46 protein-coding genes, 1 tRNA gene and 1 rRNA gene (1 of these 48 running past the window's edge) are annotated in these 57,671 nt (G+C 71.6%); 19 read left to right on the top strand and 29 right to left on the bottom strand.

The genetic code is table 11. The features are described 5' to 3' along the window. Nucleotides 1-89, top strand: the 3' end of a protein-coding gene (locus ABT070_RS33280; protein WP_351766164.1) for an antitoxin. Its footprint begins 181 nt before the window's first position; only the last 89 of its 270 coding nucleotides appear in the window; the start codon falls outside the window, past its left edge; its stop codon occupies nt 87-89. A 124-nt stretch (nt 90-213) separates the two neighbouring features. Here the strand turns inward: ABT070_RS33280 and ABT070_RS33275 are convergent, their stop codons facing one another. From ABT070_RS33275 to ABT070_RS33260, 4 genes are all read right to left on the bottom strand, one after another. Beyond that, entirely contained in the window at nt 214-930 is a 717-nt protein-coding gene (locus ABT070_RS33275) for a class III extradiol dioxygenase subunit B-like domain-containing protein (RefSeq protein ID WP_351766163.1), read from the bottom strand. 61 nt (nt 931-991) lie between these two features. Then, nucleotides 992-2,521, bottom strand: a complete 1,530-nt coding sequence (gene miaB / locus ABT070_RS33270) for a tRNA (N6-isopentenyl adenosine(37)-C2)-methylthiotransferase MiaB (protein ID WP_351766162.1) — start codon at nt 2,519-2,521, stop codon at nt 992-994. Nucleotides 2,522-2,689: 168 nt separating this feature from the next. After that, a complete protein-coding gene (locus ABT070_RS33265; RefSeq protein WP_351766161.1) occupies nt 2,690-3,388 on the bottom strand; it encodes a response regulator in 699 nt (232 codons plus the stop codon). Beyond that, nucleotides 3,388-4,371, bottom strand: a complete 984-nt coding sequence (locus ABT070_RS33260; RefSeq protein ID WP_351766159.1) for a sensor histidine kinase — start codon at nt 4,369-4,371, stop codon at nt 3,388-3,390. Before ABT070_RS33260 ends, ABT070_RS33265 begins: the two co-directional genes overlap by 1 nt. A 347-nt stretch (nt 4,372-4,718) precedes the next feature. Between ABT070_RS33260 and ABT070_RS33255 the strand changes: the two genes are divergently transcribed. From ABT070_RS33255 to ABT070_RS33245, 3 genes are all read left to right on the top strand, one after another. After that, the gene (locus ABT070_RS33255) at nt 4,719-5,204 is read left to right on the top strand and encodes a cation:proton antiporter regulatory subunit (RefSeq protein ID WP_351766155.1); all 486 of its coding nucleotides are present in this window, start codon (nt 4,719-4,721) and stop codon (nt 5,202-5,204) included. Between the two features lie 4 nt (nt 5,205-5,208). Then, the gene (locus ABT070_RS33250; RefSeq protein ID WP_351766153.1) at nt 5,209-6,468 is read left to right on the top strand and encodes a cation:proton antiporter; all 1,260 of its coding nucleotides are present in this window, start codon (nt 5,209-5,211) and stop codon (nt 6,466-6,468) included. A 296-nt stretch (nt 6,469-6,764) separates the two neighbouring features. Next, nucleotides 6,765-8,177, top strand: coding sequence for a hypothetical protein (locus ABT070_RS33245; RefSeq protein ID WP_351766151.1), 1,413 nt, complete (start codon nt 6,765-6,767; stop codon nt 8,175-8,177). 14 nt (nt 8,178-8,191) lie between these two features. Here the strand turns inward: ABT070_RS33245 and ABT070_RS33240 are convergent, their stop codons facing one another. Then, nucleotides 8,192-8,599, bottom strand: coding sequence for a pyrophosphohydrolase domain-containing protein (locus ABT070_RS33240; protein WP_351766149.1), 408 nt, complete (start codon nt 8,597-8,599; stop codon nt 8,192-8,194). A 100-nt stretch (nt 8,600-8,699) separates the two neighbouring features. Between ABT070_RS33240 and ABT070_RS33235 the strand changes: the two genes are divergently transcribed. Continuing rightward, nucleotides 8,700-9,698, top strand: coding sequence for a TAXI family TRAP transporter solute-binding subunit (locus tag ABT070_RS33235; RefSeq protein WP_351766147.1), 999 nt, complete (start codon nt 8,700-8,702; stop codon nt 9,696-9,698). 75 nt (nt 9,699-9,773) lie between these two features. Here ABT070_RS33235 and ABT070_RS33230 read toward each other — a convergent pair whose 3' ends face one another. Both ABT070_RS33230 and ABT070_RS33225 read right to left on the bottom strand, forming a co-directional pair. Further along, complete coding sequence (locus tag ABT070_RS33230; RefSeq protein ID WP_351766145.1) at nt 9,774-11,180, bottom strand: sensor histidine kinase; 1,407 nt, start codon at nt 11,178-11,180, stop codon at nt 9,774-9,776. Nucleotides 11,181-11,192: 12 nt separating this feature from the next. After that, on the bottom strand, nt 11,193-11,879 hold the full coding sequence (locus tag ABT070_RS33225; RefSeq protein WP_351766143.1) for a response regulator transcription factor: 687 nt from the start codon (nt 11,877-11,879) through the stop codon (nt 11,193-11,195). A gap of 314 nt (nt 11,880-12,193) precedes the next feature. Between ABT070_RS33225 and ABT070_RS33220 the strand changes: the two genes are divergently transcribed. From ABT070_RS33220 to ABT070_RS33185, 8 genes are all read left to right on the top strand, one after another. After that, a complete protein-coding gene (locus tag ABT070_RS33220; RefSeq protein ID WP_351766141.1) occupies nt 12,194-12,970 on the top strand; it encodes an amino acid ABC transporter ATP-binding protein in 777 nt (258 codons plus the stop codon). 64 nt (nt 12,971-13,034) lie between these two features. Next, a complete protein-coding gene (locus ABT070_RS33215; RefSeq protein ID WP_351766140.1) occupies nt 13,035-13,895 on the top strand; it encodes a glutamate ABC transporter substrate-binding protein in 861 nt (286 codons plus the stop codon). Between the two features lie 111 nt (nt 13,896-14,006). After that, the gene (locus tag ABT070_RS33210; RefSeq protein ID WP_351766138.1) at nt 14,007-14,672 is read left to right on the top strand and encodes an amino acid ABC transporter permease; all 666 of its coding nucleotides are present in this window, start codon (nt 14,007-14,009) and stop codon (nt 14,670-14,672) included. Further along, nucleotides 14,669-15,571 (top strand): amino acid ABC transporter permease, encoded by a 903-nt coding sequence (locus tag ABT070_RS33205; RefSeq protein WP_351766136.1) that lies wholly within the window; start codon nt 14,669-14,671, stop codon nt 15,569-15,571. Before ABT070_RS33210 ends, ABT070_RS33205 begins: the two co-directional genes overlap by 4 nt. Nucleotides 15,572-15,746: 175 nt before the next feature. Further along, nucleotides 15,747-17,369, top strand: a complete 1,623-nt coding sequence (locus ABT070_RS33200; RefSeq protein ID WP_351766134.1) for an FAD-dependent monooxygenase — start codon at nt 15,747-15,749, stop codon at nt 17,367-17,369. Between the two features lie 209 nt (nt 17,370-17,578). After that, a complete protein-coding gene (locus ABT070_RS33195; protein WP_311605579.1) occupies nt 17,579-17,665 on the top strand; it encodes a putative leader peptide in 87 nt (28 codons plus the stop codon). 96 nt (nt 17,666-17,761) lie between these two features. Then, entirely contained in the window at nt 17,762-18,292 is a 531-nt protein-coding gene (locus ABT070_RS33190; protein ID WP_451101814.1) for a cupin domain-containing protein, read from the top strand. Then, nucleotides 18,289-18,717, top strand: coding sequence for a rhodanese-like domain-containing protein (locus ABT070_RS33185; protein WP_351766130.1), 429 nt, complete (start codon nt 18,289-18,291; stop codon nt 18,715-18,717). Before ABT070_RS33190 ends, ABT070_RS33185 begins: the two co-directional genes overlap by 4 nt. 21 nt (nt 18,718-18,738) lie before the next feature. Here the strand turns inward: ABT070_RS33185 and ABT070_RS33180 are convergent, their stop codons facing one another. The 5 genes from ABT070_RS33180 to recA form a co-directional block, all read right to left on the bottom strand. Next, on the bottom strand, nt 18,739-19,716 hold the full coding sequence (locus ABT070_RS33180) for a sugar ABC transporter substrate-binding protein (RefSeq protein ID WP_351766128.1): 978 nt from the start codon (nt 19,714-19,716) through the stop codon (nt 18,739-18,741). Between the two features lie 180 nt (nt 19,717-19,896). Beyond that, nucleotides 19,897-22,434, bottom strand: coding sequence for an FtsX-like permease family protein (locus ABT070_RS33175; protein ID WP_351766126.1), 2,538 nt, complete (start codon nt 22,432-22,434; stop codon nt 19,897-19,899). Then, on the bottom strand, nt 22,431-23,168 hold the full coding sequence (locus ABT070_RS33170) for a winged helix-turn-helix domain-containing protein (RefSeq protein ID WP_351766125.1): 738 nt from the start codon (nt 23,166-23,168) through the stop codon (nt 22,431-22,433). Before ABT070_RS33170 ends, ABT070_RS33175 begins: the two co-directional genes overlap by 4 nt. A gap of 112 nt (nt 23,169-23,280) precedes the next feature. Next, nucleotides 23,281-24,072, bottom strand: a complete 792-nt coding sequence (gene recX / locus ABT070_RS33165; RefSeq protein ID WP_351766123.1) for a recombination regulator RecX — start codon at nt 24,070-24,072, stop codon at nt 23,281-23,283. Between the two features lie 3 nt (nt 24,073-24,075). Further along, nucleotides 24,076-25,224, bottom strand: a complete 1,149-nt coding sequence (recA, locus tag ABT070_RS33160; RefSeq protein ID WP_351766121.1) for a recombinase RecA — start codon at nt 25,222-25,224, stop codon at nt 24,076-24,078. Between the two features lie 365 nt (nt 25,225-25,589). Between recA and ABT070_RS33155 the strand changes: the two genes are divergently transcribed. Then, nucleotides 25,590-26,432, top strand: coding sequence for a hypothetical protein (locus ABT070_RS33155; protein WP_351766119.1), 843 nt, complete (start codon nt 25,590-25,592; stop codon nt 26,430-26,432). Between the two features lie 7 nt (nt 26,433-26,439). Here the strand turns inward: ABT070_RS33155 and ABT070_RS33150 are convergent, their stop codons facing one another. Together ABT070_RS33150 and ABT070_RS33145 are read right to left on the bottom strand one after the other, a co-directional pair. Beyond that, the gene (locus ABT070_RS33150; protein WP_351766117.1) at nt 26,440-27,699 is read right to left on the bottom strand and encodes an AI-2E family transporter; all 1,260 of its coding nucleotides are present in this window, start codon (nt 27,697-27,699) and stop codon (nt 26,440-26,442) included. A 60-nt stretch (nt 27,700-27,759) separates the two neighbouring features. Further along, nucleotides 27,760-27,954, bottom strand: coding sequence for a DUF3046 domain-containing protein (locus ABT070_RS33145; protein ID WP_351766115.1), 195 nt, complete (start codon nt 27,952-27,954; stop codon nt 27,760-27,762). Nucleotides 27,955-28,033: 79 nt separating this feature from the next. Between ABT070_RS33145 and ABT070_RS33140 the strand changes: the two genes are divergently transcribed. Beyond that, nucleotides 28,034-28,978, top strand: coding sequence for a hypothetical protein (locus tag ABT070_RS33140; protein ID WP_351766113.1), 945 nt, complete (start codon nt 28,034-28,036; stop codon nt 28,976-28,978). 58 nt (nt 28,979-29,036) lie between these two features. On the opposite strand, the gene ABT070_RS33135 is transcribed toward ABT070_RS33140, so the two are convergent. The 3 genes from ABT070_RS33135 to ABT070_RS33125 are packed head-to-tail and all read right to left on the bottom strand — an operon-like array spanning nt 29,037 to nt 30,969. Continuing rightward, nucleotides 29,037-29,345: an AzlD domain-containing protein gene (locus ABT070_RS33135; protein ID WP_351766111.1), complete on the bottom strand. Its 309-nt coding sequence runs from the start codon at nt 29,343-29,345 to the stop codon at nt 29,037-29,039. Then, nucleotides 29,342-30,094, bottom strand: a complete 753-nt coding sequence (locus ABT070_RS33130; protein WP_351766110.1) for an AzlC family ABC transporter permease — start codon at nt 30,092-30,094, stop codon at nt 29,342-29,344. The genes ABT070_RS33135 and ABT070_RS33130 overlap by 4 nt, the downstream gene beginning before the upstream one ends. Beyond that, on the bottom strand, nt 29,995-30,969 hold the full coding sequence (locus tag ABT070_RS33125) for an AraC family transcriptional regulator (RefSeq protein ID WP_351766108.1): 975 nt from the start codon (nt 30,967-30,969) through the stop codon (nt 29,995-29,997). The genes ABT070_RS33130 and ABT070_RS33125 overlap by 100 nt, the downstream gene beginning before the upstream one ends. Nucleotides 30,970-31,190: 221 nt before the next feature. Between ABT070_RS33125 and ABT070_RS33120 the strand changes: the two genes are divergently transcribed. The 3 genes from ABT070_RS33120 (at nt 31,191) to ABT070_RS33110 (ending at nt 37,946) form a co-directional block, all read left to right on the top strand. Continuing rightward, nucleotides 31,191-36,167: an ATP-dependent helicase gene (locus ABT070_RS33120; RefSeq protein ID WP_351766107.1), complete on the top strand. Its 4,977-nt coding sequence runs from the start codon at nt 31,191-31,193 to the stop codon at nt 36,165-36,167. Nucleotides 36,168-36,211: 44 nt separating this feature from the next. Continuing rightward, nucleotides 36,212-37,054, top strand: coding sequence for an Fpg/Nei family DNA glycosylase (locus ABT070_RS33115; protein ID WP_351766106.1), 843 nt, complete (start codon nt 36,212-36,214; stop codon nt 37,052-37,054). Nucleotides 37,055-37,181: 127 nt separating this feature from the next. Next, nucleotides 37,182-37,946 (top strand): SDR family NAD(P)-dependent oxidoreductase, encoded by a 765-nt coding sequence (locus ABT070_RS33110; protein WP_351766105.1) that lies wholly within the window; start codon nt 37,182-37,184, stop codon nt 37,944-37,946. 1,006 nt (nt 37,947-38,952) lie between these two features. Here ABT070_RS33110 and ABT070_RS33100 read toward each other — a convergent pair. The 9 genes from ABT070_RS33100 to ABT070_RS33060 form a co-directional block, all read right to left on the bottom strand. Then, entirely contained in the window at nt 38,953-39,423 is a 471-nt protein-coding gene (locus ABT070_RS33100; protein ID WP_351766102.1) for a Dps family protein, read from the bottom strand. 206 nt (nt 39,424-39,629) lie between these two features. After that, entirely contained in the window at nt 39,630-40,010 is a 381-nt protein-coding gene (locus ABT070_RS33095; RefSeq protein ID WP_351766100.1) for a helix-turn-helix domain-containing protein, read from the bottom strand. Nucleotides 40,011-40,119: 109 nt separating this feature from the next. Next, entirely contained in the window at nt 40,120-40,665 is a 546-nt protein-coding gene (locus ABT070_RS33090) for a CinA family protein (protein ID WP_351766098.1), read from the bottom strand. Further along, complete coding sequence (pgsA, locus tag ABT070_RS33085) at nt 40,662-41,522, bottom strand: CDP-diacylglycerol--glycerol-3-phosphate 3-phosphatidyltransferase (protein ID WP_351766096.1); 861 nt, start codon at nt 41,520-41,522, stop codon at nt 40,662-40,664. Before pgsA ends, ABT070_RS33090 begins: the two co-directional genes overlap by 4 nt. Continuing rightward, nucleotides 41,519-42,988, bottom strand: coding sequence for a 30S ribosomal protein S12 methylthiotransferase RimO (gene rimO / locus ABT070_RS33080; RefSeq protein ID WP_351766094.1), 1,470 nt, complete (start codon nt 42,986-42,988; stop codon nt 41,519-41,521). Before rimO ends, pgsA begins: the two co-directional genes overlap by 4 nt. A gap of 89 nt (nt 42,989-43,077) precedes the next feature. After that, a complete protein-coding gene (locus ABT070_RS33075; RefSeq protein ID WP_351766092.1) occupies nt 43,078-43,917 on the bottom strand; it encodes a helix-turn-helix domain-containing protein in 840 nt (279 codons plus the stop codon). 255 nt (nt 43,918-44,172) lie between these two features. Next, nucleotides 44,173-46,896, bottom strand: a complete 2,724-nt coding sequence (locus tag ABT070_RS33070) for a DNA translocase FtsK (RefSeq protein ID WP_351766090.1) — start codon at nt 46,894-46,896, stop codon at nt 44,173-44,175. A gap of 164 nt (nt 46,897-47,060) precedes the next feature. Continuing rightward, nucleotides 47,061-47,750 (bottom strand): response regulator, encoded by a 690-nt coding sequence (locus ABT070_RS33065; protein ID WP_314224539.1) that lies wholly within the window; start codon nt 47,748-47,750, stop codon nt 47,061-47,063. Between the two features lie 261 nt (nt 47,751-48,011). After that, entirely contained in the window at nt 48,012-53,474 is a 5,463-nt protein-coding gene (locus ABT070_RS33060) for a HAMP domain-containing protein (RefSeq protein WP_351766088.1), read from the bottom strand. A 375-nt stretch (nt 53,475-53,849) separates the two neighbouring features. On the opposite strand from ABT070_RS33060, the gene ABT070_RS33055 reads away from it, so the two are divergent. Then, on the top strand, nt 53,850-56,591 hold the full coding sequence (locus tag ABT070_RS33055) for a SpoIIE family protein phosphatase (protein ID WP_351766086.1): 2,742 nt from the start codon (nt 53,850-53,852) through the stop codon (nt 56,589-56,591). Between the two features lie 59 nt (nt 56,592-56,650). Here the strand turns inward: ABT070_RS33055 and ABT070_RS33050 are convergent. From ABT070_RS33050 to rrf, 3 genes are all read right to left on the bottom strand, one after another. Continuing rightward, nucleotides 56,651-56,726: transfer RNA gene (locus ABT070_RS33050), tRNA-Thr, on the bottom strand. A 75-nt stretch (nt 56,727-56,801) separates the two neighbouring features. Beyond that, nucleotides 56,802-57,464 carry a DegT/DnrJ/EryC1/StrS family aminotransferase gene (locus tag ABT070_RS33045; RefSeq protein WP_351766278.1) on the bottom strand — a complete coding sequence of 221 codons (663 nt, stop codon included), beginning with the start codon at nt 57,462-57,464 and terminating at the stop codon, nt 56,802-56,804. Between the two features lie 114 nt (nt 57,465-57,578). Then, nucleotides 57,579-57,671, bottom strand: a 5S ribosomal RNA gene (rrf, locus tag ABT070_RS33040); the annotation flags it as partial.

Below are 57,671 nucleotides of genomic sequence, written 5' to 3'. Positions count from 1 at the left end.
GCGCCATGGACCGGCTGGCTCACAAGGACGAACCCGCCGGGGGCGGCGACACCTTCACCCCGCCGAGCACTCCCCCGCCGGCCTCCTGATCAGCAGCCTCGGACCGGCCCACTGGAACGGCGGACGGCCGCGCAGCGCAAACGCTCGCGGCCGTCCGCCGTTTCCGGCGGGTGCCACTCGCGCCCGGGCCCGCACGGCACCGCCGTCCGCCGCCTACGACCAGGCCGCGACCACGTATCCCACCCCGTAGGGCGCGTCCTCGTAGAGCAGCGCGCCCGTCAGTCCGGCGCCCTCGGCCGCGCCCGCCAGCACCTGCCAGGGCGCCCGGCCCGAGGCCTTGAGCTCGTACGCCAGGTCGGCGTCCAGCGCCTTGAGGGCCGCGAGGTCCGCCGTGCCGAGCGCCCGCGCGGCCTCGGCGTCGAAGGGTGCCGCGCGCTCGTCGAGATAGCCCGGCGCCTTCAGCGTCCGGCAGGCGCTGGCGTCGCCCATCACCAGCAGCGCCACCCGCTCCGCCGCCGCGCCGATGCCGCGGCCGACTTCGACGCACCGCTCGGCCGCGAGCGGTTCACCGACGCCGAGCCCCTCGACGGCGGCGGCCGACCACCCCGTCCGCTCGAGCAGCCAGGCGGCCACGGCGAGGGACGGCGGGAGTTCGCGTGTGGACGGTGTGTCCGCGCCGGCCCGGCCCAGCCGTACGGCGAGATCCACCCCGAAGCCGGAGAACGAACCCCGTCCGCCCTCCGGGTGCGGGCCACGCCCGGACTGCTCGGCCGGCCCGACGACCACGAGCCGGTCCGGCCGGGCGGCGGCCAGCACGGCCAGCGCGTCCGAGCAGGCGGCTCGCGCGGCGTCCAGCTCGGGCGCGGCGCCCGCGGCGACCTCGGGCACCAGCAGGGGCGGACAGGGGCAGACAGCGGCGGCGACAAGCATGATCGGCAGGGTAACCCCGCAGGAGGGCCACCGGGCTACCGACCGGGCGTCGCGCCGGCCGTCAGTCGCAGCCGCAGCCGCTGCCCGCCGCCACCGGCAGGGGCGCGGGCACGCCGATCTTGGGCAGGCCGAGCAGGACACCGGCCGGCTTCGCCGCCTTCTCGGCGGTGCGCTTCTCCCAGGCGTCCCCCGCGCGCGTGCGGCGCACTTCCAGGACGGGGCCCTCGGCCAGAAGGTGGTGCGGAGCGGCGTACGTCACCTCGACGGTCACGACGTCACCGGGGCGCACCTCCTGCTCCGGCTTGGTGAAGTGGACCAGACGGTTGTCGGCGGCGCGGCCCGAGAGGCGGTGGGTGGCGCCGTCCTTGCGGCCCTCGCCCTCGGCCACCATCAACTCCAGGGTGCGGCCGACCTGCTTCTTGTTCTCCTCCCAGGAGATCTCCTCCTGGAGGGCGACGAGACGCTCGTAACGCGCCTGCACGACCTCCTTGGGGATCTGGTTCTCCATGGTCGCGGCCGGGGTGCCGGGGCGCTTGGAGTACTGGAAGGTGAACGCCTGCGTGAAACGGGCCTGACGGACCGCGTGCAGGGTCTGCTCGAAGTCCTCCTCGGTCTCGCCGGGGAAGCCCACGATGATGTCGGTGGTGATCGCCGCGTGCGGGATGGCGGCCCGCACCTTCTCGATGATCCCCAGGTAACGCTCCTGCCGGTAGGACCGGCGCATCGCCTTCAGGACCGTGTCCGAGCCGGACTGGAGGGGCATGTGCAGCTGCGGCATCACGTTGGGCGTCTCGGCCATGGCCGCGATGACGTCGTCGGTGAAGTCGCGCGGGTGCGGGGAGGTGAAGCGGACGCGCTCCAGGCCCTCGATCGCGCCGCACGCGCGGAGCAGCTTGCTGAAGGCCTCGCGGTCGCCGATGTCGGAGCCGTAGGCGTTGACGTTCTGGCCGAGCAGGGTGATCTCGGAGACGCCCTCGCCGACCAGCGCCTCGATCTCGGCGAGGATGTCGCCGGTCCGGCGGTCCTTCTCCTTGCCGCGCAGGGCCGGGACGATGCAGAAGGTGCAGGTGTTGTTGCAGCCGACGGAGATCGACACCCACGCCGCGTAGGCGCTCTCGCGCCGCGTCGGCAGGGTCGAGGGGAAGGCCTCGAGCGACTCGGCGATCTCGACCTGGGCCTCTTCCTGCACGCGTGCGCGTTCCAGCAGGACCGGGAGCTTGCCGATGTTGTGCGTGCCGAAGACGACGTCCACCCAGGGCGCCCGCTTCACGATGGTGTCGCGGTCCTTCTGGGCGAGACAGCCGCCGACCGCGATCTGCATCCCGGGACGGCTCGCCTTCCTCGGCGCGAGCCGACCGAGGTTGCCGTAGAGGCGGTTGTCGGCGTTCTCGCGCACCGCGCACGTGTTGAAGACGACGACGTCCGCGTCACCGTCGGACCCCTCGGGGGCGCGTACGTACCCGGCTTCTTCGAGCAGCCCGGACAATCGCTCGGAGTCGTGGACGTTCATCTGGCACCCATAGGTGCGGATCTCGTAGCTCTTGGGTGTGTGAACGTCCACTGCGAGGCTCCGGTCGCTGCTGCTGGTCATGGCTCAAGGGTAGGCGCTCCCCGAGGAACACCCGTCTGCCTCTGTCCCACGGCTACGACGACGCCCTGACCGCCGCTCCCGGCGGGACGGCCGGCGGCGGGAAGTGCGCGCCCGGCCCGTCGGAGACCTCGGTGACGCGCTCGGTGACCCGCGCACCCGCACCGGGCGTCAAGGGTCGATGAGGCCCGCGCGGATCGCGTAGCGGGTGAGCTCCAGACGGTCGCGCATGCCGAGCTTCTGCAGGAGGTTGGCGCGGTGCCGTTCCACCGTCTTGGCGCTGATGAACAGCAGCGTGCCGATCTCCCTGGAGGTGTGCCCCTCGGCGACGAGCTTGAGGATCTCCTCCTCGCGCTCGGTGATGGGCCGCGCGGGCAGCCCGTCGACACCGTCGCCGCGGTGCAGCCGGTCCAGGTACGAGCGGACCAGGGCCCGCTCCGCGCCCGGATAGATGAACGGCTCGTCCCGCACCACCGCCCGGCACGCCTCGACCAGGTCCCGGTCGGCGACCGACTTCAGGACGTACCCGCCGGCTCCGGCCTTCAGCGCCTCGAAGAAGTACTGCTCGTTGTCGTACATCGTCAGGATGAGGATGCGCAGGGCCGGGAGGCGGCGGGACAGTTCACGGGCCGCCTGGAGCCCGGTCATCCGGGGCATGGCCACGTCGAGGACGGCCAGGTCGATGTCCCCGGCCCGGGCGCGCTCGACCGCCTCGGCGCCGTCCCCGGCCTCGGCGACCACCGTCAGGTCGGGCTCGCCGTCCAGGATGAGCCGTACCCCCCGCCGTACGAGGGTGTGGTCGTCGGCGAGCAGGACCCGGGTCGGAGGGATCGCCGACCCGGATGAGGGCGGTGCCGTGCCGTCCGCCATCAGCGGCCTCCGACAGGGGCCGTCGCGTCCGCCCGGCCGGCACCCGCGGCCGCCCGCAGCCTTATGCCCGTCCCGCCGTCGCCGTCCGCCCTCGACGACACCGTGAGGGTCGCGCCGATCAACAGGGCCCGCTCGCGCATCCCCCGGATCCCGGCGCCCTCGCCGTCCGCCGGACCCAGGCCCCTGCCGTTGTCCTGTACGAGGAGCTCGACGCCGCCGGCGACCGGGCGCAGACACAGTTCGGCGCGGTCGGCGCCGGAGTGCCGGGCGGTGTTGGTGAGGGCCTCCTGGGCCACGCGGTAGAGCACGAGTTCCGTCTCCTCGGTCAGCGGGGGCAGGCCGGCGCGGAGGTCGTGGCGCACCGACAGGCCATGGGTGGTGAACTCGCCCGCGAGCGAGCGCAGGGCGCTCAGCAGTCCGAGTTCGTCGAGGACGCCGGGGCGCAGCCGACGGGCGATGCGGCGGATCTCGTCGAGGCCGGACCTGGTGGCCTCCTGCGCCTGGCCGAGTTCCTCGCGCAGGTCCTGCGGGGCCCGGTCGGCGACGCGCTTGAGCTGGAGCAGCACGGCGGTGAGGGTCTGGCCGACCTCGTCGTGGAGTTCACGGGCGATGCGGTGGCGCTCTCGTTCCTGGGCGGACAGCGCCCCGGCCGCGCTGGCGGCGCGCTCGGCCTCCAGCCGGTCCAGCATCGCGTTGTACGTCGTGATCAGCTCGGCGGTCTCGACCGGCCCCGAGACCACGGCACGGGCCCCGGGGTGCAGCAGGTCGGCGTCGGCCATGGCTCGTCCCAGCCGTCCCAGCGGGGCCAGTCCGACGCGCAGCACGACCGCGTTGACGGTCAGCAGCGCGGCCAGACCCGCGACCACGACGAGCACCTCGCCCGGCAGTATGGGCGTGGAGACGGTGACCGGGCCGAGCAGCAGGGCGGCCGCGATGACCAGGCCTACGGCGTCGAGCACGAAGATCCGCCAGAACAGTGACATGTGCGCGGCTCCTCCTCGCCCGACTCGCCCGACCAGCCCGACCCGTCCGACTCGCCTATCTCGTTCGTCTCGTGCAGCTCGTTCGTCTCGTGCTGCTCTTTCCGCCCCTTCAGCCCCTGCGGTGCCTCCGGGCCTTCCGGTTTCCGGATCCTGCCGGCCTTCCCGCCGGGCCCGGCGGCCCCTCCATGGCACTGCCGTGACCAGCCTCTCCGCCCACCGTCGGCCCTGTCCATCCGTCACGACACCCATGTCGTCACCGTACGGGGGGATGACAGCATGGCGGCTTTGGGCACTCGTCCCAGACGTCACCAGGAAACGACCAGCAACGACCAGCAAGGGGAAGAAACGTGTCTGCTCCACGCCTCCGGACGACACCGCTGCCAGGCATCGGAGTCCAGTACGACCTCGTGACGCGGGAGCAGCGCCACCTGTCCGTGGTGGCCCACCGTGACGGTACGCGGACGGTCGGTCTGTACCAGGCGGACGACCCCGAGTCGTGCGCCCACTCCCTACGGCTGACCGGAGCCGAGGCGGGCTCGCTGATCGACGCGCTGATGCCGTCCCACCACAGCGCCAGCCTGCTCTACACCACGGACCTGGGGCTGGTCGCCGAGCGCATCGAGGTGGCGGCCACCTCGCGCTGGAACGGGCGGCTGCTGGGCGACACCCGGATGCGGACGGAGACCGGCTCCTCGATCGTGGCGGTGCTGCGGCGGGCCGAGGCGATCCCCTCCCCGGCGCCGGACTTCCGGCTCGCGGGCGGCGACACCCTCATCGTCATCGGCACCCGCGAAGGTGTGGACGCGGCCGCGGCCATACTCGGTCGGGAGTGATCGAGTGCATTCCGCAGTCCTGCTGATCGAATTCGGTTCCATCATCCTCGGCCTCGGCCTGCTCGGCCGGTTCGCCGCCCGTTTCCGGTTCTCGCCGATCCCGCTGTATCTGCTGTCCGGTCTGGCCTTCGGCGAGGGCGGGCTGCTGCCGCTCGGCGCGAGCGAGGAGTTCGTCGCCACCGGTGCCGAGATCGGCGTCATCCTGCTGCTGCTGATGCTCGGCCTGGAGTACACGGCCAGCGATCTGGTCTCGAACCTCAAGGCCCACTATCCGGCCGGTCTCGTCGACTGCGCCCTCAACGCCCTGCCGGGCGCGGCCGCCGCGCTGCTGCTGGGCTGGGGGCCGGTGGCGGCCGTGGTGCTGGCGGGCGTCACCTGGATCTCGTCGTCCGGGGTGATCGCCAAGGTGCTGGGCGACCTGGGCCGGGTCGGCAACCGGGAGACCCCGGTGATCCTCAGCGTGCTGGTCCTCGAGGACCTGGCCATGGCGGTCTACCTGCCCATCGTCACCGCCCTGGTGGCCGGGGTCGGGCTGGCGGCCGGCAGCGTCACCCTGGCGATCGCGCTGGGCGTCGCGGGACTCGTCCTGTTCGCGGCGGTGCGCTACGGCCGCGTCATCTCCCGGTTCGTGTCGAGCGACGACCCGGAGAAACTGCTCCTCGTCGTGCTGGGGCTCACCATCCTGGTCGCCGGCGTGGCGCAGCAGCTCCAGGTGTCGGCGGCCGTGGGGGCGTTCCTGGTGGGCATCGCGCTGTCCGGGGAGGTCGCCGAGGGCGCGCACACGCTGCTGAGCCCGCTGCGCGACCTGTTCGCCGCGGTCTTCTTCGTCTTCTTCGGGCTGCACACCGACCCGGCGAGCATCCCTCCCGTCCTGCTGCCCGCCCTCGCGCTGGCGGTCGTCACCGCCGCCACGAAGATCGCCACCGGCTACTGGGCGGCCCGGCGGTCCGGGATCTCGGTCAAGGGGCGCTGGCGCGCGGGCGGCGCGCTGGTGGCCCGGGGGGAGTTCTCGATCGTCATCGCCGGGCTGGCGGTCACCGCCGGGATCGAGCCCTCTCTCGGACCGCTGGCCACGGCGTACGTCCTGATCCTGGTCGTCGTGGGCCCGCTCACCGCCCGCTACACGGAGCCGCTGGCGGCTTGGTGGGCCCGGCGCCGACCGCCCCACGACCCCGGCACCCCAGGCACCCCAGGCGCCTCCGGTACCCCCGGCACGGTGGAGCAGCTGCCCGAGGCGAGGACGCAGACGCCGGTACGCGACTGAGGCGCGGTGAGGGCCCGGACCGCAGCGGACCGCACGGGACAGCACCGGGTCACTCCGGACGCACTGGACCGCACGGGACAGCAGCGGGTTACTCCGGGACGCTGCGGGCCCTCACCGCACCCGTGCCGTACGTCACATCGCGGGGTCTCCGGATCGGGGAGTGGTGAGGAGACAGCCATGGCATGCTCATGGCTTATTACCGGCCAGTAGGCATCGTCCGCCAGGCCGGTCCCCCCTCGTCTCCCCCACCTCCAGGACTGACCTTGCGTAGACGCACGAGGCACTCCCGTGCCCTCATGCCCGCCTTGGCCGTATCCGCCCTCCTCCTCGCCGCGGGCTGTTCCTCCCCCTCCTCGCAGGCCGAACCCTCCTCCTCGGCGGCCGCCCGTCGGGCCGACGCGGAGACCGCCGCCTCCGCCGCCGACCGTTCGCTGGCGGTGGCCGCCGCCCCCACGGGCAGCACCGCGACCGCCACCGCCCACGCCGGCGACTCGGAAGGGCGGGCCCACCGGACGAAGCTCAGCGTCAGCTCGTACGACGGCAGGACCCGGCGGGCCGTCATCTCGTCCGGCGCCGCACCCTCCGCCCCACCTTCCGCGACGAGCCCCTCCTCGCCCTCGGTCTCGCCGGGCGCTTCGTCGGCGCCGCACCGCACCGCCGTCGGGGACGTCATCGCCAGCGCCCCCGCGCCCGGTGCGCCGGACGGGCTCCTCGCCGAGGTCACGAAGGTGATCGGCGAGACCGACGAGGGCACCGAGGTGCAGACCGCACCGGCTCGGCTCAACGCCCTGCTCGGGGACGACACCGCCAAGGGCAGCGTGCCCGTCGACCCGGCCGCGTTCGACATCGACGAGCTGCTGCCCGACGTCGACGTCTCCTGGTCGAAGTCGGCCGACGCGCACGTCGGCCCGCAGGGCGCGACGGTTCCGCTCGGCAGCCTGCGGCTCGACGTGAGGGCCGACCTTCCGACCGTCGGGAACACGTCCCCCTCGGCTGCCGCGTCGGCGGACGCCTCCGTCTCCGGCTTCGTACAGGTCGCCCCGCAGGTCGACTTCCGCTACGGCGGCGAGGGCGCCGACGCCGCGCCCGCCTCGGCCTACCTCGGCGTGTCCGGCGACTGGACCTCGGGCTGGTCGCTCAAGGGCCGCGCGGGCGCCTCCGCCACGCCGGTGCGGATCCCCTTCGCCACCCTGCACGCCGATCCGGTCCTCCAGGTCGGCCCCGTGCCCGTGGTGGTCAACCTGGACCTGACCTGCTACCTCCAGATCACCGGCGACGGCAGGATCACCGTCGACGTGGAGCAGAGCCTCCAGGGCGACTTCGCGGCGGGCGGCACCTTCGGCCTCGGCCAGGGCTGGACCCCCGTCAGCTCCTCGGACATGAAGAGCACCCCGGTGCGCACCTCCGTCACCACCGCCGGCAGCGTGAAAGCCGCCCTCGGCGCCCAGGCCACGGTCGGCCTGTACGGCAGCGTCGGCGTCGTCGCCGATCTGGCGCCCTACGTCCGCGGCGAGGGCACCGGCACGGTCACCGGCACCGACTCGGTGTTCGATGCCGACGGTTCCTGGGCCGTGTACGGCGGTGTCGACCTGAGCGGCACCCTGCGGCTCCAGCTGACGATCTTCGGCACGCCCGTGTTCCAGCGGGACATCCCGCTGGGTGCGCTGCACCGGGAGGGGAAGCTGGCGGGCGGCGGCTCAGCCTCCTGACCGGACCACCGGCTTCAGGCCGCGCCGTCAGGGGTCCAGCCCTGGCGGCGCAGCACCGCGGACACGTCCGGTATCTCGTAGTGCTCGCCCTTGAGGACCTTGCCGTCCGCACGGCGGGCGACCTGACCGCCGGGGCCCAGCTTGGTCATGTTGGACCGGTGGATCTCGGCGAGCACCGCGTCTAGGTCGATCCCGTGCACCAGGGCCGTGCCGTAGGCGACGTAGACGACGTCGGCCAGTTCGTGCGCGAGCCGGTCCAGCGGGCCGCTCACCGACACCTCGGCGACCTCCGCCGCCTCCTCGGCGAGGAGCTCTCCGCGGTGCGCGGCAAGGCGGGGCGACACCTCCGTCGGCGTGCTGCGGGCGTCGAGCCCGAAGGCACGGTGGAACTCACGGACCAGTTCGGCGGGCGAGGAACTCATGCACCGACTGTAACGACGGCCACTGACACTCCGGCCCGGAACCGGCCCCTGTGAGCCCCGCCCTGGTCAGCACCGCGTCCCGGCTGGCAGGATCGCGCCCATGTCCCCGTTGTTCTCCCGTATCGGCAGGCGCCGCGCCCTCCAGGGCACGGCCGCCGGTGTCGTCGTCCTCGGGCTGCTGCTGTGGTGGCTGCTGCCGCTGGGCGAGGACCCGCCGAGCGGGTCGATCACCTTCAGCACGGGCACGTCGAGCGGCGTGTACTACGAGTACGGCAGCCGCCTGCGCGCGGAGCTCGCCCGCGACATGCCCGACCTGGACGTGAAGCTGTCGACCAGCAACGGATCGCAGGAGAACGTCGCGCGCGTGGCGACCGGCGAGGCCGACTTCACCATCGCCGCGGCCGACGCGGTGGAGACGTACGAGCGGCAGCACCCCGGCTCGGCCGCCCGGCTGCGCGGGGTGGCCCGCCTGTACGACGACTACGTCCAGCTCGTGGTGCCGCGCGACTCGGACGTCCGGTCCGTCGCGGACCTGCGGGGCAGGACCGTGGCGACCGGGCTGCCCCGCTCGGGCGTGCGGCTGATCGCCGAGCGGGTGCTCAAGGCGGCGGGCCTGGACCCGGCCAAGGACATCAAGGCCGTGTCCCAGGGCATCGACACCGGTCCCGAGCAGCTGGAGAAGGGAAAGATCGACGCCTTCTTCTGGTCCGGCGGGGTGCCGACGGCCGGGCTGGAGAAGCTGGCCGACAACTTCACCTTCCGGTTCGTGCCGATCGGCCCCGACCTCGTCGCCAAGATGCACGACCAGGACGACTCCACCGGGTTCTACCGGGCCACGAACATGCCGGAGTCGGCGTACCCCACGATCCAGAACGGCTCGACCGTGGCGACGATCGCGGTGTCCAACCTGCTGATGACCCGTACGGACATGGCACCCCGGCTCACCGAGTGGCTGACCCGGACCGTGATCAAGAGCCGGGACGGGATCGGTGCGCATGTGCATTCCGCGCAGCTGGTCGACCTGCGCACGGCCATCTACACCGACCCGCTGAAGCTGCACGAGGGCGCCCGGCGCTACTACCGCTCCGTCAAGCCGTAGGACCCCTGGCACCGCGGGGCCGGCCCTGGACCCTAGGACCCTCGGCACCGTAGGACCCGACCGTAGGACCCCCGGCTACGACGTCGGCGACCTCGGCACCGACACCGTCGCCGTCAGTCCACCGGGCTCGTGATGGTCGTAGGAGAGGGAGCCGCCGCCCGCCGCGAGCAGCGCCCGGGAGATGGACAGGCCCAGCCCCGAGCCCTTGATGTTCTGGTGGCGGCCGCTGCGCCAGAAACGGTCGCCCACGCGGGTGAGTTCCTCGTCGGTCAGCCCCGGACCGTTGTCGGTGACCACGACGGTCGAGGTCGCCCCGTCGGCCGCGACCGTGACCGTGACGCTCTCCCCCCGCGGGGTGAACTTCACCGCGTTGTCGATCACGGCGTCCAGGGCGCTGGACAGCGTCACCGGGTCGGCCCATGCCGTGGTCGGCGGGCAGTCGCCGACCAGTCGGACGCCCTTGGCCGCAGCAGTGGGCGCCCAGGCGGCGACGCGCTCGGCGGTCAGCGCGCCGATGTCGGTGACCCGCAGGTCGGCCTCGGCGTGCTCGGCCAGGGCCAGGTCGAGCAGGTCGTCCAGGACCTGGGCCAGTCGCTTGCCCTCGTTCTGGACGGAGGCGATCTCCTCGTTGCCCTCGGGGAGTTCGTACCCCAGCAGTTCGATGCGCAGCAGCAGTGCGGCGAGCGGGTTGCGCAGTTGGTGCGAGGCGTCGGCGACGAAGGCCCGCTGCTGCTCCAGCACGTCCTCGACGTTGTCCGCCATCTCGTTGAACGCCCCGGCCAGCCGCCGGAGTTCCGGAGGCCCGCCGGCCACCGCGACCCGGGACTTCAGCCGGCCGCTCGCGATCTCGTGGGTGGTGGCGTCCAGGACCCGCACCGGCCGCAGCACCCAGCCGGTCAGCCGCAGGGCCGCGCCGATGGCCAGCAGCATCGCGGCGATCTCGCCCGCGCCGACGACCAGCCAGCCGTGCAGGATCCGCGACCGCATCGGCCCGGTGGGCGAGTCGGTGACGACGACGGCGACGACGTCACCGTCCCGGATGACCGGCGACGCCACGACGAGCCGGTTGCGCTGCCACGGCCACACCTGCCGGGGGTCGTGGCTGCGACGGCTGAGCAGCGCCTCCTCGAAGGCTTCCCGCACCTCCCCCGTTTCGGGGAGGTACCAGTCCCTCGGGGCATGAGCCATGGGGGTGTCCGTGCCGTAGAAGACACCGGCACGAATGCCGTAGACGTCGTAGTAGCTGTCGAGTTCCCGGCTGAGCGTCGCGCGTCGCTCGTTCGTGGCGGACGCGGAGTCGTTGACGCCCGAGGAGGCGGTGACGAACTGGGCGAGTGCCGCGAACCGCGCGGTGTCGTCGATGCGGTCGACGACCACGTTCTGTTGCTGGGCGCCCGCCACACTGACGGCCAGCGGCACCCCGAGGGCCAGCAGCACGGCCGCCATCAGCACGATGAGCAGCGGCAGAAGACGTGTACGCAACCGCGGTCCCCGCTACGCGCCGGGGGCGACGAGCCGGTAGCCGACGCCGCGCACGGTCTCGATCAGCGCGGGCATGCGCAGCTTGGCGCGCAGCGAGGCCACGTGCACCTCCAGGGTGCGCCCGGTCCCCTCCCAGCTGGTGCGCCACACCTCGCTGATGATCTGTTCCCGGCGGAAGACCACACCGGGGCGCTGGGCGAGCAGCGCCAGGAGGTCGAACTCCTTGCGGGTCAGCTGGACGACCGAGCCGTCCACCGTGACGCGCCGGGTGGGCAGTTCGATGTGCACGGGGCCCAGGCGCAGCGCGTCCTCCCCGCCGGCCTCCGGGTCCTCGTGGACGGTGCGGCGGCTGACGGCGTGGATACGGGCGAGCAGTTCCCCGGTGTCGTACGGCTTCACCACGTAGTCGTCGGCGCCCAGGTTGAGGCCGTGGATGCGGGAGCGCACGTCGGAACGGGCGGTCACCATGATCACCGGCGTGGCGGTGCGCTTGCGGATCTTGCCGCAGACCTCGTACCCGTCCTGGTCGGGAAGGCCCAGGTCGAGCAGCACGACGCTGAAGCCGGGGCCCTCCGGGACGAGGGCCTGGAGCGCCTCCTCGCCACTGCGCGCGTGGGTGACGTCGAAACCGTGCCGCTTCAGGACCGCGGACAGGGCGGCGGCGACATGGTTGTCGTCCTCGACGAGCAGCAGTCTCATGCCGGCCTCCTCCGGTTCATCGGTCGTACGGTCTGACTCACTAAAACGGGCGTTCGGTTCTCCGGTCGGAGAAACACGGGCACACGCGTGTGTGCATCATGGCAGTCACGCTGATGGACGAGGACGCAGTCAAGAGGGTTCCGGTTGCACCGGGCTTCCGTTATCCGCCCGATACGCCCGCAGGTCGCAAGTGCTACGACACGTGTCCGATTGCTATCGGATCGTGATGCTCAGATTCCCCTCAGATGTAATGACGCTGGTCGCGGCAGGTCACTACTGTCCTCCGAAACCGAGGAGGACGGAGCACCAGAGCGATGACCGAAGTATCGGTGACCAAGGAAGACGCGGTCGCGAGCGGTGAACTGGTCGTCCTGAAGAGCGTCAACAAGCACTTCGGCGCGTTGCACGTTCTCCAGGACATCGACCTCACGATCGACCGCGGCGAGGTCGTCGTGGTCATCGGGCCCTCCGGGTCCGGAAAGTCGACCCTGTGCCGCACCATCAACCGCCTGGAGACGATCGACGACGGCGCGATCACCATCGACGGGAAGCCGCTGCCCCAGGAGGGCAAGGCACTGGCCCGGCTGCGCGCCGACGTCGGCATGGTGTTCCAGTCGTTCAACCTGTTCGCGCACAAGACGGTGCTCGAGAACGTGGTGCTCGGCCAGGTCAAGGTCCGCAAGGCCGACAAGAAGAAGGCCGAGGAGAAGGCGCGCGCCCTCCTCGACCGGGTCGGTGTGGCCACCCAGGCCGACAAGTACCCCGCGCAGCTCTCCGGCGGTCAGCAGCAGCGCGTCGCCATCGCGCGGGCGCTGGCGATGGACCCGAAGGTCATGCTCTTCGACGAGCCGACGTCGGCTCTGGACCCCGAGATGATCAACGAGGTCCTCGAAGTCATGCAGCAGCTGGCCAGGGACGGCATGACGATGATCGTCGTCACCCATGAGATGGGTTTCGCACGATCGGCTGCAAACCGCGTGGTGTTCATGGCGGACGGACGCATCGTCGAAGAGGCTGCGCCCGACCAGTTCTTCAGCAATCCGCGCAGCGACCGTGCCAAGGACTTCCTGTCGAAGATCCTGCACCACTGACCTGCATCACTGACGGAACCCGCACCGCCCGCAGTACTTCATCACTCTTCTAAGGAAGTTCCTCATGAAGCTTCGCAAGGTCACCGCCGCCTCCGCCGCTGTCCTCGTTCTCGCCCTGACCGCGACCGCCTGCGGCGGCGACGACAACAAGGACGACAGCGGCAGCAGCAGCTCCAGCGGCGGCAGCGGCAAGATCAAGGTCGGCATCAAGTACGACCAGCCCGGCCTCGGTCTGAAGAAGCCCGACGGGTCCTTCGCCGGCTTCGACGTGGACGTCGCGACCTACGTCGCCAAGCAGCTCGGTTACGAGCCGGACCAGATCGAGTTCGTCGAGACCAAGAGCGCCGACCGCGAGAACGCCCTCGCGCGCGGTGACGTGAAGTTCATCGCGGCCACCTACTCGATCAACGACGAGCGCAAGCAGAAGGTCGACTTCGCCGGCCCGTACCTGCTGGCCCACCAGGACCTGCTGGTCAAGTCGGACTCGAAGATCGCCAAGGGCGACGACCTCAACGGCAAGAACCTGTGTTCCGTGACCGGTTCGACCTCCGCGCAGAACGTGCAGAAGTCGATCGCCCCGAAGGCGAACCTCAAGGAGGTGAGCTCCTACTCGGAGTGCATCGCCGGCCTTCAGAACGGCTCCGTGGACGCGGTCACCACCGACGACTCGATCCTCGCCGGCTTCGCCTCGCAGGAGCAGTACAAGGGCAAGTTCAAGCTCGCGGGCCTGAAGCTCAGCAACGAGAACTACGGCGTCGGCGTCAAGAAGGGCGACTCCGCGACCGTGGACAAGATCAACAAGGCGCTGGAGCAGATGGTCAGCGACGGCTCGTGGCAGAAGGCCGTCGACGCCAACTTCGGCCCGGCGGGCTACAAGAACGAGGCCGCCCCGAAGATCGGCGTCATCGTCCCGAACGCCTCGTAACCACCGGCTCAGCACAGCGGGGTAATCGCGGTGCGCCGCCGTCCGTCGCGATCACGGCGGCGGCGCGCCCCGCCCTCCACATACGCCACCCACCCGGAAGCGCGGGAGATCGTGTTCGACTTTCTTGAAGGTTACGACGTCCTAGGGGCGTTCTGGATGACGGTGAAACTCACCGCCCTCTCCGCCGTGGGCTCCTTGATCTGGGGCACCGTGCTGGCCGGGATGCGGGTCAGCCCGGTCCCGCTGATGCGCGGGTTCGCCAGCACCTACGTCAACATCGTCCGGAACATCCCCCTGACGGTCATCATCCTCTTCAGCTCGCTCGGCCTCGCCGACGTCTTCGGTATGACTTTGGGCGCCGAGGACTTCAAGGTCCAGGGCTTCCGGCTCGCCGTGCTCGGTCTGGCCGCGTACACCGCGGCCTTCGTGTGCGAGGCGATCCGCTCCGGCATCAACACGGTGCCCATGGGGCAGGCGGAGGCGGCCCGGGCCATCGGGCTGAGCTTCACCCAGACCCTGACGCTCATCGTGCTGCCGCAGGCGTTCCGTTCGGTCATCGGGCCACTGGCGAACGTCCTGATCGCCCTGACCAAGAACACCACGGTGGCGGCCGCCATCGGCGTCGCCGAGGCCGCCTACCTGATGAAGACGATGATCGAGAACGAGGCGCAGACGCTGCTCATCGGCGCGGTCTTCGCGTTCGGGTTCGTGGTACTGACCCTGCCGACCGGCCTCATCCTCGGCTGGCTCAGCAAGCGACTGGCGGTGAAGCGATGAGCTCGGTCCTCTACGACACTCCCGGCCCCCGCGCCAAGCGGCGCAACGTCGTCTTCTCGGTGGTCTTCTTCGTCCTCCTCGCGCTGGCCCTGTGGTGGGTGTGGCAGAAGATGGACGACAAGGACCAGCTCACCTCCGCCTTGTGGAAGCCGTTCACCGAGTCCGAGGCCTGGACGACGTATCTGCTGCCCGGCCTCGAGAACACGCTCAAAGCGGCCGCGCTCTCCATGGTGATCGCCCTTCCGCTCGGCGCGGTCTTCGGTATCGCCCGCCTGTCCGACCACCGGTGGGTGCGGGCCGTGGCCGGCACGGTCGTCGAGTTCTTCCGGTCGATCCCGGTGCTCCTGCTGATGCTGTTCGCCAACGAGTTCTACGCCCGCTCCACGGACGTCACCAGCGAGGACCGGCCCCTCTACGCCGTCGTCACCGGCCTGGTGCTCTACAACGCCTCGGTCCTCGCCGAGGTCGTCCGGGCCGGCATCCTCTCCCTGCCCAAGGGGCAGACGGAGGCCGCGTACGCGATCGGCCTGCGCAAGGGCCAGACGATGTCCAGCATCCTGCTTCCGCAGGCGGTCACCGCGATGCTCCCCGCGATCGTCAGCCAGCTGGTGGTCATCGTGAAGGACACCGCGCTCGGCGGCGTGATGCTCGGGTTCCCCGAGCTGCTCAACTCCCGCGGCACGCTGGCGGCCAACTACGCCAACGTGATCCCGAGCTTCATCGTCGTCGCGATCATGTTCATCGTGCTGAACTTCATCCTCACCAGCTTCGCGAGCTGGCTGGAGCGCTACCTGCGGCGCAGCAAGCGCAGCACGGGCGCGGTCCTCGGCGTCGACAAGGTGGACGATCTGAACGCGGCCGAGGTCGGCGGCGGCTTCGGAAGCGGGGCGTCGGCCTGACACCCGCTCAAGTGGTGTGACCTGTACGGAGGCAGTGGCGTGCGCGCCACTGCCTCCGTCACTTGACGCAAGCAGCGGCAATGGGTTGCATACGTTCTGTGATCGTGCACCCTGCTCCTACCTCTAGTTCCCATACGTCCCTGAGGACACCGTCGCGGGCAGGGGGCGGCACGCCGTGGACCCGGTGATCATCGTCGGAGCGGGGCCGGTGGGGCTCACGCTCGCCCTGTCGCTGGCGCGCCAGCAGGTGCCGTCCGTGGTCCTCGACGAGGGCCCCGGCAAGGACGAACCACGGCTCGCGCGCACCGTCGTCCTGCGCGAGGACACCGCCGCCCTCGTCGAGCGGCTCACCGGAACGTCCCTCGACGAGGCCGGAGTCCACTGGGCCGGATGGCGGTCGATGCGGCGCAAGCAGGTGACGCGCGAGGTCAGGTTCGACGACGCGACGGACCCCGCTCCCCTGCACATCGCCCAGCATGTGCTGACGGGCATCCTGCGCGCCGCCCTGGTGGGGCAGCGGCTGGTGAAGATCGCCGTGGACAGCCGCCTGGACGGCATCGAGCAGGAACCTTCCGGCGTCACGGCCCACACCCGCGGCCCCCGGGGCACCTGGTGGCGCGGCAGCCACCTGGTCGGCTGCGACGGCCCGCGCTCCACCGTCCGCAAACTCCTCGACATCCGCTTCCCCGGCCGTACGGCGGTGGAGCGACACGCCGTCGCCGCGCTGCGCACGGAACTTCCGTGGCCCGACGAGGCGTTGCTCCATCGGACACCGCCGTGGCGGGTGACCGGCCCCTCCGCCGGGGAAGTCACCGGACGCCCGCTGCCGGACGGCGTCTGGCGCCTGGACTGGCTGTTGCCGCCCGGCAAGGACCTCGTCACGCCCGAGCTGCTCGTGGCGCGCATCCGCGAGACCCTGGCGGGCTGGAGCGGCGGTTCCACGCCGGCCTACGAACTGCTCGACACCGGCGTCCACACCGTGCACCACCGGCTGGCCCGCCGCTGGCGCGTGGGACGGGTCTTCGTCGCCGGGGACGCCGCGCACCTGCTCGGCGCGCTCGGCACCCAGGGCCTCGACGAGGGCCTGCGGGACGCCGACAACCTGGCCTGGAAGCTGGCCCTGGCCTGGCACCACGGGTCGCACGAGGCGCTGCTCGACAGCTACCAGGCGGAGCGGCGCGCGGCCGTCGCCGCCCGGCTGCGCGCCGCCGACCAGGCGCTGCCGGTGCTGCGCGGCGGCGCCGGCATAAGGGCGTACGTCCCCGGCACGGCCCGCGGTCACGACGTGCTGCTCACCGACGGTCACCTGGGCCGCGGTCCGCTGGGCGCGCCGGGCGCCTACGACGGCTCGCCGCTCGCGCCCCGGCACCTGGAGGCGGAGGTGCCGGTGGACACGGCTCCGGGCGCGCCGGTGGAGGACGTGCGGGTGACCGCGGAGGACGGCTCGTTCGTACGGCTGCGGGACCGGCTGGGGCGCGGTGCCCTGCTCGTCCTGCTGATCGCACCGGGCACCGGCGTGTGGGAGCGCAGGCACTGGGTGGGCGCCGGGATCATGCCCCGGCTCGCCGCCGCGGTGACGGCCCTGCCCAGCCCGGCCGAGCTGCTGGTGGCCGAGAGCTATCCGGGCGCGGCCGCGCACACCGTTCTGCTGATCCGGCCCGACGGCCGTCTGGTCACCGCGCTCAACGGAGTACGCGCGGCCGACCTGTACGCGGCGGCGGAGGCGACGGTGGGCGGTCCCACGGGGTCGCGGGAGACCTCGGAAGCGGGGGCCACGGCGGGCTCCGCGGCCAAGTGACGCACGGACCCGCCCGGCATCCGCCCGCGAGAAGACCGCACGACGACCGCACGACGACCCGGCGACAACCGGACGACGACCGGACGACGCCCCTAGGAGAACCGGGAGAGAGCCGAGCGGGAAACGCACGGTCGTACCGGCTGTGACTGTGCGGTCCACATCGTGACAGTGAGTTGACCGGGGTACACCGGCATGGTGTACTCCGGATCGTGACCGACACCGATGTGCGCCTGTGGCGGAGGGTCCATATGGACCTCGTCCGCTATGCGGGCTGCGTGTGTCGCCCGTCCTGCTGAACTCGCATCCCCCTTTCCCACCGGCGCGCGCCGCCGATGCGCACCCCGCTCCGTGCGCGGCCGTGCGCTCCCGCGAACGTTCTCAGGACGGTACCCGTGTCTGTCTCTCCTTCCGTGCCCACCGCCGCCGTCGCCGCGCCCACACAGGCCGACCTCCTCGACTTCGTCCGGCGCACAGCCGCCGACACCGAGCTGATCGCCTCGCTCCCCCTCGACCCGGAAGGCCGCACCTGGGTGCGCCTGGAGGGCCCCGGCGGCAGCGAGGCCTGGCTGATCGGCTGGCCGCCCGGCACCGGCACCGGCTGGCACGACCACGCCGACTCGGTCGGCGCCTTCCTGACCGCGCGGGGCGAGCTGCAGGAGTACTCGCTCGCCGCGCGGCTGCCCACCGACGGCTGGAAGACCCTCGAGCTGACGGACGGCGTGGACCGGGAGCGCACCCTGCCCGCCGGCCGGGGCCGCTCCTTCGGACGCCACCACGTCCACGAGGTCCTCAACCGGTCCACCGAGGAACACGCCGTCTCCGTCCACGCCTACTACCCCCCGCTGCCGCGCATCCGCCGCTACAGCCGTACCGGACATGTCCTGCGGCTGGAGCAGGTCGAGCGCCCGGAGGACTGGCAGTGAGCGGCCCGAGCGCACCTCGGGAGGGGCGTCCGACGGACGAACGGCCGACGGGCGTGGACGAGCTGCTCGAGCGGGTGCGCGCCGGGTACGCGCGCGTGGAGGCGCGGGAGGCGTACGAGGCCGCCCGCGCGGGTGAGGCGCTGCTCGTCGACATCCGGTACGCGGCCCTGCGCGAGCGGGACGGTCTGATCCCCGGTGCCCTGGTCGTCGAGCGCAACGAACTGGAGTGGCGCCTCGATCCCCAGGGCAGCCATCGCCTCCCCGAGGCCACGAGTCATGACGTACGGGCCGTCGTGATCTGCAACGAGGGTTACGCGTCGAGCCTGGCCGCCGCCTCCCTGCACCAGCTGGGGCTGCACCGGACCACCGACCTCGTCGGTGGTTTCCAGGCGTGGCGGGCGGCGGGGCTCCCCGTGACGTCGTAGCGGGGCCGTGGGGCGCCGGGCTCAGTCGCCCGGCGGGCAGTACAGCGGGGCCGTGTCCGCGTTGTCCCTGGTGACCAGGCGGACGGGTGTCTTGTCGATCCTGTCGGCCCTGTCGTCCTTGCGCAGCAGGGAGATGACGTTCTGCACCGCCAGTTCGCCGGTGTCCGCGGCCGAGTTGGAGACGGTGGCGGCGAGGCTGCCGGCCTTGAGCGCGGCCAGCGCCTCGTCGGTGCCGTTGACCGTCACGATCCTGACGCCCTCGGCACCGGCCGCGTCGAAGGCCTTCCGGGCGGCGAACGCCATCTCCTCATTGGCGACGAAGGCGTAGTCCAGGCCCGGATCGTCCTTGATCATGGCCGCGGCGACCTTGCCCGCCTTGACGGGGTCGTACATGCCGGGCCGGCTCGCGACCACCTTGGCGTTGTCCGGCAGCTTCTTGGTGAAGGCCTCGGTGAGCAGGTCGGAGGCGGCGCCGGGGGCTCCCGCGATCACGGCGACGCCGACCTCCCGGCCGGCGGCGTCCCGCTCGATCCACTCGGCGTCGAGTTCCCCGACCTCCTTCAGATCGACCACGACGGCCCCCAGGAGGTCGGACGTGTCGTCGGGGGCCACCGAGGTGAGGAAGATCGGCACCCCGGCGGCCTTCGCCTCGGCGATGTCCCCCTTGAGGGCGTCGACGTCGACGGTCTGTACGACCAGCGCGTCCACCTTGCGGGCGATCATGTCCCCGATGTTGGACACCTCCGTGGCGCCGTCCTGGCGCGAGTTGGCCGTGAAGAGATGGACGCCGTTGTTGCGGGCCGTCCGCTCGACGGACTCCTGGAGGCACGTATGGAACTCGGTGGTACCGCCGTTGACGAAGCCCAGCGTGATCCTGCCCTCGACCGCGCCCGCGGGTGCCGTGGCCTGCGAGGGCCACAATCCACAGCCGGTGAGCAGTAGACCGGCGCCGAGGACCGGGACGACGAGCGGTCTTCGGGAACGGGTGGGCACGGGCATGGCAAGGCCGCCTGTCGGAAGGTGCGGGAGACAACCCCCGCAGGAGAGAAGGGGGTTCACGGGCGGCAGCAGACGGTACCGGCGAACCGGACGGGCTCACCCTTCTGGGAACGCAAGGTAATCCTGCGCTCCCTGGGGGTCTCGGAGATCACGCCTCCCGACGGAGAGGGGGAGCGTCCCTCACTCCTGCGCCGTCGCCGCCGTCACCGCGCGCACCCTCAGCGCCAGGCGTCCCGGCACAGCGGTGGCGACCAGCGCGAGAAGCCCGGCCCCGGCGACCACCGTGGCGTACACGAGCGGCACGACCGCCGGGGCCGCCCGTCCCGTCATGCCGATGCTGAACGCGGTCAGGACCGCCAGGGCGATGGCACTGCCGAGGGCGGCGGCGAGGAGCAGGACCGACAGGGTCTCGGTACGCAGCATGCGCAGCACCTGCCGACGGGTCGCTCCCGCGAGACGCAGCAGCGCGAACTCCCGGACCCGTTCGGCGACCGACATGGCGAGCGTGTTGACCACGGCGATGGCCGTGAACGCCAGCACGAGTCCCATGGCCAGGAAGTTGACCTCGGCGTTCGCCTGCTGCCGCTCCGCCCGCAGCGTGTCGGCGGCGGCCGGGGAAATCACCCGAAGTCCCGGGAACTCACGCAGCGTAGTCGCGAGTTGTGTCTGTGTACGGGTCGTGCTGACGAGCAGGGAGGAGGCGAGCGGGTTGTCGACGTGGCGGGCGACCAGGTCGTGCGCGAAGGTGAGGTCTCCGAAGCCGAGGCCCCTGGCGTAGACGGCGGCGACGGTGAGTGTGGCGGGCGTGCCGTCGCCGAGCGTGAGCTTCAGGGTGCTTCCCGGCGTCAGGTGCAGGTGGTCCGCGGCCAGTTCACTGACGGCGACGGTGTGCTCGGTGAGCCCGCCGAGGGAGCCGGCGGTGACATCGGGGTCCCAGGTACGGCTGACGGCGGCCGGAGTGACGCCCTGGGCCGCGTACTTGTCGAGGCCGACCCGGACGGTCGTACGGACCACTTCGGTGACGACGTCGTGCTGCGTACGCAGTCGTCGTGCCGCCTCGGCGGGCACACCGGGCCCCTGGGAGGCGACGACCCAGTCGGCGCGTACGCCCTCGCGGACCTGGGCGCGGGCCGCGTCGCCGAGGGTGGGCTGGACGAACAGCACCGTGCAGGCCATGCCGACGAGCAGGGTGAGAGGGGTGACGACGGAGGCCATGCGGGTGGCGTTCCCGTGGAGGTTGGCGGTGGCGAGCCTGCCGCCGGGACCGGTCAGGCGCAGCGGTCCGGCGAGGAGAGACGCGGCCGCCTTGACCAGGAGCGGCCCGAGCAGCGCGACGGAGGTGGACAGTACGACGACGGCGAGGAATGTCACGGGCGTCGAGGCGGGCTCGGTCCGCAGGAAGCCGAGCAGGGTGACGAGGACCGCCCCGGCCGCGAGCAGCAGCAGGCCGGCGAGGAGGCGCCCCCAGGCGGGCCGGGTGGGCTCGGTCCGGGCCTCGGCCAACGCCTCGGCAGGGCCGATCCGGGACACTCTGCGGGAGGCGATCCGCGCTGAGCCCCAGGCGCCGAACAGCGTCGCGGCGACCGCGGCGAGCGGAGGGAGAGCGCTCACGGTGTGCTGAAGCGTGGCCGGTACGGCACCGAGGGCGACGAACCTGGCGTGCAGCCAACTCCCCAGCGGGAGCCCCAGAAGCGCGCCGGCCGTGCCCGCGGCCAGCGCGACGATCAGTGCCTCGCGCCCGAGGAGACGGCGGATCTGCCCGGAGGTTGCGGCGATGGCGCGCAGCAGGGCGAGTTCACGTCGGCGCTGCTGGACGGAGAGCGCGAAGGTTCCGACGACGACGAGGACCGCCACGAGCAGCGAGGTGCCGCCCATCGCTCCGCCCATGCTGACCAGCTTGACGCGGGCCGCGGCGGCGTCCAGGAACTCGACGGGCCCTCGGTCGTCGCCGGTACTGACCTGGGCTCCGGTGCCGTGCAGGGCCGTGGCCAGGGCCTCGCGGAGCCGGCTCGGGTCGGTGCCCGCCTTCGGCAGCACGCCGAACGCGGTGACCTGCCCGGGGTGTGCGGCGAGCCGTTGGGCCTCCCCGGTGGAGAAGAAGAGGGCGCTCTGGTGGCGTACGGCTGTGGCGGGGGCGGCGACGCCGGAGACGCGGTAGGTGCGCGGGGCCTGTGTCGACTGGACGGTGAGCCGGTCGCCGGGGGCGAGGCCGGCGCGTGCGGCGAGGTCGCGGTCGACGACCACGTCGGTGGCGGCCGCGGGGGCGGTGCCCGCGGTGAGCCGGTACGGCGTCAGCGCGGCGGAGTCCCAGGCGTGGCCGTAGGCGGGCCCGCCGTCGGTGTCCGGGGTGCCGGCGGTGGTCAACGGCTCGGCGAGGAAGGTGAGTTCGGGAATCACTCGAGCGACACCGGGTGCGGTGACGAGTCTGCGCTCCAGGTCGGCCGGGAGCCAGGCGCGTTCGGCGATGGGTTTGGCCTTGTGCTTGACCTTGGTCTTGCCCTTCTTGTGCTCGACGGTGGTCCGGTGGACGTTCTGGTCGGCGGAGACCACGACGGGCGCATCGGCATAGCGCTCGGTGCGGATGGCGCCCCGCAGCCCCGTCTCCAGGAGGGTCCCGCAGGCGCTGATCAGGGCGGCCGCGCACAGCAGCGCGAGGAAGGCGCCCAGGAAGCCCGCTTTGCGGGCACGAACGGTCTTCAGGGCATAGCGCAGCATCACGAGGGATCGACCTCGCTTTCGTCACCGACGGAGGGCGTGGCGGAGAGGGCGTCGGAGGGAGTGGGGGCGGGAGAGGAGGCGGGGAAGGCGAGGAAGCGGGTGAGAAGGGTGCGTGCGCCCGGCGGTGTCGCCGATGCGGGTCGTTTGTAGCGGTTGAGGAGAGCGATGTACTCCTCGAAGAAGTCCTGGAGTTCGGGCAGCGTGAGCCGGATGGTGCCGCGCGAGTAGGGGAACGCGTCCGCCCACGGGTCGTCGTCCTCCGCGTCCCGCTGGAGCCGCTCGAAGAGGTCCAGATCGGCTGCGTAGGCATGGTGGTTCAACTCGTCCATGACGAGCCGCATCTCGGCACTCTGACGGCTGCGCGGCGGGAACCGGCGGTCCCCGGGGACCGCCCGCCACCAGCGCTCCCGGTGCGTGGACGGCTCCGCTTGCCGCGCCTCGGCCGGGTTCTCGCCGTTCTCGCCCCGGTGCGCGGGCCTCTCCGCGTCGGTCTCCTCGACGAAGCCGTACCTGGCCAGCTCACGCAGGTGGTAGCTGGTGGATCCGGTGTTCAGGCCGAGGGCGCGGGCGAGGGTCGCCGAGGTGGCCGGGCCGTGCAGGGTGAGGTGTTCGAGCATGCGCTGACGTCGCGGCTGGGCGAGCGCCCTGAGAGCGGCGAGGTCGCCGAGTTCGACGGGAGCCGCGGAGGCGTGTTCCGCGTCCGGGGGCTCGTTGGCACCGGGTTCCTGGGACATGCGTACACACTCGTCTGTGCACAGATGCTTGTGCACTGCGGTGGCCCGGCGTCCTCAGTGGGGGGTTGTCCCCACCCCACTGCTGGAGAACGCCTCGTTCGGCACCCCTCGTTCAGAACCCCTCGCCGTCCAGGAACTCCGTGTCCTGACCCTCCTCCTCCAGTGCCCGGCGGACCACCCGCAGGGCCATGCCCTCGGGATAGCCCTTGCGCGCGAGCATGCCGGCGAGGCGGCGCAGCCGTTTGTCGCGGTCGAGCCCGCGGGTCGAGCGCAGCTTGCGGGCGACGAGCTCGCGCGCCGTCTCCTCCTCCTGCTCGGAGTCGAGCTGGGCGACAGCCTCTTCGATCAGCTCCGAGTCGACCCCCTTGGTCCGCAACTCCTGGGCGAGTGCTCGCCGGGCCAGCCCCCGGCCGTGGTGCCGGGACTCCACCCAGGCGTCCGCGAAGGCGCCGTCGTTGATCAGCCCGACCTCCTCGAACCGCGAGAGCACCTCCTCCGCCACGTCGTCCGGGATCTCCCGTTTCCGCAGGGCGTCGGCGAGTTGTTTCCGGGTGCGCGGGGTCCCGGTGAGCAGGCGCAGGCAGATCGCCCGTGCCCGCTCAGCCGGGTCCCCTGAAGGCTCCCCCTGCTCGGCCCTCGACGAGGAAGAGGTGCCTTCGTCCTCGGCGGACGGTTCCGCGAAGCCGCGCCGACGGCGCCCACGCCTCTCGCGTGGACCTCCTTCGCCGCCGCGCCGCGCCCGGCCGCCACGGGGCCGGGCGTCGCCGTCCGTCCCCTCAGCATGGTGCGAGCCGCTCTCCGGCCGGTCGCCGCCGGCCTGGGCGGGGCCGCCCTCGGCCCCGCCTCCCGCCCCCCGGGGAGTGTCGGGGGAGACGTACTCGGCCCAGTCCGTTCGTCGCGTCACGGATCAGCTCTTGGCGGCCGCGGCCTTGGTCTTGGCCGTCTTGGCCGCGGCAGCCGGAGCCGCCTTGGCGGCATCGTCCGCGGGCGCGCCCGTGGTACCCGCGGTGCCTGCGGTGGCCGCAGTGGCAGCGGCCGGCTCGGCGGCGGGCTCCTCCGGACGCACGCCGACGCCCAGCTTCTCCTTGATCTTCCTCTCGATCTCGTTGGCGAGGTCGGGGTTGTCCTTCAGGAAGTTACGGGCGTTCTCCTTGCCCTGTCCCAGCTGGTCGCCCTCGTACGTGTACCAGGCGCCGGCCTTGCGGACGAAGCCGTTCTCCACGCCCATGTCGATCAGACCGCCCTCGCGGCTGATGCCATGCCCGTAGAGGATGTCGAACTCGGCCTGCTTGAAGGGCGGCGCGACCTTGTTCTTGACGACCTTGACGCGCGTGCGGTTGCCGACCGCGTCCGTACCGTCCTTCAAGGTCTCGATGCGACGGATGTCGAGACGCACCGAGGCGTAGAACTTCAGCGCCCGGCCACCGGTCGTGGTCTCCGGGGAGCCGAACATCACGCCGATCTTCTCGCGGAGCTGGTTGATGAAGATCGCGGTGGTCTTGGACTGGTTGAGCGCGCTGGTGATCTTCCGCAGCGCCTGGCTCATCAGACGGGCCTGGAGACCGACGTGACTGTCACCCATCTCGCCCTCGATCTCGGCGCGCGGGACGAGCGCGGCGACGGAGTCGATGACGATGAGGTCGAGGGCGCCGGAACGGACCAGCATGTCCACGATCTCGAGGGCCTGCTCGCCGTTGTCCGGCTGCGAGAGGATCAGGTTGTCGATGTCGACGCCGAGCTTCTTCGCGTACTCGGGATCGAGGGCGTGCTCCGCGTCCACGAAGGCGACCTGTCCGCCGGCCTTCTGCGCGTTCGCCACGGCGTGCAGCGTCAGCGTGGTCTTGCCGGAGGACTCCGGACCGTACACCTCCACCACGCGGCCACGCGGCAGCCCGCCGACCCCGAGGGCGACGTCGAGTGCGGTCGACCCGGTGGGGATGACCTCGATGGGCTCGTTCGGTCGCTCGCCGAGACGCATCACGGCGCCCTTGCCGAACTGCCGTTCAATCTGTGCGAGTGCGGCATCCAGTGCCTTCTCGCGGTCGGTTCCTGCCATGGGTTCCACCCGGTTTGCTTGAGTCGATCGCTTCACGTCAAAGACGCTAACGCCTGCCACTGACAATGCGCCCCGACGCCGGTCCGGCCTGTGGATAACTCGGGTGCTTATCCGTCCAAACCAGGACGGAACACCCGACCAGCGTCTCACCGGAGCTCTAATAAGAACGGATGTTCGATTTCTGTGTCAAGCGCACCACGCAGCACTTCCGAGGCTACGTTCACGCGCCGACAACACCGTCCGATCCGGCTCGCTCGTCCCTCTGGTCGCTCTCGTCCCGTACGCCCCGGCTACTTCCGCGGGCGTACGGCGGGTGTCTTCGGCGGGACGACGACGGCGTACGACGTGGCCGGGACGCTCGGTGCATGGACCAGCAGAAGACCGGCCACGCCCGCGGCGGAGCGGAAACCGGGCACCCGATCCCGCACCCACGCTCCCCGGGCAGCCGGTACCACCAGTACCTCCGGTACCCCCGACACCGCCGATACCACCTCTACGAGGCGACGGCGCTCCTGCTGATCCTCTCCGGGCTCGTCCACCTCGTGGTGTTCGCCGTCGACGGCGGCCCCTGGAACGGACCCGTCTCCTGGCGCAAGCCGGTGACCTTCGGGCTCTCCTTCGGGGTGACGCTCCTCGCGGTCGTCCAGGTCACCTCTTACGTGCGTGTCGGCCCACGGCTGCGCGCCGTGCTGCTCGGGGTGTTCGCCGCCGACTGCGTCGTGGAGGTCGCGGGCATCACCCTCCAGGCGTGGCGTGGGGTGCCCTCGCACCTGGACATGGAGACGCCCTTCGACACGGCCGTGTCCATGACGCTGGCGGTCGGCGGCGGGGTCCTCGTGGTGCTGCTCGCCCGGTTCGCCGTGGCGTCCTTCCGGCACCGGCCGACCGGCCCGGCCGGGATGGCCCTCGCGGTGCGCTCCGGTTTCGCGATCCTGCTCGTCGCGCTCGCCTCGGGGGCGGCGATGATCGCGCGCGGTGTCGTGCTCACCCGCACCGGACACCAGGAGGCGGCGTACCACTCGACGGCCTCGCTGAAGCCACTGCACGGGGTGAGCCTGCACGCCGTCCTGGTGCTGCCCGCCCTGGCCTGGCTGCTGTCCCGCACGCCCTGGAGCGAGGCCGTACGCCGGCGGATCGTGGCCGCGGCGGTGGGGTGCTACGTGGCCGCGGTCGCCGCGGCCGGAGTGTGGGCCGTCCTCAGGTACTGACTGCCGCTCACCCTCGGCCGGACTCGTCCCGCGCCCCGACCTGCCGGTGCCGCACCCGCCCCCACAGCCGCCGCACGCGCGTGAGCGGCCCCTCCCCGCGTCCCCGGTGTCCGTGGACACGGGGGTCGTCCGTGACGTCGTAACGCTTCACGTAGGCGCCCAGGAACGCCTGGAGCGTCGCGACCGCCGGGATGGCGATCAGCGCGCCGACGGCGCCGAGCAGGGCGGTGCCCGCGATGACGGAGCCGAAGGCGACGGCGGGGTGGATGTCGACGGTCTTCGAGGTCAGCTTGGGCTGAAGCATGTAGTTCTCGAACTGCTGGTAGACCACGACGAAGATGAGCACCCACAGCGCGTACAGGGGCGAGACCGTGAAGGCGATCAGCATGGGCAGGGCGCCCGCGAGATAGGTGCCGATGGTGGGGAGGAACTGCGAGACCACGCCGACCCAGACGGCGAGCACGGGCGCGTACGGGATGCCGAGCGCCTCGAGCAACACGTAGTGCGCCACTCCTGAGATCAACGCCATCAGCCCGCGCGAGTACAGATAGCCGCCGGTCTTGTCGACGGCGATCTCCCACGCCCGCAGCACCTCGGCCTGCCGGGCGGGCGGCAGGACGGAGCACAGCGCGCGGCGCAGGCGCGGTCCGTCGGCGGCGAAGTAGAACGAGAACAGGGCGATGGTCAGCAGCCGGAAGAGCCCGCCGAGGACCTGTGTGGAGACGTCCAGCACGCCCGCAGCGCTGTTCTGGGCGTACTTCTTCAGCCACTCGGAGTGGAGCAGGCCCTCCTGGATGTCCACGCGTCTGAGGTCGGTGTGGAACGTGGTGTTGACCCAGTTGATCACCGAGTCGAGGTACTCCGGAAAGCCCTCGATCATCTTGATGATCTGACCCGCGAGCATCGAGCCCAGCAGCGTGAAGAAGCCGGCGACCACGATCAGCAGGCCGAAGGAGACCAGGAAGGTGGCCAGCCCTCTGCGCATCCCGCGGGCCGCCATCCGGCTCACCGCCGGCTCTATGGCGAGGGCCAGGAAGAACGCGATCAGGATGTTGAGCAGCAGACCGATGAGCTGGTGGAAGGCCCACAGACCCAGTTGGAACACACCGATGAGGGCGAGCGCGAGCACCATGGCGCGCGGAAGCCAGCGCGGCATGCGCGCGCCCTGCCCGGCGTCGCCGTCGGCCGGAGGCGGTCCGGTGGGCGGCGTCGCGCCGAGGGGAGGTGTGTGCCGGGCAACCTGCCCGGTCTCGTCAGTGGGTGCCACGGAGCAAGTCTCGCCTACGGCACCGACAATCGGAGAACCGCCTGTGGTCTTCTTGTGGGATCAGCGCATCTCCTGTGGAACGTTCATCACCGTGCACACCACGCGCCACACGTCCTTGGCCTCCCAGCCGTGCGCCAGCGCCTCCTGCACCGTGCGTCCGCCGAGTTCCGCCATCACGTGGTCGCGCGCGAACGTCTCGGCGTAGCCCGCGCCGAAATGCTCGTCCATCCGCTGCCAGAAGACCGTCAACCGCATGACATCAGTATCCCGCGCGCGGGGGTGGCCCTCGCCGGGACCGCCTGCCGAGACCGCTTTCCGCCCTACGGTCTGACGCATGGCCGAATCCGGAGCATCCCCACTCCCCCCGACGCCCCCGGCGCGCTCCCCGCTCTTCCGCGCCGAGCACTTCGTCTGGCTCACCGCGCGCGTGCTGGAGCAGCGCCTCTTCGCGCACGACTTCCTGCACGGCGCCGCCGACCCCGTCGAGACCGCCCTCGACGCCTACCGCAACGAGGACGGCGGATACGGCCACGCGCTGGAGCCCGATCTGCGCGGCCCCGTGAGCCAGCCCCTGCACACCGCGCGGGCGCTGCGCGTCCTGGACTCCGTCGGGCGCCTCGGCGGCCGGCGCGTGGAACGGGTGTGCCGCTATCTGACCTCGGTCTCGACCGGCGACGGCGCACTGCCGGCGATCCATCCCAGTCAGCGCGGATACCCCGCGGCGCCCTTCATTCCGATCGTGGACGACCCGCCCAGCGAACTTCTGTCCACCGGGCCGGTGGTGGGTGTGCTGCACCGCAACGACGTATGGCACGCCTGGCTGTTCAGGGCCACGGACTTCTGCTGGCAGGCGGTGGACTCCCTGGAGCGGTCCCACCCGTACGAGATCCAGGCCGCCGTGGCCTTCCTCGACTCCGCCGCCGACCGCCCGCGCGCGGAGGCGGCCGCCGACCGTCTGGGCCGCCTGGTGCGCGCGCACCGGCTCGCCGTGCTGGACCCGGACGACCTGGACGCGTATCCGGTCGCACCCGGCTACGCCCCCGGCGAGCACCACTTCCCGTACGACTTCGCGCGTACCCCGCACTCCCTCGCGCGGGCGTGGTTCACCGACGACGAGATGGCACGCTCCCTGGACCACCTCGCAGGCGATCAGCAGCAGGACGGCGGCTGGCCCGTCCGGTGGCGCCGCTGGGCACCCGGCACCGCACTGGAGGCCCGCCCCATCGTCACGATCGAGGCCCTGCGCACCCTCAGGGCCTACGGCCGCGCCATCGGCTGACCCCGCCCGTGCCGCCGGCGCCGCCCATCGCCCGGACCGGCCCTCCTTGCCCTGTCTCTCACCCGCCCAGGGCCCGCACCCCCGCCGTCACCACCACGGCGGCCGCGACGACCAGCAGGAAGGGAGCCCGCAGCACGAGGGCGACGACGGCCGCGGTGAGCCCCGCGGCCCTCGCGTCCAGCACGAGCGCCTGCCCGTCCGCGAAGGTCTGCTGGGCGGTGAGGGCGGCGAGCAGGGCCACGGGGAGCAGGGCGGCGAACCGCCTGACGAGGGGCCGTTCGAGCAGACCGGCGGGGACGAGCAGTCCGGCGAGCTTGACGGCGTAACAGCCGAGAGCGGTCGCGCCGATCGCGATCCAGGTGTTCACCGCTCCTCCTCCCCCGTGTCGACCCGGCCGGCCCCGCCGGCCCGGCGCCGGCCCTCGAGGTACAGGACGACCGGTGCGGCGAGCGCGGCCGCCAGCACGGGCACTCCGGCGGGCAGCACGGGCAGCAGGCCCAGCCCCAGGAGCACCGCGAGCCCGGCGACGGCCCGCTCGGCGGTGGTCTTCAGCATCGGCGCGAGCAGCGCGAGGAAGACGGCGGGCCCGGCCGCGTCGAGCCCCCACGCGTCCGTGTCCCCGATGGCCTCGGCGCCCAGGGCGCCCAGGAGCGTGGTGAGGTTCCACAGCACGTAGAGAGTCAGCCCGGTGACGCCGAAGCCGATGCGCGCGGCACGGCGTCCGGGCTGGGCGAGGGAGACCGCCGCCGTCTCGTCGATCACCCATTGGGCGGCGAACGGGCGCACCGCGCGCGGGAGCGCCAGCGACTGCGACAGACGCAGGCCGTAGAAGGCGTTGCGCACACCCAGGAAGAAGGCGCCCGCGGCCGCCGTCAGGGGATTGCCGCCCGCCGCCAGCGCCCCGACGAGCGCGAACTGGGACGCCCCCGTGAAGACGAGGAGACTGAGCGCGCAGGTCTGCCACACCGAGAGTCCGCTGCCCGCCGAGGTCACCCCGAAGGCGAACCCGGAGAGTCCTACGGCGATCCCGACCCCGAGGGCGTCCCGTACGACGGCGGCGTCGGGCCGTCCTCCGCCGTCGGCGCGTATGTCCGTGAGAGCTGTCTGTTCTGCCACGACCACGACGGTACGAGCAGTCCTCCGGGTGGGTCTTGTACGTTCTTGCGCTCGCGCTGGTACGCCCCCGGAGGGACCCCGACGATCCGGGCGAAGTGACGGTTGAGGTGCGGCTGGTCGGTGAACCCCACCGCGACGGCCGCCTCCGCGGGTGGGGTCCCCGCGTCCAGCAGCCGCCGTGCCCGCCGCACACGGGCATCGGTCAGCCAGGCATGGGGCGGCAGCCCGTACACGTCCCGAAAGGCCCGCAGCAGCGCGAACGAGCTGGTCCCCAGGTCCGCGGCCAGTTCCTCCAGCGTCGGCGGATCGGCCAGCCGCTCCTCCAGCACCCCACGCGCGCGTACGGCGACGCGTGCCCCGGCCGACCGCACCTCCCGCTGGGGCAGCGGTCCGCCGTTGAGCCGCAGCAGCCGCGTCACCGCCACCCGCAGCAGCGTGTCGGCGGCCAGCGCGTTGCCCTCCTCAGCGGCTCGGAGCACCTGATGCACCAGCCCGACGGCGTACGCGTCGTCCAGCACGGGACGGACGAATCCCGGGGTACCCCGAAGGGTCGTGGTCTCGGCCGCGATCTCGGCCACCACGTCGGGCGACGGATACACGGCCCCGTACCGCCAGCCCTCCGGCACCCCGGCCCGCCCGGTGTGCGGTGTGTCCGGGTTGACCAGTGCGAGAGCCCCCGCCCCCGCGTACTGATCGGCCCCACGGTGGTGAAAGACCTCCGCCCCCTCGGCGATGGCGGCGATCACGAAGTGCTCGTGGGTGTGCCTCACGAACGTCTTGCGGACATACCGGGCCCGCAGCAGATCGACACCGGGCAGCTCCGCGTACCGCCAGTGCCGCGCCAGCTCACCCGATCCAGAACCCGAATGCACCACCTGTCCATTCTCCGCGACGCGCCGCCGGACAACGGCGCCACAGCGCCTCCGGATCACCACGCCCCGGGCCACAGCGCCTCCGAGTCACCACGTCCCGGGCCACCACGACGCCGCCCGCCCGCGGCCCCCGCTCCACGGCGAACGTCAGCAGCCCGGGCGCGAGAGACGCCGTATCCGCGCAGGTCAGAGGAATTGTCAGTGGCCGGGTGCAGGATGGACGCATGGTCAGCTCCGCACACCGAGCCCTCGACGGCTTCACCCCCGCGACCCGCGGCTGGTTCACGGGGGCGTTCTCCGCGCCCACCGCGGCCCAGGCAGGCGCGTGGCAGGCCATCGGCGAGGGCTCGGACGTGCTGGTGGTGGCCCCGACCGGTTCCGGGAAGACCCTGGCCGCCTTCCTGGCCGCCCTGGACCAGCTCGCCTCGACACCCCCTCCCGCCGACCCGAAGAAACGCTGCCGAGTCCTCTACGTCTCCCCCCTCAAGGCCCTCGCGGTCGACGTGGAGCGCAATCTGCGCAGCCCCCTGACGGGCATCCGCCAGGAGTCCGTACGTCTCGGCCTGCCCGAGCCGGAGGTCAAGGTCGGCATCCGCTCCGGCGACACCCCGCCCGCCGAGCGCCGCGCGCTGGCCACCCGCCCCCCGGACATCCTGATCACGACCCCCGAATCGCTGTTCCTGATGCTGACGTCGGCCACGCGCGACGCGCTGACGGGCATCGAGACGGTGATCCTGGACGAGGTGCACGCCGTGGCGGGCACCAAGCGCGGCGCGCACCTGGCGCTCTCCCTGGAGCGGCTGGACGAACTGCTGCCGAAGCCGGCCCGCCGCATCGGCCTGTCGGCCACGGTCCGGCCGGTGGACGAGGTGGCGCGCTACCTCTCCCCGCACCGCAAGGTGGAGATCGTCCAGCCGAAGTCCGGCAAGGAGTTCGACCTCTCGGTCGTCGTCCCGGTGGAGGACCTGGGCGAGCTGGGCGGCTCCCCGGTCGCCGAAGGCTCCGAAGGGGCGGAGCGCCCGTCGATCTGGCCGCATGTCGAGGAGCGGATCGCCGACCTCGTCCAGTCCCACCGCTCCACGATCGTGTTCGCCAACTCCCGCCGGCTCGCCGAGCGCCTGTGCAACCGGCTCAACGAGATCGCCTACGAGCGGGCCACCGGCGAGCCGCTGGACGAGCACCACTCCCCCGCTGAGCTCATGGGCGGCTCGGGCGCGGCCCAGGGCGCACCGCCCGTCATCGCGCGCGCCCACCACGGCTCGGTCTCGAAGGAACAGCGCGCGCTCGTGGAGGAGGACCTCAAGGCGGGCCGGCTGCCGGCCGTCGTGGCGACCTCCAGCCTCGAGCTCGGCATCGACATGGGCGCGGTGGATCTCGTCGTCCAGGTCGAGTCCCCGCCTTCGGTGGCCTCGGGCCTCCAGCGCGTCGGCCGCGCGGGACACCAGGTGGGCGCGGTGTCCACCGGTGTGGTCTTCCCGAAGTACCGCGGTGACCTCGTCCAGGCCGCGGTGGTCACCGAGCGGATGCGCACGGGCTCGATCGAGTCCCTGAGGGTCCCCGCCAACCCCTTGGACGTCCTGGCGCAGCAACTCGTCGCCATGACCGCGCTCGACACCTGGCAGGTCGACGACCTGCTGACCACGGTCCGCCGTGCCGCCCCGTTCGCGTCACTCCCGGAGTCCGCGTTCACGGCGGTCCTGGACATGCTGGCCGGCCGCTACCCGTCCGACGCGTTCGCCGAGCTGCGCCCGCGCGTCGTGTGGGACCGCGTGGCCGGCACGATCACCGGCCGTCCCGGTGCCCAGCGTCTCGCCGTCACCTCCGGGGGCACGATCCCCGACCGTGGCCTGTTCGGCGTCTTCCTGGCGGGCGCCGACCCCAAGAAGGGCGGCGGCCGGGTCGGCGAGCTCGACGAGGAGATGGTGTACGAGTCGCGCGTGGGCGACGTCTTCACGCTCGGCACCAGCTCCTGGCGCATCGAGGACATCACCCGCGACCGCGTCCTGGTCTCCCCGGCCCCCGGAGTCCCGGGCCGTCTGCCGTTCTGGAAGGGCGACCAGCTGGGTCGCCCGCTGGAGCTCGGCCGCGCGGTGGGCGCGTTCCTGCGCGAGGTCGGTTCGCTGTCCAAGGAGGACGCCCGGCTCCGGCTGCTCACCGCGGGGCTGGACGCCTGGGCGGCCGACAACGTGCTCTCCTACCTGGACGAGCAGCGCCAGGCCTGCGGGCATGTCCCTGACGACCGCACGATCGTCGTGGAGCGCTTCCGGGACGAACTGGGCGACTGGCGGGTCGTCGTCCACTCCCCCTTCGGCGCCCAGGTCCACGCCCCCTGGGCCCTCGCGCTGGGCGCCAAGCTCTCCGAGCGCTACGGCATGGACGCCCAGGTCATGCACGCCGACGACGGCATCGTCCTGCGGCTGCCCGACGCCGACCTCATGAGCCTGGACCTGCTCGACCAGGAGCCGACGAGGGCCGGCACGGAGTACGACGCCGAGCAGGCACCGGTCGGCGCGGCGGACGTCGTCTTCGACAAGGGCGAGGTCGACCAGATCGTCACCGACCAGGTCGGCGGCTCGGCCCTGTTCGCGGCCCGCTTCCGCGAGTGCGCCGCCCGCGCGCTGCTGTTGCCGCGCCGCAGCCCCGGCAAGCGCACCCCGCTGTGGCAGCAGCGCCAGCGCGCCGCCCAACTGCTTCAGGTGGCGAGCGAGTACGGCTCGTTCCCGATCGTCCTGGAAGCGGTCCGCGAGTGCCTTCAGGACGTCTTCGACGTTCCCGGCCTCGTGGAGCTGATGGGCGACCTGGAGGCCCGCAAGGTACGCCTGGTCGAGGTCACCACCCCGGAGCCGTCGCCCTTCGCCCGCTCCCTCCTCTTCGGCTACGTCGCCCAGTTCCTCTACGAAGGGGACTCCCCGCTCGCCGAGCGCCGCGCGGCCGCCCTCTCCCTGGACTCACGCCTGCTCGCCGAGCTGCTCGGCCAGGCGGAACTGCGCGAGCTGCTCGACGCCGAGGTCCTCACGGAACTGGAGCGGGAACTCCAGTGGCTCACCGAGGACCGCCGGGTGAAGGACACCGAAGGCATCGCGGACATCCTGCGCCTCCTCGGCCCGCTCACCGACGCCGAACTCGCCGAGCGCGGCGCCGAACCCCACTGGGCGCAGGAACTGGCCGCCGCCCGCCGTGCCATCCGGGTCCGCATCGCCGGCGCCGACCACTGGGCCGCGATCGAGGACGCGGGCCGGCTGCGGGACGCGCTCGGCACCGCGCTCCCGGTAGGTGTGCCGGAAGCCTTCACGGAACCGGTCAAGGACCCGCTCGGCGACCTCCTCGCGCGCTACGCACGCACCCACGGCCCGTTCACCTCGGCAGGAGCGGCCGCCCGCTTCGGCCTCGGCGTGGCGGTGACCGAGGGCGCCCTCCAGCGGCTCGCGGCGGGCGGACGCGTCGTCCAGGGCGAGTTCCACCCGGCCGGCATCGGCCAGGAGTGGTGCGACGCGACGGTCCTGCGCAGGCTGCGCCGCCGCTCCCTGGCCGCCCTGCGGCACGAGCTGGAGCCGGTCCCGCCGCCCGCTCTGGCCCAGTTCCTGCCTCAGTGGCAGCACATCGGCAAGGGCCACTCCCTGCGCGGAACCGACGGACTGGTGCGCGCCGTCGAACAGCTCCAGGGCGCGTCGGTGCCCGCCTCGGCCCTGGAGAAGCTCGTCCTGTCCTCCCGTGTGCGGGACTACGCCCCGGCGATGCTCGACGAACTCACCGCGGCCGGAGAGGTGGTCTGGGCCGGAGCGGGCGCCCTCCCCGGCAAGGACGGCTGGATCTCCCTCTACGTGGCGGACGCGGCGCCCCTGCTCCTGTCACCGCCCCATCCCCTGGAGCTGACGGCACTGCACCAGTCGGTCCTCGACGCCCTCTCCGGGGGTTACGGCCTGTTCTTCCGCCAGATCGCCGACCAGGTCCGCGCCACCACCCACCCCGACGCCACCGACCCGCAGCTCGCCGACACCGTCTGGGACCTGGCCTGGTCCGGCCGGCTCACCAACGACACGCTCACCCCCCTGCGCGCCCTGCTGGGCTCGGGGCGCACGGCCGGCTCCACGGCCCACCGCGCCAAGCGCAGCGTCCCGCGCGGCCGCTACGGCTCGCTGACGGCCGCGGCCCGCCCCGCTTCCCGCAGCGGCCCCCCGACCGTCGCCGGACGCTGGTCCCTGCTGCCGGCCCACGAGCCCGACCCCACGGTCCGCGCCCATGCCCTCGCCCGCACGCTCCTCGACCGGCACGGCGTGGTGACGCGGGGCGCGGTGGCGGCCGAGGGCGTCGAAGGCGGCTTCTCGGCGACGTACCGCATTCTGTCCGTCTTCGAGGAGAGCGGGCAGGCCCGTCGCGGGTACGTCGTCGAAGGCCTCGGCGCGGCGCAGTTCGCCATGGACGGCGCCGTGGACCGACTCCGCGCGGTGGCCAACGCACGCGACCGCGGCGAGCAGCTGCCCGGCCCGAACTCGGCGACGGGTTCCTCGGACGGCTTCGCCTTCCCCGACGGCTCCCCGTCCGACGACGCCTGGGACGTCCCGGGCCTCGACGCCGGCCCGCCCTCCGTCTTCGGCGCCCCGGCAGTCCCCACCTCGCCGGACGAGTACGTCTCGCCCCGCGATCTCGCCTCCCCGGGCGCCGGCGGCCCCCGCGCAGGCAACGGCTTCCCGGACAGATCTGGCGGTCCGAACGGCTCGGGCTTCCCGACCGGCTCGGGCTTCCCCGACGACCACAACCCCCGGCGCGCCCAGAACCGCAACCGCTACGGCACCACATCCGGCGTCTCCCGTGCCGTCGTCCTCGCCGCCGCCGACCCGGCGAACGCGTACGGCGCCGCCCTGGGCTGGCCCGAGCCACCGAGCGGCGCCGGGCACAAGCCGGGCCGCAAGGCCGGCTCCCTGGTGGTGCTCGTGGACGGCGAACTGACGCTCTACATGGAGCGCGGCGGCAAGACCCTGCTGGCCTGGCCCTCCACCCCGGACGGCGAGGGCACCCCCACCGACGACCCACGCCTGCACAACGCCGCGGAGGCTCTCGCGCAGGCCGCTCGCGCGGGCTCCCTCGGCACGGTCACGGTGGAGCGCGTCAACGGCGCCTCGGCCCTCACCTCCCCCATCGGCACCCTTCTGGAAGGAGCGGGCTTCATCGCGACCCCTCGCGGTCTGCGTCTGCGCGCGTGACCGCCGTACTCCGTCCGGAGCGACTCGCATGTCACCCTTGACCCATGCCCGAAGGTGACACGGTCTGGCAGGCCACGAGGCGACTGCACGACGCCCTCGCGGGCAAGGTACTGACCCGCTCGGATCTCCGGGTGCCCAAGTACGCCACCGCCGACCTCACCGGACGCACCGTCCTGGACGTCACGGCTCGCGGCAAACATCTCCTCACCCGCGTCGAAGGCGACCTGACGCTCCACTCGCACCTGCGGATGGACGGCTCCTGGAAGGTGTTCACGAACGACCAGCGCTGGACCGGCGGCCCGGCGCACCAGATCCGGGCGATCCTCGGCACCCACGACCGCACCGCCGTCGGTTACCGCCTCCCCGTCCTCGAACTGTTGCGCACCGCCGACGAGTCACGAGCCGTCGGCCACCTCGGCCCCGACCTGCTGGGCCCCGACTGGAACCCCGAGCGAGCCCTCGCCAACCTCCTGACGGACCCCGCCCGTTCCCTCGGCGAGGCCCTGCTCGACCAGCGCAACCTGGCCGGCATCGGCAACGTGTACAAGAGCGAGCTCTGCTTCCTCCTCGGCGTCACCCCGTGGCTCCCCGTCGGCTCGCTCCCCGCCGACCGTGCCGCGAAGCTGCCCGCCCTCGCGAAGAAGCTCCTGGAGGCCAACCGCGACCGTCCGGTCCGCAACACGACGGGCCGCCGCGGCCAGAACCTGTTCGTCTACGGCCGCGCACCCCGCCCCTGCCTGCGCTGCGGAACACAGGTCCGGGTCGCCGACCAGGGCGACGGCTCCCGCGAGCGCCCGACCTACTGGTGCCCGGCCTGCCAGATCGGCCCCGTCCCGGCACCGGGCTCCCCGCCGACGCGTCGCCTCCGCCCCCGCACCCCCCGCTGACCTCCACAACGACCGCTCTCCGAAACCCCGTTGCGGCCCCGCCCCGTCCGGCCCGTCCAGCCCCTCCAGCACCCGAACAGGCCAGCCACAATTGACGGACCGTCAGAAACACTCGTACCGTCCTTTCATGGCCGTCAAGGCGTACGACCTCACCGGACGCACCGCATTCGTCACCGGCGCCGCGAGCGGAATCGGCCGCGCCTGCGCCGTGCTGCTCGCCGAGGCGGGCGCCACCGTCCACGGCGCGGACCGCGACGAGCAGGGCCTGCACGAGACGGCGACGCTGATCAAGGACCGGGGCGGCACGGCCCGCACCCACCCTCTCGACGTCACCGACCGCGCCCAGGTCCGGCAGGCCGTCGAGTCCTGCGAGCGGCTGGACGTCATGGCCGCCGTCGCCGGGATCATGCACAGCAGTCCGGTCCTGGAGACCCGGGACGAGGATCTCGACCGGGTCCTGGCCGTCAACTTCAAGGGCGTGCTGTACGCCTGCCAGGAGGCGGCCCGCCTGATGCTGGCCCGCGGCACCGGCGGCAGCATCGTCACCATGGCCTCGGGCGCCGTGGACACCGGCGGCGCCGGCCTGCTCTGCTACGGCGTCGCCAAAGCGGCCGTGGTCCAGTTGACGAAGACTCTGGCGACGGAGGTCGGCCGGCACGGCATCCGCGTCAACGCCGTCGCCCCGGGCTGGATCCGCACCCCCATGACCGACCGCCACGACGCCGGCGCACAGGCGCACACCGAGGCGCTCATGGCCCGTATGTCGCCGCTGGGCCGGGTCGGCGAACCCGAGGACATCGCCCACGCCGTGCTCCACCTGGCCTCGGACGCGTCGGCGTTCACAACGGGCCAGATCCTCCGCCCGAACGGCGGCGTGGCCATGCCCTGGTAACCACCACCTCCGAACACCGTGCCGACCCCCTCGGCAACCGTGTCGCCCCCACCTCTCCCCGCCCCACCGCGCTCCACCCGCCCCTTCCCAGACCCACCGCGCCTCCACCCCACTCCCGCCCAGACCCACTCCGCCGCGCCTCCACCCGCCCCGTCCCAGACCCACCGCGCCCCCACCCCACGCACCCCCGAACCCCATCGCCGCGCCAGCCTCCACTCCCCCCTCGCCCCGATCCACCCCCGGCGTCCTCCCGGCCGCACCCGGCTCAGCCGCACGACCAGCGGCCTCCGCACTGAACCGGACACCGTCCGCACGGCCCATCCCCTCCCTAGGCGGCCTCGGCCTCCTCCCAGACCCCACCCCCACGAAGCCCTCTCCCTGGCGCCCGGCCCTCCTCGGCCCGAGCCTCCAGCCGCCCGAGCCCCCAGCCGCCTGCGCAACCCACCCGGGACAGACCACCCGCCCCCGGACCCGGCCCCGCCCCCCGGCACCGGCCCCCTCCGCAGACGCCTAGCCCGACGGCCGCCCCACAGCTCCATCGGCGCCCGCCCCACCGCCGTCCCCCGCGCCCCGACCGTCCCCGCCGCCCGCGCCGTCGGCTCTCCCACCCCCCGCGATCCCCCGCCACGCACCTTTCCATCGCCCCTCCCCGACCGCCCCCACCGCACGCGCCTTGGCCACGCAGTGCACCGGCAGCAGGCTCAGCCCCCATCCTCCGGCTGCGACCGCCCCCTCCAGCGCCCCCGCGTCGGGCGCCACGGCGAGCCTCAGCACGGCCCACCACCACGCCGCGCCCAGCCCCAGACCGAGCCCCAGCCCGGCTCCTCGCCCCGCTATTCGCCCCACCATGGCCGTCACACCTCCAGCCCGAGCCTCACCACGACACCCAGTAACCCCCCGTACCTCCGCAGAGGACGCTAGACGCCCGCCCCCACGCCCGGCAGGGCGCACGGGCGGCACAACGGCGCATCGGCCGAGCCGATCCGCCGCCCTCGTCCCTCCCGCCTCACGCGCTCTCCGCCTGGAACATCCAGTGATGCTTCTCAAGATCGCCGGTGATCCCGATGAAGATGTCCTGGCTCACAGGATCCGCGTCACCCGTGGCCGCCACCCGTTCCCGCATCCGGGTGATCACCGCGCCCAGAGCGGCGACGAGCGTGCTCACCGCGTCGGAGTCCTTGACCCAGCCCCCCGGCGTCGCGCCGATCCCGCTGCCGGCCGCCACCGTCGCCGCACGTCCGTCCGGCGAGACGCCCAGCGCCGAGGCACGCTCCGCCACGGTGTCGGAGTGGGTGCGGGCCACGTCCACGACCTCGTCGAGTTGGAGGTGGACGGACCGGAACCGGGGCCCGACGACGTTCCAGTGGACCTGTTTGGCGACGAGCGACAGGTCGACCAGGTCGACGAGCGCGCCCTGCAACGCCTCCGCCACGGTCTTCAGGTCGGCGTCGGACAGGGGACTTTTCACGACGTTCATCCGTACCTCCGGTGGTTGGCCCCCGTAGTGCCCCTCCACGATGACCGCGGCACCTCGCACCGGCAAACGGACGACAGACGCGAGAAACCCCGGCCGCGCCCTCTCCGGATTTCCCGGAGAGGCCCTGGCCGGGGCCTCACACATGCCTACATACGTGCCTGCGTCGCGTCACACGCTCACGCGTCACACGCCCGCGCGCGTGAATGTCACGCGGCGACCACGTCCACCGCCTCGGCGGGTGCCTTGATGGTCACCCGCTCCGGAGGCACACCGGTCACCGATACGGAACCCAGCATCGGACGAACCGACGTCGGTACAGGCTCCCTGGGGGTGGCGGCAGCAGACTGAGCCAGCTCGGCGAGAGCGAGCTCGTCGCTCACTTCCCGCATGAGCTCGGACATCCGTACGTCCAGCGCGTCGCAGATGGCGGAGAGCAGCTCGGAGGATGCCTCCTTCTGCCCCCGCTCCACCTCGGAGAGATAGCCGAGTGAGACTCGGGCGGACGAGGAGACTTCGCGCAGAGTACGGCCCTGGCGCTGGCGCTGCCGACGCAGCACGTCACCCAGCAGGCGACGGAGCAGAATCATCGGTGGCTCCCTCCTCGGACCGCGTAGCCGCATCCTTCACGCCCCACCGTACCGCCTTGCGCTGCGGCCGTGCGGGGAGCGATGTCGTGTTCACTCAGGGCTGCAAACATCAAAACCCCCCGTTCTGTTCCGTATCCTGTGCCCGCTCATTCCCGGTGTGTTCGCCCGCAAGCTCTGTCAGGAGCAGTGCGAGTACGCTCCGTACACTCTCTCTACGAATTTCCGCCCGGTCGCCGTTCAACCTCAGGGCCTCCACTTTTCCGCCGCCGGCGCAACCGGAATACGACCCGGACGGGCCGTCCACCGCCACGAAAACCGTCCCCACCGGCTGTCCGTCCTGGGGGTCGGGGCCGGCGACGCCCGTGGTCGCGATGCCCCAGTCGGCCCCGAGCGCCTTCCGCACTCCGGCGGCCATCTGGGCCGCGACCTGCGCGTCCACGGCTCCGCGCGCGGCCAGCAGGTCCGCGTCGACCGCGAGCAGTCCGTGCTTGAGGTCGGTGGCGTAGGCGGTCACGGAACCGCGGAACACCTTGGACGCACCGGGGACCGCGGTGATCTCCGCCGCGACCAGGCCACCGGTCAGCGACTCGGCCACGGCGAGCGTCTCTTCCTTCACCGTGAGTAGTCGCACCACGTCGGTGGCCGGGGAATTCACGCCTGCGTCTCCTCCGACGCGGCCTTGCGCTCGGCGATTCCCTGCCGGCGCAGCACCACGGCCTGCCGCACGTAGTCGAGCCCGGTCACCACGGTCAGGACGACCGCCGCGGCCATCACCCACCACCTCAGGGTGGCCAGCCACCCCGTCAGCGCCAGGACGTACATCCCGACCGCCACGCCCTGGACGAGCGTCTTCAGCTTGCCGCCCCGGCTCGCCGGGATGACGCCGTACCGGATGACCACGAAACGAAGCAGGGTGATCCCGAGTTCCCGGCCGAGGATCACGATCGTCACCCACCACGGCAGGTCGCCGAGCGAGGAGAGGCAGATCAGCGCCGCTCCCATGATCGCCTTGTCGGCGATGGGGTCGGCGATCTTCCCGAAGTCGGTGACGAGGTCGTACGTCCGCGCCAGGTGCCCGTCGAACAGGTCGGTGATCATGGCGATCGCGAAGGCCGCCCAGGCGAACGCCCGCCACGCCGGGTCGTAGCCGCCGTCGGCCAGCATCAGCGCGACGAAGCCGGGCACCAGGATCAGCCGCAGCATGGTCAGCAGATTGGCGATGTTCCAGACGCTCGCCTGGTTGACGGCGGCGGCCGCCAGCTTCGCGCCCCGGGGCGGCCTCGCGGCACCCTCCGGGTCGGCACTCGCGACCGGGTCGGCAGTGGCGGAGACGGTCACGGGAGCCGCCACGGCGCCCGCCGCCTGCGCCGCGGCCTGCGCAGCCTGGGAACCCGGTGAGGCCTGCGAAACCGGTGAGGTCTGCGAAGCCGGCGGGGTCGAGCCCGGTGAGGTCTGCGAAGCCGGTGAAGCCTGCGAGGAGCCGCCCGCGGCCGATGCCGGAACACCCGTCATCTGCCCGCCTCCTCACTACACCCGATCGAGCCCGGCAGGGGCTCGGCCACCAGGTCGACACCTTCCGTACCGACCACCTTCGCCTCGACCATACGACCGACGCTCAAGTTTTCGCCCGATGTGAGCAGCACCTGGCCGTCCGTCTCCGGAGCCTGGTGCTCCCCACGGCCGAACACGCCCTCCTCGTCCACCGACTCGACCAGTACGTGCACGGTCTCGCCGACCCGCTCCTCGGCCCGCTGCGAGACGAGCTCCTCGGCGAGCCGGGAGACCCGGGCCAGCCGCTCGGCCACGACGTCCACGTCGAGCTTGTCGTCGTACGTCGCGGCCTCGGTGCCCTCCTCGTCGGAGTAGCCGAAGACGCCGATCGCGTCGAGGCGCGCGCCGTTCAGGAAGCGCTCCAGCTCGGCCAGGTCGGCCTCGGACTCGCCGGGGAAGCCCACGATGAAGTTGGAGCGCACACCCGCCTGGGGCGCCTTGCTCCGGATGGTGTCGAGCAGTTCCAGGAAGCGGTCGGTGTCGCCGAAGCGGCGCATCGCGCGGAGCACGCCGGGCGCCGAGTGCTGGAAGGACAGGTCGAAGTAGGGGGCGATCTTCGGCGTCGAGGTCAGCACGTCGATCAGGCCGGGCCGCATCTCGGCCGGCTGGAGGTAGCTGACACGCACCCGCTCGAGGCCGTCGACGTCCGCGAGCTCGGGCAGCAGCGACTCGAGCAGCCGGATGTCGCCGAGGTCCTTGCCGTAGGAGGTGTTGTTCTCGGAGACCAGCATGATCTCCTTGACGCCCTGCTCGGCCAGCCAGCGCGTCTCGTTCAGCACATCGCTCGGCCGACGCGAGATGAAGGAGCCGCGGAAGGACGGGATGGCGCAGAAGGTGCAGCGCCGGTCGCAGCCGGAGGCGAGCTTGACCGAGGCGACCGGGGCGCCGTCGAGCCGGCGGCGCAGGGGCGCGCGGGGGCCGGAGGCCGGGGCGACACCCTCGGGAAGATCGTTCGGACCGTGCCCGGGCAGGGCCACCGTCGCGGCCGACTCCTGCCGCTCGGCCGGGCTGATCGGCAGCAGCTTGCGCCGGTCGCGCGGGGTGTGGGAGGCGTGGATGCCGCCGTTCAGGATGGTCTGGAGGCGGTCGGAGATGTCGGAGTAGTCGTCGAAGCCGAGCACACCGTCGGCCTCGGGCAGGGCCTCGGCAAGTTCCTTGCCGTACCGCTCGGCCATGCAGCCCACCGCCACGACGGCCTGGGTTCTGCCATGGCCCTTGAGGTCGTTGGCCTCCAGCAGGGCGTCCACGGAGTCCTTCTTGGCGGCGTCGACGAAGCCGCAGGTGTTGACGACGGCGACATCCGCGTCCTCGGCGTCCTCCACGAGCTGCCAGCCGTCCGCCTCCAAACGGCCTGCGAGCTCCTCCGAGTCCACCTCGTTACGGGCGCAGCCAAGGGTGACGAGTGCGACGGTACGGCGTTCAGGCATGGGCTCAAGACTACTTTGTCCCACCAACACCGAACGTCGACGGGGTTGGCGATCTTCGCCAACCCCGTACACCCGAAGGCACGCCTGGGCTAACCGACCTGAGGGTCGCCCTTCGTGTACGTCAGCCGCTCCACGGCGCCGGGCCGGAAATCGTCGTCGAGCTTCTTGCCGTTGACGTAGAGATCGATCGCACCGGCGTCGCCGAGGACGAGGTTGATCTTCTCGCTGTCCTGGAAGGTCTTGGAGTCGCCCTGCTTGAGCAGTCCGTCGAAGAGCAGCCGGCCGTTGTGGTCCTTGGCGGCGACCCAGCTGCGGCCGTCGGTGGCGCTGACCTGGACGGTCACCTTGTCCTGGGGAGCCGCGGCGATGGCGCTGTCGGAGGGTTCCGGCTTCTCGTCGACTGGCTTGTCGGTCTTCGTCGTGGGTGAGGCGGTCTTGCCGGTCGCGGGGGTGGTGCCCTCGGCGACCTGTTCCTTCGACCCGTCGTCGTCGCCGCCCGTGAAGGCGGTGAAGCCGACGAAGCCGACCACGGCGACGATCGCGGCGACCATGGCCGCGGTCCAGTTCGGCCCGCGCCGCTCGGGGCGGATACGTTCCGCCTCGAAGAGGGGCGCGGCCGGGGTCGGCGCCGGCCGGCCGCCGTGGGTGTCGTCGAACCGCTCCATCAGCGGGGCGGGGTCGAGACGGACGGCCCTGGCCAGGGTCCGGATGTGCCCGCGGGCGTAGACGTCCCCGCCGCAGGGGGCGAAGTCGTCGGACTCGATGGCACGGATGATGGCGATGCGGACCCGGGTGGCGGAACTGACGTCATCGACGGTCAGCCCGGCCGTGATGCGGGCCTGCTTCAGGGCGCGGCCGATGGAGAGGGGGGCTTCCTCGGACGGGTCTTCGAACGGACGCTCGTCTTCAGGGGAGTTGCCGATGGACACGGGGGCGCCTTTCGAGCGTGTAGCCACCTGTGCTGGAGGTTCAGTCTAGGGGGGGTGCCAAAGGGAGGGGCAACCGGGCGGTACGACTTTGTACGCCATCGGTATGGCCGGTCACACCGATGACGGGCCGGTTACGGCCCCGGCGGGGAGCCGCACCTGTCCTCTCGCTCAACTGGACGTATGCCAAAGGGAAACGGTTGCCCACTGCTCTCTAACGGGTGAGTCACGGCCGACCTCCGCTTCCCTGGCCGACGTCTACCCCCCAGAGTCCCCCCGGATCACGGCGAGCACGCCGTCCAACTCGTCCGGCTTCACGAGAACGTCACGCGCCTTGGAGCCCTCGCTGGGCCCGACGATGTTCCGCGACTCCATGAGGTCCATCAGCCGTCCGGCCTTGGCGAAGCCGACGCGCAGCTTGCGCTGGAGCATGGACGTCGATCCGAACTGGGTGGAGACGACCAGCTCGGCCGCCTGGCACAGCAGGTCGAGGTCGTCGCCGATGTCCTCGTCGATCTCCTTCTTCTGCTTGGTGCCCACCGTGACGTCGTCCCGGAAGACCGGCGCCATCTGGTCCTTGCAGTGCTGCACGACGGCCGCGACCTCGGCCTCGGTCACGAAGGCGCCCTGCATACGGGTCGGTTTGTTCGCGCCCATCGGCAGGAACAGCCCGTCGCCCTTGCCGATCAGTTTCTCGGCGCCCGCCTGGTCGAGGATGACGCGCGAGTCGGCGAGCGAGGAGGTGGCGAAGGCGAGCCGCGAGGGCACGTTCGCCTTGATCAGGCCGGTGACGACGTCGACAGACGGGCGCTGGGTGGCGAGCACCAGGTGGATGCCGGCCGCGCGCGCGAGCTGCGTGATGCGCACGATCGAGTCCTCGACGTCACGCGGCGCGACCATCATCAGGTCGGCGAGCTCGTCGACGATCACCAGCAGGTACGGATACGCCTGGAGCTCGCGCTCACTGCCGGCGGGCGGCTTGACGGTGCCCTCGCGCACCGCGCGGTTGAAGTCGTCGATGTGCCGGTAGCCGTACGCGGCGAGGTCGTCGTAGCGCAGGTCCATCTCGCGTACGACCCACTGGAGCGCCTCGGCGGCCCGCTTGGGGTTGGTGATGATCGGCGTGATGAGGTGCGGGATGCCCTCGTAGGCGGTGAGCTCGACCCGCTTGGGGTCGACCAGGATCATCCGGACGTCCTCCGGGGTCGCCCGGATCATGACCGAGGTGATCAGGCAGTTGATGCAGGACGACTTGCCGGAGCCGGTGGCGCCGGCGACCAGCATGTGCGGCATCTTCGCCAGCGAGTGCATGACGTAGCCGCCCTCGACGTCCTTGCCGAAGGCGACCAGCATCGGGTCGTCGTCCTCGGCGGACTCGGCGAGCCGCAGCACGTCGCCGAGGTTGACCATCTCCCGGTCGGTGTTCGGGATCTCGATGCCGACCGCCGACTTGCCGGGGATCGGGCTGATGATCCGCACATCGGGGCTGGCGACGGCGTACGCGATGTTCTTCGCCAGCGCGGTGATCCGCTCGACCTTCACGGCCGGGCCCAGCTCGACCTCGTAGCGGGTGACCGTCGGCCCGCGCGTGAAGCCGGTGACGGCCGCGTCGACCTTGAACTCGGTGAAGACGTTCGTCAGCGAGGCGACGACCGCGTCGTTGGCGGCGCTGCGCACCTTGCCGGGGCCGCCGCGCTCCAGGAGGTCGAGCGAGGGCAGCGAGTAGGTGATGTCGCCGGACAGCTGGAGCTGCTCCGCGCGCGGGGGCAGCTCGCGCGTCTCCTGAGGGGCCGACTTGGTCAGGTCGGGGACCGCTCCCCCGCCCGTCCTGAGCTTCTCCTGCTTGGGCCGGGAGGCCGGTGCCGGGACGGGCGTCGGTGTGGTCGGCTCCCCGTCGCCGACGCTGACCCCCTGGGTGAGGTCGGCGACGATCCGCGAGGGCGGCATGCCGTGCAGGACCGCGCCGTCGAGGTCGGCCGCGGCGGCCGCGGCGATGTCCACGGCGTCCATCCGCCGGTCCATCGCCGGCTGCGGCACCGCGGAGCGCCTGGGACGGCCGCGCCGCCGGGAGAGCGCCTCCTGCTCGGCGTCCTCGGGGTCGTACGCCTGGGGGGAGCCCGAGCGCCGACGGGGGCTGCCGGGCAGCGCCTCACGCCACTGCTCGTCGTAGCGCGCGTCGTCGTCGAGGTCGTCGTACTCGTCCGCCGCCGGGTCGTGCAGCACACCCAGCCGCACCCCGAGCTGCCGCAGCCGCTGCGGGATGGCGTTGACCGGGGTCGCCGTGACGACCAGCAGCCCGAAGACCGTGAGCAGCACCAGCAGCGGTACGGCGAGAACCTCGCCCATCGTGTACGTCAGCGGAGTCGCCGCACCCCAGCCGATGAGTCCGCCCGCGTCCCTTATCGCCTGCATGCCGTCGCTGCGGGCGGGCGCGCCGCAGGCGATGTGGACCTGCCCGAGCACGCCGATGACGAGCGCGGACAGGCCGATCACGATACGGCCGTTGGCCTCGGGCTTCTCGGGGTGCCGGACGAAGCGCACGGCGATGACCGCCAGCAGGATCGGCACCAGCAGGTCGAGCCGCCCGAAGGAGCCGGTCACCAGGATCTCGACGAGGTCGCCGACCGGACCGCGCAGGTCGGCCCAGGTCCCCGCGGCGACGATCAGCGCGAGGCCGAACAGCAGCAGCGCGACGCCGTCCTTGCGGTGGGCGGGGTCGAGGTTCTTCGCGCCGTTCCCTATGCCGCGGAACACGGCGCCGACGGCGTGCGCCAGTCCCAGCCAGATGGCACGCACCAGCCGGTAGACGCCCCCCGTGGGGCTGGGGGCCGGCGCGGGCACGGCCTTCTTGGCCGCGGCTTTCCTGGCGGGCGCCTTCTTCGCCGGGGCTTTTTTGGCGGCGGCCCTCTTCGCCGGAGCCTTCGCGGGAGCAGCCGCCTTCTTGGCGGGCTGCTTCTTGGCTGCGGACGGACGTGAGGCCATGGGTGTGAGGTTACCGGTGGAGACCACAACGGACACGTGTGCCTACTGCTTCACCCGTTCGTGTCGCCGTTCCGAAGGCGCGGAACTGACACGCCCGCCCTCGGAGGAGGTGGAACTGACGCGCCCTCACGCACAACTGGATGCGTCGCACGCGTCAGTTCCGCTCAGTTCGGCGACGGCAACGCGGCCGTGCCGCTGCCGGTGCCCGGTTCCAGGGCGTCCAGCGCCCGGCGCAGACCGGTGAGTTTGCGCTCCAGGTGCGCCGCCGTGGCCACCGCCGCCGCGTCCGCGGACTCGTCGTCCAACTGCTTGGACAGGGCCTCGGCCTGCTCCTCGACGGCCGCGAGCCGCGCCGAGAGCTCGGCGAGCAGCCCCGCCGACTCCTTGACCCCACCGCCCGCGGCGGCCTTGCCGCCACCGCCCTCCAACTGCAACCGCAGCAGCGCCGCCTGCTCGCGCAGCTGACAGTTCTTCATGTAGAGCTCGACGAACACCGAGACCTTCGCGCGCAGCACCCACGGGTCGAACGGCTTGGAGATGTAGTCCACCGCGCCCGCCGCGTAGCCGCGGAAGGTGTGGTGCGGCCCGTGGTTGATCGCGGTGAGGAAGATGATCGGGATGTCCCTGGTCCGCTCCCGCCGCTTGATGTGCGCGGCCGTCTCGAAGCCGTCCATTCCCGGCATCTGGACGTCCAGCAGAATGACCGCGAAGTCGTCCGTCAGCAGTGCTTTGAGCGCCTCTTCCCCGGACGATGCCCGCACCAGCGTCTGATCGAGCGCAGAGAGGATCGCCTCCAGCGCCAGCAGATTCTCCGGCCGGTCATCGACCAGGAGGATCTTGGCCTTCTGCACCATGGCCCGCCCTCCTCGCCCCGGCAGTGCACCGGGCGCCGCCCCTGGGGACGACTCCGTTGCGCCGCCCTTCCTTGTGCCGGTCATCGTAGCCGCACCCCGACCGTCGCCACACCCTGTCACCGTGATGTCACTGTGCACGTAGCAGGAACGCAGCAGGAGACCAGAAGGTTCCCCGAAATCCGTCCCGCTACACGACAACGGACACCCTGAGTCAGCAACTCCGGGCGCCTCTCGAAGGTTCCCGCCCCGCCGCAGGTCACCTCACTCGTCCCGCATCCACTGCCGCATCACCGACAGCAGGTGATCGGGGTCGACCGGCTTCGTCACGTAGTCGGAGGCGCCCGACTCGATCGCCTTCTCCCGGTCGCCCTTCATCGCCTTCGCGGTCAGCGCGATGATCGGAAGCCCGGAGAACTGCGGCATCCTGCGGACGGCCGTGGTCGTCGCGTAGCCGTCCATCTCGGGCATCATGATGTCCATCAGCACGACCGCCACGTCGTCGTGCTGCTCCAGGACCTCGATGCCCTCACGGCCGTTCTCCGCGTACAGCACCGACAGGCCGTGCTGTTCCAGGACGCTGGTCAGCGCGAAGACATTGCGGATGTCGTCGTCGACGATCAGCACCTTCTCACCGCCGAACCGGATGCCTTCGCGCGCGTGCGTCCCGGCCTCCTGCACGCGGGCCGGCCATTGCTCCGGCCGCCCCACCTGCTCGCCGCCGGTCACCAGACGGCGCCGACGCCGGAAGAGCGCCGCCGGCCCGTTCTGCGCGTCCTGGTACGACCGCACCTCGGCCGGCATCTGGATCTCCGCCTCGGACAGCTCCGACAGCTCGCGCGCCCCGTTCTCCGAGGCCACCAGGTCACCGGCCTCCAGGGCGGGCACGACCTGCTGGTAGCCCTGCGGCGGCAGCTCGCTCGGATGCAGCGGCAGATACAGCGTGAACGTCGAGCCACGGCCCGTCTCGCTCTGCGCGTGGATCTCACCGCCGAGCAACTGCGCGATCTCCCGCGAGATCGACAGCCCGAGGCCGGTACCGCCGTACTTACGGCTGGTGGTGCCGTCCGCCTGCTTGAACGCCTCGAAGATCACCCGCATCTTGCTCGCCGCGATCCCGATACCGGTGTCGGTCACCGAGAACGCGATCAGCGGAGCGTCCGCGTCGGTCAGCGAACCGGCTTCCAGCAACTGCTCACGGATCGCCACCGGCACCTCCGCCCCGGCCGGCCGGATGACCAGCTCGACCGACCCGGAGTCGGTGAACTTCACCGCGTTGGACAGCAGGTTGCGCAACACCTGGAGCAGCCGCTGCTCGTCGGTGTGCAGCGTGGCCGGCAGCTCCGGCGACACCCGCACGGACAGGTCGAGGCCCTTCTCCGCGGTCAGCGGGCGGAATGTGGCCTCCACGTAGTCGACCAGCTGGACGAGCGCGATCCGCGTCGGCGAGACGTCCATCTTGCCCGCCTCGACCTTCGACAGGTCGAGGATGTCGTTGATCAGCTGGAGCAGGTCGGACCCGGCGCCGTGGATCGTCTCGGCGAACTCGACCTGCTTCGGCGTCAGGTTGGTGTCCGCGTTGTCGGCGAGCAACTTGGCCAGGATCAGCAGCGAGTTCAGCGGTGTGCGCAGTTCGTGCGACATGTTGGCGAGGAACTCGCTCTTGTACCGCATCGACACCGCGAGTTGCTCGGCACGCTCCTCCAGGACCTGCCGCGCCTCCTCGATCTCGGTGTTCTTCACCTCGATGTCGCGGTTCTGCTGGGCCAGCAGCTCGGCCTTCTCCTCCAGTTCGGCGTTGGACGCCTGAAGGGCCTTCTGCCGCTGCTCCAACTCGGCCGACCGCTCCCGCAGTTGCTCGGTCAGCTCCTGCGACTGCTTCAGCAGCTGCTCCGTCTTGGTGTTGACGGAGATCGTGTTGACGCTGGTCGCGATCATCTCGGCGAGCTGGTTCAGGAAGTCCTTCTGGATCTGCGTGAACGGCGTGAACGACGCCAGCTCGATCACGCCGAGCACCTGGCCCTCGAACAGCACCGGCAACACGATCACCTGCGCGGGCGGCGCCTCGCCGAGCCCCGAGGAGATCTTCAGATAGCCGGTCGGGGCGTTCGCGACGAGAATCGTCCGCTTCTCCTCCGCCGCCGTCCCGACCAGTGCCTCACCGGGCCGGAACGACGTCGGCATGGAGCCCATCGAGTAGCCGTACGAGCCCAGCATGCGCAGCTCGTACAGATCCGCGCCGCCCTCGGCCGGCGGCATCGCCAGGAAGAAGGCGCCGTGCTGCGCGGCCACCAGGGGCGGCAGCTCGCTCATGATCAGCGAGGCCACGTCCTGGAGGTCGCGCCGGCCCTGCATCAGGGCGGACACGCGCGCGAGGTTGCCCTTGAGCCAGTCCTGCTCCTTGTTGGCGATCGTGGTGTCGCGCAGGTTGGCGATCATCTTGTTGATGTAGTCCTGGAGTTCCTGGATCTCCCCGGACGCGTCCACGTCGATCTTCAGGTTCAGGTCACCACGGGTCACCGCGGTCGCCACGCGCGCGATGGCACGCACCTGCCGGGTCAGGTTCCCGGCCATCTCGTTCACGGACTCGGTCAGGTCGCGCCAGGTGCCGTCGACGTCACGCACGCGTGCCTGACCGCCCAGCTGCCCCTCGGTACCCACCTCACGGGCGACCCGGGTGACCTCCTCGGCGAACGACGACAGCTGGTCGACCATCGTGTTGATGGTCGTCTTCAGCTCGAGGATCTCCCCGCGCGCGTCGATGTCGATCTTCTTCGTCAGGTCACCCTTGGCGATGGCCGTCGTGACCATGGCGATGTTGCGCACCTGACCGGTCAGGTTGGACGCCATGCCGTTCACCGAGTCGGTGAGGTCCTTCCACGTGCCCGCCACACCCGGCACATGCGCCTGACCGCCCAGGATGCCGTCCGTGCCCACCTCACGGGCCACCTTGGTGACCTGCTCGGCGAACGAGCTCAGCGTCTTCACCATGGTGTTGAAGGTGTCGGCGAGCTGCTGCACCTCGCCGCGCGCCTCGATCGTCACCTGCCGCGTCAGGTCGCCGTTGGCGACGGCCGCCGCGACCTGGGAGATGTTGCGCACCTGCATGGTCAGGTTCTTGGCCATCAGGTTGACGTTGCCGCTGAGGTCCTTCCAGATGCCCGTGACACCCGGCACGTGCGCCTGACCGCCCAGGATGCCCTCGGTGCCCACCTCGCGGGCCACCCGGGTCACCTGCTCGGCGAACGACGACAGCTGGTCCACCATCGTGTTCACGGTGGTGACGAGCTCCAGGATCTCGCCCTTGGCGTCGACCGTGATCTTCTTCGACAGGTCGCCCTTGGCGACCGCGGTCGTGACCTCGGCGATCTGACGCACCTGGATCGTCAGGTTGTTCGCCATGAAGTTCACGGACTGCGTGAGGTCCTTCCAGGTGCCGGAGACACCCTGCACCTCGGCCTGTCCGCCGAGCTGCCCCTCCGTACCCACCTCACGGGCCACACGCGTGACCTCCTGGGCGAACGACGACAGCTGGTCGACCATCGTGTTCAGGGTGTTCTTCAGCTCGAGGATCTCCCCGCGCGCGTCCACGGTGATCTTCTGCGACAGGTCACCGCGGGCCACCGCCGTGGCCACCTGGGCGATGTTGCGCACCTGGGCGGTGAGGTTCCCGGCCATGCCGTTCACCGAGTCCGTCAGGTCCCGCCACACACCGGCCACGCCGGGCACCTGCGCCTGACCGCCCAGCCTGCCCTCGGTACCCACGTCCCGGGCCACCCGGGTCACCTGGTCGGCGAAGGCGGAGAGCTGGTCGACCATCGTGTTGATGGTGTTCTTCAGCTCGAGGATCTCCCCGCGCGCGTCGACGTCGATCTTCTGCGACAGGTCACCACGGGCCACGGCCGTCGTCACCTGCGCGATGTTGCGCACCTGCGAGGTCAGGTTCCCGGCCATCGAGTTGACGGAGTCCGTCAACTCCTTCCAGGTGCCCGACACCCCGTCCACCCGGGCCTGCCCGCCCAGCCGGCCCTCGGTGCCCACGTCCCGGGCCATCCGGGTCACCTGATCGGCGAACGACGACAGCTGGTCCACCATCGTGTTCACGGTGTTCTTCAGCTGGGCCATCTCGCCGGAGACGTCCACGGTGACCTTCTGCGACAGGTCACCGTTGGCCACGGCCGTGGTGACCTGCGCGATGTTCCTCACCTGTCCGGTGAGATTCCGGAACGCCGTGTTGACGGAGTCCGTCAGGTCCTTCCACGTCCCGGCCGCGCCCGACACCTGAGCCTGGCCGCCCAGCTCACCCTCGACGCCGATCTCCCGCGCCACGCGGGTCACCTCGGCGCCGAAGGCCGACAGCTGGTCGACCATCCCGTTGACGGTGTTCTTCAGTTCCAGCATCTCGCCGGCCACGTCCACCGTGACCTTCTGCGACAGATCTCCGCTGGCCACGGCCGTCGTCACGGCCGCGATGTCCCGCACCTGCGTGGTCAGGTTCCGGAAGACGGTGTTGACGGAGTCCGTCAGGTCCTTCCAGGTACCCGCCGCGCCCGGCACGTTCGCCTGGCCGCCCAGCTGACCCGCGGCCCCCACCTCGTTGGCCACGCGCGTGACCTCGTCGGCGAAGGTCCGCAGCGTCTCGGTCATCTGGTTGATCGTGTCCGCGAGCTGGGCGACCTCACCGCGCGCCGACACCGTCACCTTCTGCGACAGGTCACCGTTGGCGACCGCCGTCGTCACCTCCGCGATCCCGCGCACCTGGGCCGTCAGGTTCCCGGCCATGGTGTTCACCGAATCGGTGAGCTCTTTCCACACGCCGTCCACGCCGGACACCTGCGCCTGGCCGCCGAGGATGCCCTCGGTGCCCACCTCGCGGGCGACCCTGGTCACCTCGACCGAGAACCCGGAGAGCTGGTCCACCATCGTGTTGACGGTGTTCTTCAGCTCGAGCATCTCGCCCTCGACGTGAACCGTCACCTTCCGGGACAGATCACCCTTGGCCACGGCCGTCGTCACCAGCGCGATGTCCCGCACCTGCGCCGTCAGCCGGTACGCCATCGTGTTGACGGACTCGGTGAGGTCCTTCCACGAACCGGACATACCGCGCACCTGGGCCTGGCCGCCCAGCTTGCCCTCGGTCCCCACCTCGCTGGCCACCCGCGTGACCTCGTCGGTGAACGTGGAGAGCTGGTCGACGAGGTTGTTGACCGTCCGCCCGACCTTCAGGAACTCACCGCGCAGCGGATGCCCGGTCCCCTCCGGCGTCTGCGTCCTGAGTTCCATCCGCGGCGACAGATCACCCTCGGCGACCGCCGACAGCACCCGCCCGACCTCGGAAACAGGCCGTACGAGGTCGTCGACCAGCGCGTTCGAGTTGTCGACGGCCGTCGCCCAGGACCCCTCACAGGCGCCCGTCTCGAGCCGCTCGGTGAGCTTTCCCTCACGTCCCACCATGCGCCGCACCCGCGACAGCTCACCCGTGAGATGCAGGTTCCGGTCCGCGACCTCGTTGAACACGGCCGCGATCTCCGACATCACGCCGTCGCCGGACACCGTGAGCCGCTTGCGGAAATTACCGTCCCGCATGGAGCCGAGGGCCCCCAGCAGCCGGTTCAGGGCCGCCGTGTCCACGACGGTCGTCCCGCCGCCAGGTGTCCGTGGCCTGCTCAGAGACTGTCCGCCTTTCGCGCGCGTCTTAGTGCCCCGCGTCGCTGCGCCAGACTCCACTTGTCCCTCCCGCAGGGGTCGACCGTTACCGCTGTGCCTGGGTACTGCTGCTCGCCGTACCTGTTGCCACTCGGTTTCCCGCCCGATGAAATCAGGCGGACCCGGGGGGCTGCTGCCCCCTGTGCTCAGAAGACACCCAGTCTGCCCGGACCTTCACAAGAAGCCTGCCCAGTGTTTCACCCTTGCCGAACCAGGCCATAACAGTTCGGCAGCTTCGCACATCGTCCGCACACCCTCGGGCGGAAACACTGACGACCGGCATCCGTAGGGGCCGGGAAGGTAAGTAACCTTGCATACGGCTGTCCAGCCACGCCGGTCCGACCGGCCTGGGCGGTGGCACGAGCACGAGCGGGCATCGGAGGGGCGGCCGCACACATGACCACCGGACTGATCCCGGGGGGACAGACCCCGGACCCCCGGCCCACCGGCACGCGCCCGCCCCACCAGCGAGGCGACCTGACCGGCCAGGGAGCCCTGCACGTCGACGACCGGCCGAGGAGTTCAGTGATCACCGCGCGCGCGGCTGCCAGTTTCGAGCCCGTCGGGAGATCGGTGGCGACCGCCCGCTCCTTCGTCCGCGACACCCTCCAGGGCTGGGGCTTCGCCGACATCATCGACGACGCCGTGGTCCTCACCAGCGAACTGGTCACCAACGCGGTCGTCCACGCGGGCACCCACGCCGACGTCCTGTGTCTGCGCAGCGCCGACGGCGTACGCATCGAGGTGTCCGACCGGTACCCGGAACGTGAGATTCCCCTCCAGGGCTCGCTCGCCACCATGGGCAGCCCGGACCGCGAGGGCGGCCGTGGCCTCCAGCTGTGCGCGGCCATCGCCGGCCGCTGGGGCGTCGAGTACACCCCCACCCACAAGCAGGTCTGGTTCCAGCTCGACCTCCCCGACCGCCCGGTCGGCACCCGCACCGCCGGCCCCTCCCTCCCGGCCGACCTCCTCCCGCTCGCCGACAGCCGGGTGCGCGTGGCCGTCGTCCAGATCGACCGTGCCGGCGCCATCTCGGCGTGGAACGAGGACGCCGAGGAACTCTTCGGCTACCCGGCGGACCAGGTCACCGGCAAACCCCTCACCGACCTCGCCGCCTGGCCGCACACGCCCGGCACGAGCACCGGCATCGTCGAGGCCCTCCAGCTCTCCCGCTGGGAGGGCAGCTACGGCATCCGCGGCGCCAACGGCCGTGTCACACCCGTGTACGCCTCCCACCTCCGCGTCCGCGACACCGACGGCGAACCCTCCACGGTCTGTCTGCTCGTCCGCGACCACGAACGCGCGGTCCTCCAGACCCCGTCGCGCGGCCCGGCCTCCGACCAGGCCACCGCCTCGGACGGCCAGAACGCCGACCCCTTCGAGGTGTTCATCGGCTCCCCGGCCCCGGACGACCTGGACGGCCTCCTCCAGCGCACGGTGGAGCGCGCCCGCGACATGCTCGACGGCGACTCCGCCTTCCTCCTCCTGGCGACCGACGACGAGACGGAGCTGGAGGTCCGCGCCTCCACGGGCCTGCCCTCCGCCCGCCAGCGCTTCGCGCGCGTGCCCGTCGAGGCGGGCCCCGGCCGCTACGGCTCGGCCCGCATGCCGGCCGTCCACGAGGACCTCCTGGCCGTCCCCGGCGCCGTACCCCTGCTGAACGGCACGGGCATGCGCTCCGTCGTCACCGTCCCGCTCAAGGTCGAGGGCCGCCTCACGGGCTCCCTCGGCGTGGCGGCGGAGGGCGCCGGCCGCTACTCCAACGAGGAAGCGCTGCGCCTGCAGTTCGCGGCCGACCGCATCGCCCTGGCCGTGGAGTCGGCCCGCCTCGGCGAGCTGGAACGCCTGCGCCGAGGCTCCCTGAGCTTCCTCGTCGAGGCCTCCGACCTCCTCGCGGGCACCCTGGACCGCGATCAGACCCTGGCTCTGATGGCGCAGATGACGGTTCCGACCCTGGCCACCTGGTGCGCGGTCTACACGATCGCCGACCAGGCCTCCGACCCCTACCTGTCGTACGTCCTGCACGAGGACGAGGAACTCATCGACGGCATCAAGTCGTTGCTCTCGAAGATCGCACCGCCCGATCCGGTCCCCACCCCGGGCGCCCGCGTCTGGGCGGCCCCGGCCGCCGCCGCGCACGACGCGGCCCTGCGCAGCTCCATGCGCAGCCTCGGCCTGACCGGCGGCCCGAACCACCAGGTGGCGTCCGGCATCGGCCCCACGCTCGCCACCGCCTCGGCGGTGGGCGGCGAGACGGTCGTCCTCCCCCTGGTCGCACGCAACCGCGTCATCGGCATGCTGACCCTCGGCAAGCCCACCGACGAACACTTCCGCCAGGAAATCCTGGAACTGGCAGAGGACTTGAGCCGCCGAGCGGCCCTCGCCCTCGACAACGCCCGCCTCTACTCGGAGCGCACGGCCATCAGCCAGGCCCTCCAGCGCAGCCTGCTGCCCCCGGAGACCCCCAAGATCGACGGCGTCGAGGTCGAGGTCATCTACCGCGCGGCCGGCGAGGGCAACGAAGTCGGCGGTGACTTCTACGACGTCTTCCCCATCAGCGACGGCGTCTACGGCTTCGCCATCGGCGACGTCTGCGGCACGGGACCGAACGCGGCGGCGGTGACGGGACTGGCCCGGCACGCTCTGCGGCTCCTGGCCAGGGAGGGTCTGAGCGGCCCGGCCGTCCTGGAGCGTCTCAACTCCGCCATCCTCGACGAGGGCGCCCGCAGCCGCTTCCTGACCCTCCTCTACGGCGAGATGCGCCCGCACGAGGACGGCAGCGCCGAGCTGAAGGTGGTCTGCGCCGGCCACCCGCTCCCCCTGCGCCTGCGCCAGGACGGCACGGTCGAGGCGGCCGCCGAGCCCCAGCCGCTGCTGGGCGTCATGGAGGATCTGGAGCTCTACGAGCAGACGGTCATCCTCGATCCGGGCGACGTCCTGCTCTGCGTCACGGACGGCGTCACCGAACGCCGCGAGGGCACCCGCATGCTGGGCGACGACGGCCTCGCCGATGTCCTCACCACGTGCACGGGGCTCACCGCCGGAGCGGTCGCGGCCCGCATCATGCGCGCGGTGGAACGCTTCGCGTCCGACGCCCCGTCCGACGACATGGCGATCCTGGCGATGCGAGTGGCGTGAGAAAAGAGTACGCAGGACATGAAGAAGGCCCCCACCCAAATGGGTGGGGGCCTTCTTTGTGGAGCCCTCTAACGGAATCGAACCGTTGACCTTCTCCTTACCATGGAGACGCTCTACCGACTGAGCTAAGAGGGCCGGTCGCTTTTCGAGGTTTCCCTCGCGGCGACAGAACAGATCGTACCCCGAACTGGCCGGTGTTCCCAAACTCGTTCAGAAGGCGGGTTGAAGCAGTCCGCCGAGCGCGTTGCACGCGGACACGATCCGCTGCATGTCCCGCTTCGTCAACGAGGCGTCCACCGGCAGCGCCAGGGTCTCGTCCGCCGCGCGCTCGGTCTCCGGGAGGGACACACACCGCCGGAACTCGGGCAGCCGGTGCACCGGAGTCTTCACCGGCACCCGGCAGTCGACTCCCTTTCCCCGCAAGGCCCGCGCGAAGGCGTCCCGGTCGGGCCGACCGTTCCCCGGCACCCGTACGACGTACTGCTGATACGTGTGTCCGTCCCCGCCGTCCGGCATCCGCACCCCGCGCAACCGCCCGTCCAGGTAGGCCGCCCGCTCCCGACGCTGCGCGATCTCGTCGTACGGCGCCTCGGACTCGCCCTGTTCCAGCACCAGCAGCCCGTGCCGCTGCCCCACACCGTGCAACCGCCCCACATCCGCCGGCCGGCCGAAGCGGTGCACGACAACGACGGCCGCGGTGCGCGCGGTCACGACCGCTCCGACAGCGGCCGGGTCCAGGCAGTACGTCACCGGGTCGACATCGGCGAACACCGGAAGCGCACCCGCGAGGGCGACCGCTCCGGCGACTTCCACATTCCCGAAGGCCGGCACGATGACCTCGTCACCGATTCCGACGCCTGCGGCCCTGAGCATTGCAGCAGTACCCATGCCGTGGATGCTGAAGGCGGAACATGAACTTCAAGTGGCCGAAAACAAAAAAGGGTTGGTCCCTGAACCTAAGTTCAGGGACCAACCCTTTGAATGATTGTTCGGCGGTGTCCTACTCTCCCACAGGGTCCCCCCTGCAGTACCATCGGCGCTGTGAGGCTTAGCTTCCGGGTTCGGAATGTAACCGGGCGT

Origin of the sequence: Streptomyces sp. NPDC002884 (genome assembly GCF_040295245.1) — a bacterium.
GTDB lineage: Bacteria > Actinomycetota > Actinomycetes > Streptomycetales > Streptomycetaceae > Streptomyces.
The sequence above is the reverse complement of the archived record's forward strand: the minus strand, read 5'-3'. Positions and strand labels throughout refer to the sequence as shown.

Excerpts from the sequence above, each read along its gene's own strand:
- ABT070_RS33275 (WP_351766163.1), bottom strand. The coding sequence starts at position 930 with ATGCTTGTCGCCGCCGCTGTCTGCCCCTGTCCGCCCCTGCTGGTGCCC.
- miaB (WP_351766162.1), bottom strand. The coding sequence starts at position 2,521 with ATGACCAGCAGCAGCGACCGGAGCCTCGCAGTGGACGTTCACACACCC.
- ABT070_RS33265 (WP_351766161.1), bottom strand. The coding sequence starts at position 3,388 with ATGGCGGACGGCACGGCACCGCCCTCATCCGGGTCGGCGATCCCTCCG.
- ABT070_RS33260 (WP_351766159.1), bottom strand. The coding sequence starts at position 4,371 with ATGTCACTGTTCTGGCGGATCTTCGTGCTCGACGCCGTAGGCCTGGTC.
- ABT070_RS33245 (WP_351766151.1), top strand. The coding sequence starts at position 6,765 with ATGCCCGCCTTGGCCGTATCCGCCCTCCTCCTCGCCGCGGGCTGTTCC.
- ABT070_RS33240 (WP_351766149.1), bottom strand. The coding sequence starts at position 8,599 with ATGAGTTCCTCGCCCGCCGAACTGGTCCGTGAGTTCCACCGTGCCTTC.
- ABT070_RS33235 (WP_351766147.1), top strand. The coding sequence starts at position 8,700 with ATGTCCCCGTTGTTCTCCCGTATCGGCAGGCGCCGCGCCCTCCAGGGC.
- ABT070_RS33225 (WP_351766143.1), bottom strand. The coding sequence starts at position 11,879 with ATGAGACTGCTGCTCGTCGAGGACGACAACCATGTCGCCGCCGCCCTG.
- ABT070_RS33220 (WP_351766141.1), top strand. The coding sequence starts at position 12,194 with ATGACCGAAGTATCGGTGACCAAGGAAGACGCGGTCGCGAGCGGTGAA.
- ABT070_RS33215 (WP_351766140.1), top strand. The coding sequence starts at position 13,035 with ATGAAGCTTCGCAAGGTCACCGCCGCCTCCGCCGCTGTCCTCGTTCTC.
- ABT070_RS33205 (WP_351766136.1), top strand. The coding sequence starts at position 14,669 with ATGAGCTCGGTCCTCTACGACACTCCCGGCCCCCGCGCCAAGCGGCGC.
- ABT070_RS33180 (WP_351766128.1), bottom strand. The coding sequence starts at position 19,716 with ATGCCCGTGCCCACCCGTTCCCGAAGACCGCTCGTCGTCCCGGTCCTC.
- ABT070_RS33170 (WP_351766125.1), bottom strand. The coding sequence starts at position 23,168 with ATGTCCCAGGAACCCGGTGCCAACGAGCCCCCGGACGCGGAACACGCC.
- recA (WP_351766121.1), bottom strand. The coding sequence starts at position 25,224 with ATGGCAGGAACCGACCGCGAGAAGGCACTGGATGCCGCACTCGCACAG.
- ABT070_RS33155 (WP_351766119.1), top strand. The coding sequence starts at position 25,590 with ATGGACCAGCAGAAGACCGGCCACGCCCGCGGCGGAGCGGAAACCGGG.
- ABT070_RS33145 (WP_351766115.1), bottom strand. The coding sequence starts at position 27,954 with ATGCGGTTGACGGTCTTCTGGCAGCGGATGGACGAGCATTTCGGCGCG.
- ABT070_RS33140 (WP_351766113.1), top strand. The coding sequence starts at position 28,034 with ATGGCCGAATCCGGAGCATCCCCACTCCCCCCGACGCCCCCGGCGCGC.
- ABT070_RS33120 (WP_351766107.1), top strand. The coding sequence starts at position 31,191 with ATGGTCAGCTCCGCACACCGAGCCCTCGACGGCTTCACCCCCGCGACC.
- ABT070_RS33115 (WP_351766106.1), top strand. The coding sequence starts at position 36,212 with ATGCCCGAAGGTGACACGGTCTGGCAGGCCACGAGGCGACTGCACGAC.
- ABT070_RS33110 (WP_351766105.1), top strand. The coding sequence starts at position 37,182 with ATGGCCGTCAAGGCGTACGACCTCACCGGACGCACCGCATTCGTCACC.
- ABT070_RS33100 (WP_351766102.1), bottom strand. The coding sequence starts at position 39,423 with ATGAACGTCGTGAAAAGTCCCCTGTCCGACGCCGACCTGAAGACCGTG.
- ABT070_RS33095 (WP_351766100.1), bottom strand. The coding sequence starts at position 40,010 with ATGATTCTGCTCCGTCGCCTGCTGGGTGACGTGCTGCGTCGGCAGCGC.
- pgsA (WP_351766096.1), bottom strand. The coding sequence starts at position 41,522 with ATGACGGGTGTTCCGGCATCGGCCGCGGGCGGCTCCTCGCAGGCTTCA.
- rimO (WP_351766094.1), bottom strand. The coding sequence starts at position 42,988 with ATGCCTGAACGCCGTACCGTCGCACTCGTCACCCTTGGCTGCGCCCGT.
- ABT070_RS33070 (WP_351766090.1), bottom strand. The coding sequence starts at position 46,896 with ATGGCCTCACGTCCGTCCGCAGCCAAGAAGCAGCCCGCCAAGAAGGCG.
- ABT070_RS33065 (WP_314224539.1), bottom strand. The coding sequence starts at position 47,750 with ATGGTGCAGAAGGCCAAGATCCTCCTGGTCGATGACCGGCCGGAGAAT.
- ABT070_RS33055 (WP_351766086.1), top strand. The coding sequence starts at position 53,850 with ATGACCACCGGACTGATCCCGGGGGGACAGACCCCGGACCCCCGGCCC.
- ABT070_RS33045 (WP_351766278.1), bottom strand. The coding sequence starts at position 57,464 with ATGCTCAGGGCCGCAGGCGTCGGAATCGGTGACGAGGTCATCGTGCCG.